36 protein-coding genes and 1 pseudogene are annotated in these 49646 nt (G+C 72.8%); 15 read left to right on the plus strand and 22 right to left on the minus strand.

Annotation, left to right across the window (positions count from 1 at the left end; translation table 11 throughout):
- Together Aut01nite_RS44360 and Aut01nite_RS21275 are read right to left on the minus strand one after the other, a co-directional pair.
- A pseudogene (locus tag Aut01nite_RS44360) lies at window positions 1-1507 on the minus strand (hypothetical protein); the annotation flags it as partial.
- 5 nt (window positions 1508-1512) lie between these two features.
- Complete coding sequence (locus Aut01nite_RS21275; RefSeq protein ID WP_152628727.1) at window positions 1513-2523, minus strand: hypothetical protein; 1011 nt, start codon at window positions 2521-2523, stop codon at window positions 1513-1515.
- Between the two features lie 239 nt (window positions 2524-2762).
- On the opposite strand from Aut01nite_RS21275, the gene Aut01nite_RS21280 reads away from it, so the two are divergent.
- From Aut01nite_RS21280 to Aut01nite_RS21290, 3 genes are all read left to right on the plus strand, one after another.
- Window positions 2763-3101: a WXG100 family type VII secretion target gene (locus tag Aut01nite_RS21280; protein WP_043525457.1), complete on the plus strand. Its 339-nt coding sequence runs from the start codon at window positions 2763-2765 to the stop codon at window positions 3099-3101.
- A 40-nt stretch (window positions 3102-3141) separates the two neighbouring features.
- Window positions 3142-3426 carry a WXG100 family type VII secretion target gene (locus Aut01nite_RS21285; RefSeq protein ID WP_043525458.1) on the plus strand — a complete coding sequence of 95 codons (285 nt, stop codon included), beginning with the start codon at window positions 3142-3144 and terminating at the stop codon, window positions 3424-3426.
- A gap of 192 nt (window positions 3427-3618) precedes the next feature.
- Window positions 3619-4782 carry a S8 family serine peptidase gene (locus Aut01nite_RS21290; protein ID WP_052163771.1) on the plus strand — a complete coding sequence of 388 codons (1164 nt, stop codon included), beginning with the start codon at window positions 3619-3621 and terminating at the stop codon, window positions 4780-4782.
- A gap of 72 nt (window positions 4783-4854) precedes the next feature.
- Here Aut01nite_RS21290 and eccB read toward each other — a convergent pair whose 3' ends face one another.
- The gene (gene eccB / locus Aut01nite_RS21295; RefSeq protein ID WP_043525459.1) at window positions 4855-6231 is read right to left on the minus strand and encodes a type VII secretion protein EccB; all 1377 of its coding nucleotides are present in this window, start codon (window positions 6229-6231) and stop codon (window positions 4855-4857) included.
- 16 nt (window positions 6232-6247) lie between these two features.
- Window positions 6248-7657 (minus strand): type VII secretion integral membrane protein EccD, encoded by a 1410-nt coding sequence (gene eccD / locus Aut01nite_RS21300; protein ID WP_043525460.1) that lies wholly within the window; start codon window positions 7655-7657, stop codon window positions 6248-6250.
- 91 nt (window positions 7658-7748) lie between these two features.
- Between eccD and Aut01nite_RS21305 the strand changes: the two genes are divergently transcribed.
- Window positions 7749-11693, plus strand: a complete 3945-nt coding sequence (locus Aut01nite_RS21305) for a type VII secretion protein EccC (protein WP_043525517.1) — start codon at window positions 7749-7751, stop codon at window positions 11691-11693.
- Window positions 11694-11805: 112 nt separating this feature from the next.
- On the opposite strand, the gene Aut01nite_RS21310 is transcribed toward Aut01nite_RS21305, so the two are convergent.
- The 4 genes from Aut01nite_RS21310 to Aut01nite_RS21325 form a co-directional block, all read right to left on the minus strand.
- The gene (locus Aut01nite_RS21310) at window positions 11806-12870 is read right to left on the minus strand and encodes a hypothetical protein (protein WP_236642718.1); all 1065 of its coding nucleotides are present in this window, start codon (window positions 12868-12870) and stop codon (window positions 11806-11808) included.
- On the minus strand, window positions 12867-14039 hold the full coding sequence (locus tag Aut01nite_RS21315) for a type VII secretion protein EccE (RefSeq protein WP_043525519.1): 1173 nt from the start codon (window positions 14037-14039) through the stop codon (window positions 12867-12869). The genes Aut01nite_RS21310 and Aut01nite_RS21315 overlap by 4 nt, the downstream gene beginning before the upstream one ends.
- A gap of 216 nt (window positions 14040-14255) precedes the next feature.
- Complete coding sequence (locus Aut01nite_RS21320; protein ID WP_043525461.1) at window positions 14256-15914, minus strand: AAA family ATPase; 1659 nt, start codon at window positions 15912-15914, stop codon at window positions 14256-14258.
- 314 nt (window positions 15915-16228) lie between these two features.
- Window positions 16229-16921, minus strand: a complete 693-nt coding sequence (locus Aut01nite_RS21325; protein ID WP_043525462.1) for a DUF4191 domain-containing protein — start codon at window positions 16919-16921, stop codon at window positions 16229-16231.
- A gap of 703 nt (window positions 16922-17624) precedes the next feature.
- On the opposite strand from Aut01nite_RS21325, the gene Aut01nite_RS21330 reads away from it, so the two are divergent.
- Window positions 17625-17819 (plus strand): hypothetical protein, encoded by a 195-nt coding sequence (locus Aut01nite_RS21330; RefSeq protein WP_043525463.1) that lies wholly within the window; start codon window positions 17625-17627, stop codon window positions 17817-17819.
- A 125-nt stretch (window positions 17820-17944) separates the two neighbouring features.
- On the opposite strand, the gene lipA is transcribed toward Aut01nite_RS21330, so the two are convergent.
- A complete protein-coding gene (lipA, locus tag Aut01nite_RS21335; protein ID WP_043525464.1) occupies window positions 17945-18841 on the minus strand; it encodes a lipoyl synthase in 897 nt (298 codons plus the stop codon).
- A gap of 164 nt (window positions 18842-19005) precedes the next feature.
- On the opposite strand from lipA, the gene Aut01nite_RS21340 reads away from it, so the two are divergent.
- Entirely contained in the window at window positions 19006-19290 is a 285-nt protein-coding gene (locus tag Aut01nite_RS21340) for an OB-fold nucleic acid binding domain-containing protein (protein WP_043525465.1), read from the plus strand.
- Between the two features lie 322 nt (window positions 19291-19612).
- Entirely contained in the window at window positions 19613-20518 is a 906-nt protein-coding gene (locus Aut01nite_RS21345) for an outer membrane protein assembly factor BamB family protein (protein WP_043525466.1), read from the plus strand.
- A gap of 289 nt (window positions 20519-20807) precedes the next feature.
- On the opposite strand, the gene Aut01nite_RS21350 is transcribed toward Aut01nite_RS21345, so the two are convergent.
- The 7 genes from Aut01nite_RS21350 to lpdA form a co-directional block, all read right to left on the minus strand.
- Entirely contained in the window at window positions 20808-20972 is a 165-nt protein-coding gene (locus Aut01nite_RS21350) for a peptide ABC transporter substrate-binding protein (RefSeq protein ID WP_043525468.1), read from the minus strand.
- On the minus strand, window positions 20972-21601 hold the full coding sequence (gene lipB, locus Aut01nite_RS21355; protein ID WP_043525469.1) for a lipoyl(octanoyl) transferase LipB: 630 nt from the start codon (window positions 21599-21601) through the stop codon (window positions 20972-20974). The genes Aut01nite_RS21350 and lipB overlap by 1 nt, the downstream gene beginning before the upstream one ends.
- Window positions 21602-21611: 10 nt before the next feature.
- Window positions 21612-23495 (minus strand): DUF6311 domain-containing protein, encoded by a 1884-nt coding sequence (locus Aut01nite_RS21360; protein WP_239124609.1) that lies wholly within the window; start codon window positions 23493-23495, stop codon window positions 21612-21614.
- Window positions 23496-23521: 26 nt separating this feature from the next.
- Window positions 23522-25399 (minus strand): DUF6311 domain-containing protein, encoded by a 1878-nt coding sequence (locus tag Aut01nite_RS21365; RefSeq protein ID WP_043525470.1) that lies wholly within the window; start codon window positions 25397-25399, stop codon window positions 23522-23524.
- Window positions 25400-25441: 42 nt separating this feature from the next.
- Window positions 25442-26359 (minus strand): TIGR01777 family oxidoreductase, encoded by a 918-nt coding sequence (locus tag Aut01nite_RS21370; protein WP_043525472.1) that lies wholly within the window; start codon window positions 26357-26359, stop codon window positions 25442-25444.
- A gap of 86 nt (window positions 26360-26445) precedes the next feature.
- Complete coding sequence (sucB, locus tag Aut01nite_RS21375) at window positions 26446-28269, minus strand: 2-oxoglutarate dehydrogenase, E2 component, dihydrolipoamide succinyltransferase (protein WP_043525473.1); 1824 nt, start codon at window positions 28267-28269, stop codon at window positions 26446-26448.
- 39 nt (window positions 28270-28308) lie between these two features.
- Complete coding sequence (gene lpdA / locus Aut01nite_RS21380; protein WP_043525475.1) at window positions 28309-29700, minus strand: dihydrolipoyl dehydrogenase; 1392 nt, start codon at window positions 29698-29700, stop codon at window positions 28309-28311.
- A gap of 164 nt (window positions 29701-29864) precedes the next feature.
- Between lpdA and Aut01nite_RS21385 the strand changes: the two genes are divergently transcribed.
- Window positions 29865-30185 carry a hypothetical protein gene (locus Aut01nite_RS21385; RefSeq protein ID WP_043525476.1) on the plus strand — a complete coding sequence of 107 codons (321 nt, stop codon included), beginning with the start codon at window positions 29865-29867 and terminating at the stop codon, window positions 30183-30185.
- A gap of 92 nt (window positions 30186-30277) precedes the next feature.
- Here the strand turns inward: Aut01nite_RS21385 and Aut01nite_RS21390 are convergent, their stop codons facing one another.
- The gene (locus Aut01nite_RS21390; RefSeq protein ID WP_043525477.1) at window positions 30278-31813 is read right to left on the minus strand and encodes a leucyl aminopeptidase; all 1536 of its coding nucleotides are present in this window, start codon (window positions 31811-31813) and stop codon (window positions 30278-30280) included.
- A gap of 120 nt (window positions 31814-31933) precedes the next feature.
- Here Aut01nite_RS21390 and gcvT point away from each other — a divergent pair, with 120 nt between their 5' ends.
- Window positions 31934-33025, plus strand: a complete 1092-nt coding sequence (gene gcvT / locus Aut01nite_RS21395) for a glycine cleavage system aminomethyltransferase GcvT (protein ID WP_043525478.1) — start codon at window positions 31934-31936, stop codon at window positions 33023-33025.
- A 180-nt stretch (window positions 33026-33205) separates the two neighbouring features.
- Here the strand turns inward: gcvT and Aut01nite_RS21400 are convergent, their stop codons facing one another.
- Both Aut01nite_RS21400 and Aut01nite_RS21405 read right to left on the minus strand, forming a co-directional pair.
- The gene (locus Aut01nite_RS21400) at window positions 33206-33946 is read right to left on the minus strand and encodes an adenosylcobinamide-GDP ribazoletransferase (RefSeq protein WP_043525479.1); all 741 of its coding nucleotides are present in this window, start codon (window positions 33944-33946) and stop codon (window positions 33206-33208) included.
- On the minus strand, window positions 33939-35804 hold the full coding sequence (locus Aut01nite_RS21405) for a bifunctional adenosylcobinamide kinase/adenosylcobinamide-phosphate guanylyltransferase (RefSeq protein WP_043525480.1): 1866 nt from the start codon (window positions 35802-35804) through the stop codon (window positions 33939-33941). Before Aut01nite_RS21405 ends, Aut01nite_RS21400 begins: the two co-directional genes overlap by 8 nt.
- A gap of 84 nt (window positions 35805-35888) precedes the next feature.
- On the opposite strand from Aut01nite_RS21405, the gene Aut01nite_RS21410 reads away from it, so the two are divergent.
- On the plus strand, window positions 35889-36086 hold the full coding sequence (locus Aut01nite_RS21410) for a hypothetical protein (protein WP_043525481.1): 198 nt from the start codon (window positions 35889-35891) through the stop codon (window positions 36084-36086).
- Between the two features lie 10 nt (window positions 36087-36096).
- Window positions 36097-36921, plus strand: coding sequence for a site-2 protease family protein (locus Aut01nite_RS21415; RefSeq protein ID WP_043525482.1), 825 nt, complete (start codon window positions 36097-36099; stop codon window positions 36919-36921).
- On the opposite strand, the gene Aut01nite_RS21420 is transcribed toward Aut01nite_RS21415, so the two are convergent.
- Both Aut01nite_RS21420 and Aut01nite_RS21425 read right to left on the minus strand, forming a co-directional pair.
- Window positions 36918-37916 (minus strand): aldo/keto reductase family protein, encoded by a 999-nt coding sequence (locus Aut01nite_RS21420; protein ID WP_043525483.1) that lies wholly within the window; start codon window positions 37914-37916, stop codon window positions 36918-36920. The two genes, Aut01nite_RS21415 and Aut01nite_RS21420, sit on opposite strands and share 4 nt — an antisense overlap.
- Window positions 37917-37925: 9 nt before the next feature.
- Window positions 37926-43616, minus strand: coding sequence for a WG repeat-containing protein (locus Aut01nite_RS21425; protein ID WP_161790644.1), 5691 nt, complete (start codon window positions 43614-43616; stop codon window positions 37926-37928).
- Window positions 43617-45581: 1965 nt separating this feature from the next.
- Between Aut01nite_RS21425 and Aut01nite_RS21430 the strand changes: the two genes are divergently transcribed.
- From Aut01nite_RS21430 to Aut01nite_RS21440, 3 genes are read left to right on the plus strand one after another with little or no spacing between them, the layout of a single operon-like run.
- Window positions 45582-46442, plus strand: a complete 861-nt coding sequence (locus Aut01nite_RS21430) for an ABC transporter permease (RefSeq protein WP_152628728.1) — start codon at window positions 45582-45584, stop codon at window positions 46440-46442.
- Entirely contained in the window at window positions 46435-47235 is an 801-nt protein-coding gene (locus tag Aut01nite_RS21435) for an ABC transporter permease (RefSeq protein WP_043525485.1), read from the plus strand. Before Aut01nite_RS21430 ends, Aut01nite_RS21435 begins: the two co-directional genes overlap by 8 nt.
- Complete coding sequence (locus Aut01nite_RS21440) at window positions 47232-48182, plus strand: ABC transporter ATP-binding protein (RefSeq protein ID WP_043525486.1); 951 nt, start codon at window positions 47232-47234, stop codon at window positions 48180-48182. Before Aut01nite_RS21435 ends, Aut01nite_RS21440 begins: the two co-directional genes overlap by 4 nt.
- Window positions 48183-48238: 56 nt before the next feature.
- Here Aut01nite_RS21440 and Aut01nite_RS21445 read toward each other — a convergent pair whose 3' ends face one another.
- Window positions 48239-48796 carry a helix-turn-helix domain-containing protein gene (locus tag Aut01nite_RS21445; RefSeq protein WP_043525487.1) on the minus strand — a complete coding sequence of 186 codons (558 nt, stop codon included), beginning with the start codon at window positions 48794-48796 and terminating at the stop codon, window positions 48239-48241.
- Window positions 48797-48862: 66 nt separating this feature from the next.
- On the opposite strand from Aut01nite_RS21445, the gene Aut01nite_RS21450 reads away from it, so the two are divergent.
- A partial coding sequence (locus Aut01nite_RS21450) for an AzlC family ABC transporter permease (RefSeq protein WP_204037617.1) occupies window positions 48863-49646 on the plus strand: 784 nt, incomplete at its 3' end.

Consider the following 49646-nt stretch of genomic DNA (forward strand, 5'->3'; position numbering starts at 1 on the left):
CGCCGGGGATGCCGCGCCCGGGACGGCCGGTCTGGCCCGGCGGGATGGTGCCCGGCGACTGCGTACGCCTGCGGTCTCCGGGACGCCCGCCGGGCGGGATCGGCGGAGTGATGCCGGGGGTGGTGCGCCCGGGCCGCTGCGTGCCGGGCGGCGGCAGGGTGACGCCCGGCGTGGTGCGCCCGGGCCGCCCGGTGGGGCCGGGCCGGCCGCCGGGGGGCGGCGGAACGAAGACGGGCCGCCCGATCTGCCGCCCGCCCGGCGGCACGATCGGCGCGCTCGGGGCGGCCGGCCGCCGGATGGTCCGTCCCGGCAGGTTGCCGGGCGGGATCGCCACGTTCGGCCCGCCGGGCCGCGGGATCTGCGGCGGCAGCCCCGGTCGCACGCCGCCCGGCGGGAACACCGGGGTGCCGCCGGGCGGCAGCTTGCCCGGCGGGAGGGTGCCCGGGGGCAGCGTGCCGGGCGGGAGCGTGCCGGGCGGGAGGGCTCCGGGCGGCAGCGCGCCCGGCGGCAGGACCGCGGGCGGCACCGCGCCGTTGCCACCCGGCTGGGGCAGCGGCGGCGCCACGCCCGGCGGCGCGGTCGCGGGCGGCGGCACACCGGGCGGCAGAGTTCCCGGGGGTACGCCACCCGGCGGCTGGACACCCGGCGGCAGGAACCCCGGCGGGTTCAGTCCCGGCGGCAGCAGCCCCTGCGGCGGAGGGGTTCCCGGCTGGACCTCGCCCAGCGGCGGCGGGAATCCGGGCGCGGTCGCCCCGGGCCCGGGGCCGGGCCCACCCGTGCCGCCCGTCCCGGGCACCGCCCCGGGCTGGCTGAGCACCGCGTTCAGCGGCTGCACCGGCGGGCCGGCCCCGTTGCTGATCATGCCGAGGTAGTCGAAGTACTGGTTGCCGTAGTGCTGGGCCAGCGCCTGCGCCTCCTCCCGGAACTTCCGTTCGACCGCGGAGACGTCCTCCTCCCGTTTCGCCTGGGCCGCGTCGTCCCAGCCGTCGCGCTCGGTGAAGACGGCCTTGAGGTTCTCGGCGACGCCGATGTCCTGCGCGCCCGCCAGTTCCCGCCGGTAGTCCTGCAGCAGTAGTTCCATCTGGTTGCGCGCCTCGGCCGACACGTCGGCCAGATGACGCAGCGCGACGATGTTGCGCTGTGCCGCGTCCATCCACTCGTCCAGGTAGACGAGGGTCTCGCCGGGTCCCCGCTGGAGGAAGGCGTCCCGGGCGGCCGGTGACTTCCAGGTCTCGTCGCGCAGCACGATGCTCTGGTTCAGCACGAAGTCCCGGACGTCGAGCAGCAGCGACCAGGTGTTCTGCCACTGGTCGGCGAGCGTGGAGATCTGCTCCGGATGCATGTTCCGGATCCGCTGGGTGATCTGCTCGATGGTGGCCGGGTTGCCCGGCCCCGGAGCTCCGGTGAACGGCGTGGTCGACGGCGGGTGCTCGGCGTACCGCGTCTGGCCGGTCTGTGGCGTGTACCCGTAGTTGCGGTCGGCGGTGGCGCCGAAATGGTCGGCCATGACGATCAGCCCCGCACCCGGTACGGGTCGGCGATGGGCGGGCCGACATGGTCCTGCCCTTCGGTCGCGACCCCGCTGTTGACCCGGTTCGTCTCCACGATCCCGCCCTTCTCGTCGCGTTCCTCGGTGACCGTGATCCGCTCGGCGGAGTTCGCGTCGGTGAACTCGGTCGTCCGGTGCACGGTGTTGCCGTCCGCGTCCCGGACGTCGGTGCTGCGGCCCTCGACCCGCTGGTTCTCGTCGAACCTGGTCCGGGTCTCGGTGGTGCCGGTCTGCCTGCCGTCCGCGCCGAACGTGTCCTCGACGGTGATCTCGACGTCGTCGACCTGCCGGGTCGTCGCGCGGCCGGTGACCGCCGAGACCTTCTCGCCCTTGCTGTCGTAGACCGTGGTGGTGGTGGTGACCGGGCCGCCGGGCGGGCTGAACGTCAGCACGTCCCGGCGCTCGCCGTTCGGCCCGGTCGCCGTCTCCAGAGTCTGGTACGCCGAGATCCGCGTGGACGAGGACGGCTGCCACAGCGGGCTGCTCGCGGGCGGCGGCACCGGCCCGGTGGCCGCCTGCTGCTCCTGGAAGGTCCGGCCGACGCCCTCGGGCAGCCCGGCCGGGCGCGGGACGCTCTTGTCGCCGAACGCGAAGAGGACGTCGTTGAGGGAGGCTGCCGCCATCGCGTCGCTGCTGCCGTAGCTGTCCGCCACGACCCGCGCCGCGTTCGCGATGTTGCCCACCGACTCGGCGAGCTTCTGCAGGTAGATGGTCATCTCGCCGGCGTTGGCCAGCAGTTGCGCCCGGACCGCGTCGGCTTCGCCCAGCACCTCGCCGTCGAAGGCGCGCTGCGGTATCTGGCTCAGCGTCGTCAGGTAGCCGGCGCGGGAGGAGATCTCCTTCTGGTGGCTCGCCATCCGGGTCGCGTACTCCCGCAGTCCGTCCAGGTCGATGTCGACCGGGATGTTGCCGTCGAGCCACGGTGCGCCGGTGCTGCCGACACTCCCGTCCGGATAGGGATTGCTCGCACCCATCACGCCTCCCCCGCCGATTCCCATCTCTCCGCCCCGCTATTGATCAAAAGGATCGATCGCGAAAGCGGCTGACAGAGGAGAGTACGCGCGCTCCCCGATTCGGGTTCGGCGAGATTCTTTGAAGAAGTCTCGAACCGAGTACGGGGGAGTGGCGTACGGATAGGCATAACCCACCGGCGGCCCGGAACCGGATCGCCGACACGAGAACCGGGGAGAAGATCGTGGCAGGAACGCCGGGCATGGGTCAGGTCCATGCCACTCAGGAACAGCTCACCGCGATGGCCAACCGCTGCTCGGACACCGGGCAGAACATCTCCAGCGGGATGAACCAGCTGCTCGGCCAGATCCAGGGTCTCAGTGGTGGCGCCTTCGCCGGTACCGCGAACAACGCGCTTCAGGACGTCTCGGAGCAGCTCAACCAGGGTCTGAACAAGATCATGCAGGCGCTGGCGGAGCTCGGCGGCAAGATGTCCGCCGCCTCGCAGACCTACGGCGTCAACGACGAGGAAGCCGCCACGGACCTGCGCAACGCCGCCGCCGGTGGCAACACCCCCGTCATGAACGCCCTTCGCGGCTGACCCGGACCAGACGAGAACCTGCGATCGGAGATCAGAGACCATGAACATCACTTACAACTTCGGCCAGATCAACGAGGTCTCGGCCGGCATCAACAAGTTCCAGGGCGACATGGACCAGCAGCTCAACGACCTGTACACCGCGTTCACCCAGCTGTTCGCGCAGGACTGGACCGGCGCCGCGGGCACCGCCTGCGACGACGCCCGGCAGAAGTGGAACCAGGGCGCCACCGAGATCAAGCAGGCCCTCGCCAGCGTCGGTGTGAAGCTGGGCGCCTCCGCCGACCGCATGCAGCAGGTCGACGCGCAGATCGCCGCCGGCATGTGACGACCCGGCCGCGGAGGATCGGCCGCCGGCAGCACGGTCGGCGACCGATCCGCGTTCGGCGATCATTTCTTCGAAAGGTGCGGGGGAATGGCCGTTCCACTGGATTCCCGGACGATGTCCCCGGCGGCCGTGAATCGCCGCCCGGCAATCTCAGAATGGTCGCGTAAAGGGTTCGCGATCATCATTTCCGTCGTGACGGCAGGCGTTCTCGCCGCCGCTCCGGCGACAGCCGCGCCCGGGCAGAACTGCGCCGGGCCCGGCGAGGCGGAGGTCCGCGTGTCCTGGCCGCGGATCATGCTCCAGGCCGGCGACATCACCCCGCTCGAGAACGGCGCGGGCACCGTCGTGGCAGTGCTCTCCACCGGAGTCGACGCCGATCAGCCGATGCTCGACGGGCGGGTGGCGGCGGGCGCCGACGTGGCCGGCGGCGGCCGGGCCGACACCGACTGCACCGGCGCGGGCACCCAGGTCGCCGGGGTGATCAACGGCCGCGCGGCCGGTGAGGTCGCCGGGATCGCGCCGGGCGCGCGGGTGCTGCCGATCCGGGTGATGCCGGACGACCCGGCCGGATCCGAGCCCACTCCCGGGTCACTGGCGCAGGGCATCCGGACCGCGGTGCAGAACGACGCCGCCGTCGTGGTGGTGGCCGTGCCCGTCTACACCGACCAGCGAGCCCTGCAGACGGCGGTCGCGGACGCGGTCGCGGCGGGGACCGTCGTGGTCGCCGCGGTCGGCGAGGTGGACCGGGACGAGAAGGGCCGGCGTACGCCGTACCCCGCGAGCTACGACGACGTCATCGGGGTGGGCGCGATCGGCCCGGACGGACGGATCATGGCCGAATCCCGGCGAGGCGGCTTCGTCGATCTGGTGGCGCCCGGCGTGGACGTGCCGTCGGCGCAGACCGGCCGGGGGCTGGTGCTGACCGGTGGCACGGCGATCGCCGCCGGGTTCGTCGGCGCGTCCGCCGCCCTGGTCCGCGCCCGGTACCCGGAAGCGACACCGGCGCAGGTCGCCCGGCTGCTGACGGCCACCGCGAGCCCCGCTCCGGCCGACCCCGCGTTCGGGGCCGGGGTGGTCAGCCCGTACGCCGCCCTCACCTCCCGCATGGTCGACGCGGAACCCCGCGCGCTGCCCGGTGTGCCGGCCGCCGCGCCCCCGATGGACGCCGCCGAGTTCCATCGCCGGGTCGTCGCCATGAACGTCGCCGCCGTCATCGCTGTCCTGGTGGTGGTCCTGCTGCTGACGGCCGCCGCCCTGCGCCGCAGTCGCCGCCGCGGGTGGCGCCCCGGCCTGCCGGCCCGCCTGCACACCCCACCCGAGCCGCTGGAACCCGCGCCGCCAGTGATGCTGCGCTGACCGGGAGACCCGGCTGGTTCTCCGGGCTGTCTCAGCGCCCCTGAGACAGCCCGGGAGAACTAGCCGGTCTGCTCACGGCGGAGTTCGATCCGCGGCCTGGGCCGCGGCGCGCGGGTCGAGGGTGACCCCCTCCGGGATCGCGTTGATCAGGGCGGTGGGCACGCTGGTCGCGGCGGCCGGATCGTAGCCGAGGGCCTGCACGGCCGCCTCATCGGCCAGCGGATGCGCCAGCGCGACGTCGGTCACCAGCACGAGGCTGCCCGAGCCGGGGACCCGCACCAGCGCGAATCCGCCGGCGCCGACCTGGACGGAACTGGCGAGGGCGCGGCCGCCGCCGTTGTTGCCGGGGGTGGGGATGGCCGCGCCGAACGATCCGGCGCCTCCGGTGGCGATCCCGACCCGGGGCGGCGCTCCGGCGTCGGCGGTGACCGCGCAGACCGCGTCGCCGGACGCGGCGTTCTCCAGGGGAGGGACCTTGGGCGGACCGGCGGCGTCGCCGCCGCCGTCGCCGAGGGCCCGGCTCACCGGCAGGGCGCCGAGATCGTTGAGGGAGATCTCCCGGGGCCGCTCGCCGGTCAGCCCGGTCTGGATCGCCTGTTGCAGCTCGGTGATGCTGGCGACGCCGTCGTCCAGGACGATGTGGAACTCCGCGCCGCTGGCCGGCCGGCTGACCAGGACGTCACCGTTGTCGAAGCCGGGGGCCGCACCCGACTCGCCGCCCGGGTCCGCGACCGGGACGGCGGTGATGTCGGCGCCGGCCGGCAGAGTGTTCAGCCAGGCGGGAGCGACCCGGACCGGCTGGCGGTTCTGCCCGAACAGGGCGTTGAAGGTGGCCGTCTGCGGAATCGCGTGCTTGCGGCCCTTCCAGATCAGATGCGAGCCGGCCGTCCCCGGGTCGTCGTCGGCGACCAGGGCGCTCGCGTCGAGCACCTTGCCGGGCGGGCCACCCGCGCCGACCACCAGGACCGCCTTCGGATCGTTGCCGGGTACCGCGCACATCGCCCACGGCAGGCGGAGCTGACGGGCCGGATCGGGCAGCGACGCGGGCGCGCCGGCGATGCCGATCACGTTGCCGCGCGGGGTGCCGGTGAGCGACTTCGCGGCGATCCGGAAGACCGGCGGGTTCGGCCGGCCGGCGGCCAGTTTCGCGGAGGCGAAGTTGACCGCGGGGAGGAGCCGCCGTCCCCGGTAGACGAAGCTGGCGCCGGATTCCCGCTCGACCACCACGGCGCCCTCCTGCTGCCACTGGTTGGCGCCGGTGCGGGTGAGCAGGCCGTAGACGCCGAACCCGGCGGCGACCAGGACGGCGATCATGATGCCGCCGAACAGCGCGCCGATGCCGCGGCGCAGCGGGGACTGTGCCGGGTCGGTCTCGCGCATCACCAGCGCGGAGATCACCCGCTGGTTCATGAACTGGTACGACTGGAGCTGATCGCGTCGCGAGATCATCGTCCGGTCACCGGCCTCATCCGCCGATCGACGCGAACAGGCCGCGGATGTCGTCGAAGACCCCGATCACCGCGCAGGCCAGCGGGATCAGCGCCATGATCGCGACGATGTCCAGGATGTCGGCGGCCCGGCCCAGGTAGGGCGACGGCGGCCGGCGGCTGTAGATCAGCGCCGTGGGCAGGGCCACCGCGACGATCACCGCCGCGACCGCGATCAGGGTCAGCCCGGACCGGTCCCCGGCGAGCGCCGGGCCGATCCCCAGACCGGCCAGCCCGACCAGGCCGGCGGTCAGCAGCGGCACCCGCTGCTGCGGGGTGGGCAGCAGCCGGGCCCGCAGCAGCAGCGCGGCCACCGCGGCGATCATCAAAAGCACCGTGGACGTGCCCGGATCGTCGCGGGCCAGCCAGATCATCGCCACCACGCTGCAGATCGCCGCCGACAGGATGAACCCGCTGAGCACCTCGGACGCCCGCACCACGGCGGCGAACACGTCCTCGCGGCGGGGGAGTCTCTCGTCCTTGAGGATCTCCTCGGCCCGGTTCGGCAGCTGCGGGAACGGCAGCCGCCCGATCCAGCCGGCCAGCACCGGATAGGCGGGCAGCAGCCCGATCGCGGCGGTCAGCGCGACCGCGGCGGCGCCCGCCGCGGACATGCCGGCGAGCGCCAGCATCGCGGCGAGCAGCCCGGTCAGCCCGGCCGCGATGCCCGCCACGAAGAGCCGGGTCAGCCCGGCCACCCCGGCGTGCCCGAGCACGCTGATCAGCAGCAGCGTGGACGAGCCGAGCAGCAGGCCGGAGACGCCGACGCCGAGCGGGCCGGCCGCGGCCGGGGTGAGCAGCCAGGCGCCGCCGAAGAACGCGTAGGGCAGGCCGGCCGCGGCCACCACCGCCCCGGCGCCCGCGTCGCCGAACCCGCGGGACAGCAGGATGCCGAGAACCGCCAGCGCGAGCGACACCCCGAGCGCGATCACGCCGGGCAGCACCCACGCCGGGCCGGTGGCGGCCAGCCCGGCCAGGCCGAGCAGCAGGGCGGCGGCGGTGACGGCCAGACCGCAGCGCCGGGTCGCGGCGGGGCTCCACGACCGGGCGGCCCGGCGGGAGCCGCTGGCGATCACCTCGACCACGTCGTCGTACGCCAGCTCGGGCCAGTCCTCCCGGGCCGGGTTGAGATGCAGCAGCTCACCGTCGCGCACACCCTGGGCCGCCAGGTTCTTCCCCGGCTCCAGGGTGGTGCCGGTGGCGCGGCGCAGGACCCAGCCGCCGTAACGCTCGGAGGGCTCGCCGAGAGCGCCCTCGGCGTGCCGCAGCAGATGCGGCAGCAACTCGCCGACCAGCATGTTGTCGGGCAGGGCTAGGTCGAGGCGGCGGGTCGGGGCCGCGATGGTGACCCGGGCCAGGGAGGGCCCGCTCGCTGCGGGTGCGCTCACAGAGGACAACGTAGCGCGTCCGGAAGATCCATTCACGCTCACGGATGAAGGCTAGGATGGTCGTCGCTACGTGACCTACGGGGAGCCCAGCGTGACAGTAACGATCATCAAGCGTCCGCCACGCCGTCCCGCGCCCGCGATGCCCACCGGTGAGGTCGCGCTCGACCCGCCGCCGGAGATCCCGCCGCCGGAGGGCAAGGGCTGGAGCCGGATGCTGATGATCCTGCCGATGGGCGCCGGCGCGGCGGCCATGGGCTTGATGATGGGCACCCAGCAGCGCGGCCCGATCGCCTACGTCGCAGGCGCGATGTACGGGGTCTCCATGCTCGGCATGATGGCGATGATGGCCACCAACACCGGCGGCCCCGGCAAACGCGAGATGATCGAGGCCCGGCGGCAGTACCTGCGGCATCTCTCCCAGCTGCGCGCCCAGGTCCGCGCCACGATCCGCCAGCAGCGTGAGGCGCTCTACTACCGCAATCCCGACCCGGCGACACTGTGGACGTTCACCGACAGCGGCCGCCTGTGGGAGCGCCGGCGCGGCGACGCCGACTTCACCGTCGTCCGGATCGCGGTCGGCCCGCAGGAGGTCGCCACCCGCCTGGTCCCGCCGCAGACCCGCCCGGTCGACGAGCTGGAGCCGCTCTGCACGATGGCGCTGCGCCGGTTCCTCAACACCTACTCGGTGGTGCCGGACCTGCCGGTGTCGGTGGCGCTGCGCGACTTCTCGCACATCTACGTGCGCGGCGGCGAGCGGCAGGCGCACGACTTCAGCCGGGCCCTGGTCGCCCAGATGGCCACCTTCCACGCCCCCGACGATCTGCGGATCGGAGTCTGCGTGCCGGACCACGATCGGGCCCGCTGGGAGTGGGCGAAATGGCTGCCGCACGCCCAGCACCCGGACAAGACCGACGCGATCGGCCAGGTGCGGCTGGTCGCGCCGAGCGTGCCGGCGCTCGAGGCGATGCTCGACGACGTGCTGGTCAACCGGCCCCGGTTCGACCCGGCGGGTGCTGCCGGCGGTCCGCACGTCATGGTGGTCATCGACGGGGGTTCGACCGCCGGCTCCGACCATCTGATGACCGAGGGCGGCGTCGCCGGGGTCACCATCGTCGACCTGTCGGTCCCACCGCCCCGGCTGCTCGACGACAGCTCGGTGGTGCTGGAGATCGCCGCCGACGGCACCGTCACCGGCACCACGATGGACGGTCCCACCGAGGTCGGCCGGGCCGACGCGCTCAGCCTGCCGGAGGCCGAGGTGCTGGCCCGGGAGCTGGCCCCGCTGCGGCTGTCCGCCGCCGCCCAGTCCGACGAGACCGCCATCTCCCAGGACACCGGGCTGGCCGAGCTGCTGGAGCAGGCCGACCCGTACCAGATCGATTTGAACGCCCTGTGGGCCAGCCGTCCCAACCGGGACCGGCTGCGGGTGCCGATCGGGGTCGGCGCCGACGGCCGCCCGGTCGAGCTGGACCTCAAGGAGTCCGCGCAGGACGGGATGGGCCCGCACGGCCTGCTCGTCGGCGCCACCGGATCCGGCAAGTCCGAGCTGCTGCGCACGCTGGTGCTGGCGCTCGCCATGACGCACAGCTCGGAGATCCTCAACCTGCTGCTCGTCGACTTCAAGGGCGGCGCCACGTTCGCCTCCCTGGACCGGCTGCCGCACACCGCCGCGATGATCACCAACCTGGAGGGCGAGCTGCCGCTGGTCGACCGGATGCTCGGCGCCATCCAGGGTGAGCTGACCCGGCGCCAGGAGCTGCTGCGCAAGGCCGGCAACTACGCGTCCCAGCGCGACTACGAGCGGGCCCGGTCGGCCGGGGTTCCGCTGGCGCCGCTGCCCAGCCTGCTGTTCATCGTCGACGAGTTCTCCGAGCTGCTCAGCGCCCGGCCCGACTTCATCGACATGTTCGTCCAGATCGGACGGGTCGGCCGGTCGCTCGGCATCCACCTGCTGCTGGCTTCGCAGAAACTCGAGGAGGGACGGCTGCGCGGCCTCGAGTCCCACCTGTCGTACCGGATCGGGCTGCGGACCTTCTCGTCGATGGAGAGCCGTGCCGTGCTCGGTGTGCCGGACGCGTACGAGTTGCCCCGCTCACCCGGCCACGGTTACCTGCGGACCGGCACCGAGGGCCTGATCCGGCTCAAGGCGGCGTACGTGTCCGGCGCCGTCCGCCACAACGGCTCGGTGCCCGGCGCCGGCGGTCGCGGCGGCAACCCGATCCGCGACTTCTCCACCTACTACGTGGCGCCGCTGCCCTCCTCGTCGGAGAAGGTCGAGGAGCAGCCGGAGGAGACCACGGTCGGCGACACGCTGATCGAGGTGCTGGTGCGGCAGATGGAGGGCAAGGGCGCGCCCGCCCACGAGGTGTGGCTGCCGCCGCTGGACAAGGCGCCCACCCTCGGCCAGATGCTGCCGCCCGCGATCACCATGCCGGAGCGGGGGCTGACCGTCGACGCCGAGGAGCGGTTCGGGGCGTTGCAGGCGCTCGGCGGCATCATCGACAAGCCGTACGAGCAGCGCCGCGATCCGATGTGGCTGGACCTGGCCGGAGCCGCCGGCAACGTGATGGTGGTGGGCGCCGCCCAGTCCGGCAAGTCGAACCTGCTGCGCACTCTCGTGGTCAGCCTGGCCCTCACGCACACCCCGCGCGAGGCGCAGATCTACGGGCTCGACTTCGGTGGCGGGCCGCTCAGCGCGCTCGCCGGGCTGCCGCACGTCGGCGGGGTCGCCACCCGGCGGGACGTGGACAAGGTGCGGCGCACCATCGCCGAGCTGCACGGACTGATGCGCTCCCGGGAGGAGTTGTTCGCCCGGGAGAACGTGGAGGGCGCCGCGGCGTACCGGCGGGCCCGCGCCCAGGGCCGGTTCGCCGGCGAGGCGTTCGGCGACGTGTTCCTGGTGGTGGACGGCTGGGCGACGCTGCGGACCGAGTTCGAGGACCTCGAGACGTCGGTGCACGAGCTGGCCAACCGCGGCCTCGGGTTCGGCATCCACATCCTGGCCGCCACGAACCGGTGGATGGACGTGCGGCCGCAGATCCGCGACGTCTTCGGCACCCGGATCGAGTTGCGTCTCGGCGAGGCCGGCGACTCGGTGATCAACCGCCGCGAGGCGGTCAACGTGCCGGAGAACGCGCCCGGCCGCGGCCTCACCCCGGACGGCTACCACTTCCTCGCCGCCCTGCCCCGCATCGACCGCGAGCAGCGCGTCGACGACATCTCCGAGGCGGTGGCCGAGCTGGTCCGGCACGCCGACGAGCACTGGACCGCCCCGCCGGCGCCGCCGGTCCGGCTGCTCCCGCCGGAGCTGCCGTTCGAGGCGCTGCCCCCGGCGGTCGGCGGCCGGATCCCGGTCGGCATCGCCGAGGCCGACCTCGAACCGGTCTGGCTCGACTTCGACGCCGAACCGCACGCGCTGCTCTTCGGCGACGTGGAGAGCGGCAAGAGCTCGTTCCTGCGCAGCCTCGCCCGGTCCATCGTGGCCGGCCACAGCCCCACCCAGGCCCGGATCCTCCCCGTCGACCTGCGGCGCAGCCTGCTCGGCTGCGTTCCCGCCGAGAACACCATCGGATGGGGTACGTCGCACCAGGTCACCGCCGACCTGATCAACCAGGCGATGGTGGTGATGCGGGAGCGGCTACCGGGCCCCGACGTCACCCCCGAGATGCTCAACAACCGCAGCTGGTGGAAAGGACCCGAGTTCTACGTCCTGGTCGACGACTACGACCTGCTCGCCGGCGCCAATCCGAACCCGCTGAACCCGCTGCTGGAGCTCCTGCCGCAGGCCCGCGACATCGGCCTGCACGTGGTGATCACCCGGCGGATCGGCGGGGCCGGCCGGGCGCTCTTCGACCCGGTGGTCAGCCGGATCCGGGAACTCGCGTCGCCGGGGATCATGATGTCCGGGCCGCGTGAGGAGGGTGCGCTGTTCGGCAACGTCAAACCCCAGCCGCTGCCGCCGGGCCGCGCCTGGATGATCACCCGCAGGCACGGCGCCCGGCTGGTGCAGCTGGCCTGGTCCCCGCCGGTCCGCTGACCTTCCCGTCCGGCCGTCCCGTCTCGTCCGGCTGCCCGTCTCGTCCGGCTGGTCGTCACTGCTGTCTCGGCGCGGCCGAGACAGCAGTGACGACCAGCCGGGGTTCGACCCGTCAGCGGCGCGGCTGCCCGATGTACTGCTGTTCGACCCCGGTCTGGTGCAGGTACAGGAACCGGTCGTCGCCGTCGCCGATCAGCGCCAGCATGTCGTCCTCCATGCCCTGCAACAGCCGGCCGCTCTGCGGGCCCAGTTTCAGCGCCGATGCCGCCAGGGCCGCCTCGTCCCCGCCGAGCCGCTGCAGGACCGTGATCCCGGCCTCCTGCAACGCCGCCATCCCCGGCCGGTCGAGCTGCCGCAGAATGGTCAGCTGGGTGTGCCACGGCCCCAGCGGGGGACTCGTCGCCGGCCCGGTCACCCCCAGGTCGAACACGGTCAGCAGCGGGGTCTGCGCGGTCCCGCCGAACGGCCCGCCCGGCTCCTGCCCGACCACGGTCAGCCGGTTCTGCTGGCCGGTGGCCCGCTCGCCGAAACCCGCCCACGCCCGGGGTTCGGTCGTCACCACGACCACCCGGACCCCCACCGAGAACGCCCGGAAGATCAGCAACTGGGCCGCCCACACGCCGCCGACCAGCGCCACCCGGACCGGGTTCGGCCCGAAGAGCCGTACCGGCACCGGCACCGGCGCCTGCCGCTGATCGCGCCCGAGCACCAGCCCCGCCGGACCCGGCTGGCCGGCGGTCATCCGGCGCAGCCCGGCCCGTGGAATCGCATGCCAGCCGATCCGCAGCCGGCCGGTCCGGCCGGACGGCCCGGTCCGGTCCCGTGGCCCGTCACCGTCCCCGGTCTCCGGCGGCGGTCCGTCCGGCGGCCGTCCCGGTCCGGTGGCCGGCCGGGCCAGCGGCGCGTTCGTGACCGGCGGCGCGGCCGGCCCGCGGGCCACCACCGGCTCGGCGCGGACCCCGGCCTGCCCGGCGGAGGGGGCGGTCTGCGGCGGGTACGAGACCCCGGCCTGCCCGGCGGAGGGGGCGGTCTGCGGCGGGTACGAGACGCCGGCCGCTGGAGGCGCCGGCGCCGGCACCGCGGCCCGGCCGGACGTCACCTGGCCGGGCTCCCGGCGCGCGGGCGGCGGCTGTTGCTGCCGGTGGGGGTCCTCCTCGTGCGGCCACGGGTGGCTCATCCGGCGCCTCCTCCGGTCGGTGCGGTCGCGTACGCCGCCGGGCCCTGCTCGCCGTCGAGCGCGAGCAGCTCGCCGCCCGCCCGCCGCACGCCCTCCTGCAGCACCCGGTCGAGAGCCGCCAGATCGGCGTCCGGCCGGGTCGCCAGCCGGATGAACGCCCGCACCGCCACCTCGTCCCCGGCGCCCGCGTCGAGCACCAGCGCGACGCTGGTCTGCGCGGCCGGCGCGGTCGACGCCCAGGCGAACAGCGGCCCGAGCTCGGTGGCCGACGCCGGCCAGGTCTTCAGCCAGTACGTCCGGTGGATCAGCCGGGCCGACCGCCAATGCCCCCACGCCTCGTCGACCCCCGGCACGTCGGCGAGCGACCACGGCTCGACATCACAGGACCGGGCGAGCAGCGCCAGCAGCCGGTCCGCGTCGAGTGCCCGCCCGGTCATCCCGAGCCGCCGCAGGCTGGTCACCACCTTGCGGGCCAGCCCGGCGACCAGGGTGGCGGCCGCCTCCGGGTCGGCGGTGTGGTCGAGCAGCGCCTCGGCCAGCGCCCGGGCGTCGACCCGGATGCTGATCGACGACTCCCGGAAGGCCGGCACCGGCCCGGTCCCGGTGGCGTCGACCAGCTGACGGTAGGAGGTGCCGGACGGCGACGCGGCCGGCACGTCCGGGCTGGGCGCCGGCACCGTGTGCGTGACCAGCTCCATCACCAGACCGGGCTGCCCGGTGCCGGCGAGCGCCCCGACGAGGGTGTCCAGCGGGATCGGTCCGGCGGCCGGGTCGAGCCCGACCACGCTGAACCAGCCGGCCTCGTCCCGGCCGACACCGACCGTGCCCTCCGCGCCACCCGTGCCGCCCGTGCCGCCGGTCGAGGCCGCGACGTCGTGGACGGTGAGGCCCGGGGCGATCGTCCGCAGCGCCGCCAGGACCGGCCCGGACCGCTGGTCGATGCGGGCCGCACGGCGCCGCCGGTGATCCCGGGCGACCTGCCGGTGCTCCAGCCACCACCGGTGCTGCCGCCGGGAGAAGAAGACCAGCAGGAGCGCCGCGGCCGCGCCCCCGGCGGCCACGACGGTGAGCGGGGTCCCGGTGAACGACGCGGCGACCGCCAGGATCGAGGTCTCGGCGACCAGGATCTGGGTCACGTTGAACGGGCCGAGATGTCCTTTCTTCGGCACCGCGCGAACGGTCGCCTCCGGCGGCCGGTACGGCACGGCCGGGCGGGCCTGCGGCGGCGGAACCGGTGGTGAGGGCGGCGGGGGAACGGCACTGCCGCGGACCGCGGGCGCGCCGCGCGGCGGACGCAGCGGGGCGGCCCCACCGTACGTCGTTCCTTCACCACGGTGCACCGATCGCCTCCCCGGGGAGAACAGGTCACATGAGACAAACGTAGGTCAGCGGGCGGCCACCCGCAGATCGTCGACGGTCAGCGTGCGCAGATCGTCCCGGCTGGGCATCCGGCCCATCGCCCGCAGCCGGCCGGACTGCGCCTTGCGCATGCCCTCGAGCAGCTTGCGGGCCTCCCGGGCGTTGCCGAAGTTACGATTGCGTTCGAGCCGTCCGAAGTGGTCGAGCAGCGCCTCGGGCAGTCCCGGGCCGAACAGGTAGTCGTCGTTCCGGGCGATCCGGCCGGCGATCATGACGAGTTCCTCGGGCCCGTAGTTCTCGAATTCCATGGTCTTGGCGAACCGGGAGGCCAGACCGGAGTTCGCGTCCAGGAAGTCGGACATCTCCCGGGTGTACCCCGCGACGATCACCGCGACCTGATCCCGGTGGTCCTCCATCAGCTTCACCAGGGTGTCGATCGCCTCCTGGCCGAAGTCGGCGGCCGCCCCACCGGCTCGGGCCAGCGTGTACGCCTCGTCGATGAACAGCACCCCGCCCATCGCGTCCTCGAAGACCGAGGTGGTCTTCTCCGCGGTGTGCCCGATGTACTGCCCGACCAGATCGCGCCGGGACACCTCCCGGAACCGGCCGTCCGGCAGCACCCCCAGCGCCTTGAGCAACTGCCCGTAGATCCGGGCGACAGTGGTCTTCCCGGTCCCGGGCGCCCCCGTGAAGATCAGATGGTGGCTGACCGCGCCCACCGACAGGCCCGCCGAGCGCCGCCACTCGTTCACCTGGATCTCGTCGAGCAGCGCCCGGACCTCGTCCTTCACCCCGGCCAGCCCGATCATCGAGTTGAGCTCGGTGATCAGCCGGTCCATCTCGGCGAGGTCCTGCGTCATGCCCGCGGTCGCCACGCCCGCCTGCGGGATACCACCACTGTCGGTCAGCGACACCGTCGCCCGCGCGCGGGGATCCACCCGGACCGGCAGGTCACCGGTGTCGGTCACCACGCACCGCTCGATCTCGGCCGTGCAGTCCGCGCCGATCTCGATGCCCGCCCTGCCGGTCTGCCGCACCGTCGTGGCCATCACCCGGACCGACCGCGAATGAACCACCATGATGCCCACGTCACCGATCCCGGTGATCTCGCAACCCTCGATCAGCGGGCCGGACTGGTAGACGTAGACACCCCGCTTGCCGCAACCGCTCACCGTCGTGCGGCGGACGGTCAGCTTCGAGCCGACCACGATCACGCCGTCCGCTTTCACGTCGCGGACCTCGCACTCCTCGACCGTGCCGTCGGCATAGGAGAACTCGAATCCGGACTCGCCGCCCGGCACCAGCACCCGGATCGCCTCGACCAGCGCGCCGTTCTCCGCTTTCAGCCCCGCGTTCTGCTCGGCGCCCAGCTCGCAGTCGCGCAACCGCAGCTCGGCCCGGTCGCCGGCCACCCGCACCGCCGGATGCACGTCCGAGACCAGTGCCAGCCCCTCCACCTCGACCCGGCCCGAGGTGACCGAGAGCGCCGGCCCGCCCAGCCCGGACGCGTCCACGACGGCCGAACGCGGCTCGCCGGACGCCCGCACCGTCAAGGCACGCCCGCCCGGATCGATGCGCTCCCGGTAGGTGCCGGGAGCGAGGGTGATGACCGCCCCGTCGGGCGCCTGCTCGAGGGCGTCGGCCAGGGTCGGATAGGTGCCGGGGACCGCCAGGGTGCTGACCACGAGCGGAACTCCTTCGTGCCCACGGATGCGAGTCTGCGTCACCGTCCGGCGTGGATCGCCGACGGCGGCGTAGACCCGAGGCTAGCGCCCCGGACCGATCATGGAGGCCCTTGTCGATGAATGCGGCCCACTCACCCTCGGGCGAGGGTCCCCCTCAAAGCGACTTATCCGGTACGCCCACACATGCACGCCTCGTCAGGACAACGGCAGACCGCCCCGATACTCGGCACGGCACACCCCCGGAACAGCGCGGACGACGACGCCCGTCACCGCGAAAGGCGGGACGGGCGTTACGCCGTACAGCGGGAAGGGTTTCAGCGGGGCCGCTGCTGCCGGAACGCGCCCTTGCTCGGCCGCATGTTCTTCGGGATCGCGCCCTTGGGCATCTGCGGCCGCGCCATCAGAGCGCCGAGACGCTTGTCGAGGGCGTTCACGTCCTTGCCGGTGAGGTTGCGGGGCAGCTTCAGCATGGTCGTGCGCAGCTTGCGGACCGAGAGCTGGCCCTCCTCGGTGCCGATCACGTAGTCGTAGAGCGGCGCGTTGCCGATCACCTTCACCAGGCGCTTCTTCTCCTGGCTGAGCAGGCCGCGGACCCGCTGCGGGTCGCCCTCGCCGAGCAGGATGACGCCGGGCTTGCCGATCACCACGTGCACCATGTCGAACTGCGTGGTGGAACTCGCGGCCGGCCGCACCCGCCAGTCGCCGCGCATGTTCTCCATCAGCGAGGCGGCGGCGCCGGGCTGGCCCTCCGCCACGTTCATCATCGCCGTGTTCGACCGCAGGTTCAGCACGATCAGCACGGCCAGCAGCGTGAACAGGATGCCGACCGGAATCCACGGCCACGATCCGGTCAGGAGCACGATGGTCACGGTGATCGCGAGCGGGATCGCGACGGCCGCGACGACCAGCGGGACGAACCACTTGTCCTGCTTCGCCGTGAACGCGAACACCTGGCCGATCTGCTTCAGCCGCGTGCCGGACGACACCTTCTCCTGGGGTTTTGCCATAGCCGCAAAGTGTAGTGGGGCTCAGGTACCTCACGGCGTCCCGGGCACCTGGGGACGTGCCGGTGAGGAGGGGACGGGACGGCAGATCAGGCGGCATCCCCGTGCAGACCGGGCGGGTGAGCGCGAAAAGCCGGTGACACGCCACCGGCAGGAGCGCCGAATGATCCCGTTCAGCGACCCCGGCACCCGGTTCGACCGGATGCGGCGACCTGATCCGGGAGGCCGGCGGCCGGCGGCGCGCGCGGGGGAACACGACCGAACGGCCACGCCGTACCGGCCGACGGCCGAGGCTGCGCCGGACCGCGCGGACGGGCGGCCGGCATCCGCTCGCGTCATGACCGCGACGATCGGCCCGGAAGATCTGCCGTATCCGCCGGGCATCGCTCGACCTCATGACGGTGAGCGCGTCCCGCTCGGTCCTGGCCGGCCGGAAGACCGGTCCGACCGTGCCGCACGAGGCGCTCGCCCGCGTGCCCGGCGCCCCGGTCCAACGACGGGCCCGCTCGTCGGCGCGGTGGTGGCATCCGGCGCAAGCGGACGCGGGCGGGCGGCGGTGCGGGCCGCGCCTGGAAAGGCTAAGGCGGCGGGAAGCGGATCCGATGGTGGGGGCCGACTCCTGAAACGGAAGGGCGGCCTGCCCTGCTGGAGTCCTTCGTATCGTCCGGAGGCATGTATGGATACCGCAGTCGAGGTGAGTTATGGCGTGGCCGACATGCTGCTCGGGCCGAACTCTCTGGTGCCGTGGTGGGCGTGGCTGGCTCCGCTCGCCATGATCTTCATGAAGTTCCTTGCGCCGGTGTTCCTTCCGGAGGTGGCCGAAGCGAAGTGGGCTTCGGAGAGGGATGACGGCAAGGGCAGCAAGAAGGGCAAGAAGTCGAAGAAGCCGAAGAAGAAGTAGAGCAGCAGACGCAGGAGAGCCCCGTGCCGGATGGCACGGGGCTCTCCTGCGTCTGGGGCCGGCGGGCGATCGGGTGCCGACGCCCCGGCTCGGCCGGCGTGTCGAAGCGGATCGCCGGGCTGCGGTCAGCCGCGGGCGTCGAGGGCCTGACGGTAGAGGCGGCCGGCGCGGTAGGAGGAGCGGACCAGGGGGCCGCTCATCACGCCGGCGAAGCCGATCTGCTCGGCCTCGTCGCGGAGCTCGACGAACTCCTCGGGCTTGACCCAGCGCTCGACGGGGTGGTGCCGCGGGGTGGGTCGCAGGTACTGCGTGATGGTGATCAGCTCGCAGCCGGCGGCGTGCAGGTCACGCAGGGCGGCGGAGACCTCGGAACGCTCCTCGCCCATGCCGAGGATCAGGTTGCTCTTGGTGACCAGACCGGCCGCGCGGGCCTGGGTGATCACGTCGAGGGACCGCTCGTAGCGGAAGCCGGGGCGGATGCGCTTGAAGATGCGCGGGACCGTCTCGACATTGTGGGCCAGGACCTCGGGGGCGGCGCCGAAGACCTCGGCGAGCTGGACCGGGTCGGCGTTGAAGTCGGGGATCAGCAGCTCGACGCCGCAGCCGGGCTGAAGCTTGTGGATCTGGCGGACGGTCTCCGCGTAGAGCCAGGCGCCGCCGTCGGGCAGATCGTCGCGGGCGACGCCGGTGACGGTCGCGTAGCGCAGGCCCATGGTGGCGACGGACTCGCCGACCCGGCGGGGCTCGTCGGCGTCGAACTCGGCCGGCTTGCCGGTGTCGATCTGGCAGAAGTCGCAGCGGCGGGTGCACTGATCGCCACCGATGAGGAAGGTGGCCTCGCGGTCTTCCCAACACTCGTAGATGTTGGGGCAGCCGGCCTCCTGGCAGACCGTGTGCAGACCCTCTTTCTGCACGAGGCCGCGCATCTCGGTGTACTCAGGGCCCATCTTCGCCTTGACTTTGATCCACGGCGGCTTCCGCTCGATGGGAGTCTCGGCGTTGCGCGCCTCGATGCGCAGCATGCGGCGGCCCTCGGGAGCAATAGTCACAACCCGAAGATACGCCCGCCACGGCCGGTCGCGCCGCAGGGGCGACGAGGCTCACGTGACCATTGGTGTGAAGGCGGTCACTCGAAATTCGGGAGAAAGGCGCATCGGCGACTGTTGGCGTTCTCGTCACGGTGCTGATGGGACCGGGTAGCGCTTCGATCGCCGGCCGGGTCCATCGCCGGCGGCTGCTCAAGTCGGTGGCCTTCCTGATCGTCCGGGACGCCGCCGGCCTCAGCCAGGTCCTCGTCACCCACCTGGCGACCCGTGCCCGGGTGGAGCGGCTCACCGAGGAGAGCGTCGTCGAGGTGACCGCCGTGGTCGCCGCCAACGAGCAGCCGCCGAACGGCGTCGAGCTGATCTCGCCGGAGATCCGGGAGGAGGCCACGGCCTTCCCGCGCGACCTCAACCGGAACACGCCGTAGGGCCGGTTCACGCCGAGGGGATTGACCGGCGGCGGGATCATGGCGGCGTGGTTATCGACCTGGATCGGCCTCCGCCGTCCCGTCCGGCGCCGGTGCCCCTGCCTCGGCGGCGAGTCCTGTCGCTGGTCCTGGCCGGGGCGCTGGCGTTCCTGCTGGGCGCCTCCCAGCCACCCGGTGCGGAGTCCGCGCCGATGCCGGTCACGGCACAGACCGGGGCACGGACGGTGTCGTGGCTGCTCACCGGCGACGTCCTCTACAGCGTCCACTCGCGGGCGCAGGACTCGATGCTGACCGTGGTGGCGCGGCCCTGTCCGGCGACCGGGTGCGGTGGACCCGGCAGGTGGACGGGCGGGGCTTCGGCCCGCAGCTGCACGAGGTGGGGCCGAACCTGGCGCTGTCCCTCGGCGGTGTGTGGACGTCCCTGCTGGACCCCGCCACCGGGACGGAACTCTGGAACGACCACGAGTACCCCGGCGCGATCCTGGCGGGCGATCTGATCGTGCTGTGGAAGGACGGCGGAACCGGCGGCGGGCGGCTGGGCGTCCTCGATCCGCGGACCGCCCGGCCGGTGTGGTGGCACGCGGCCCGCAGCGTGCCGATCGCGGCCACGGCCACCGGGCGTCACGTGCAGGTGATCAGCCAGGACGGCACCGCGGTGGTGCACGCCCGGGACACCGGAGCGAAGGTGCTGGAGGTCGGCGGCATCCCGGTCGGCGACGGCTTCGACGGCCGGCCGGTGCTGTCGGTCGCCGGTGACCTGGCGTTCGTCTTCGGCCGGGGCAACGTGACGGCGCTGCGGCTGCCGATGCTGGACCGGCTCTGGACGACGCGGATGGGCGACGCGACCGAGGTGAACCGGTGCGGCACCCGGCTCTGCGTGACCGGTTCGGCGGGCCTGACCGCTCTGGATCAGCAGAACGGGAATGTCGTGTGGTCCGGTCCGGCGTGGGTCGCGTGGCACAACGGCCTGGCGGCGTCGCGGTCCGGGCAGGTGGCGCCGCTGGATCCGGAGACCGGCGCGGTGACGGGGCCGGAGATGTCCGGCTGGCTGGCCGGCGGTCTTCTCCTGCGCAGGAGCGGCGAGGAGCACTACGTCATCGACACGGTCACCGGCCGTATCCGGGGCTGGCAGCGTGCGGCCGGAGGCTGGCTGAGGTGCACGAGCACCGGCACGCACCTGGCCTGCCCGGCCGGCGGCGACAGCGTGACCGTCTGGCGCCTGAGCTGACCACTTCCGGTCCGCGGGGCTTCGCTGGAGAGCTTTTCGGTGGTACGGGCCACGCAACGTCCCGTGGCCCGCGGCGGCTGCGGCAGGCGTTCCCTTCCGGCCGTCCCCCCGGTGCCACTCATGCCTGCGCGGCGCGGTCACCCCGCCACCGGCACGGCGGCAGGGGCGCCTGGGCGGTGACCGGCCGCCGGGATCGAAGCCCGGCGGCCGCGCTGTCGGCCGTGAGTCGTGCCTGCCCGGCGTGGACAGGCACGGGACGTCGCGTGGCCCGTACCAGAGAAGGAGGAACCTAGAGAAGGACGGCGACAGTGACCACCGCGACGATCACGAAGGGGATGATCGTCGTGCAGACGAGGATGGCCCAGGCGATCGGGTGACCGAAGTTGAGCACCACCCCGCCGCCCGGTTTGGGGACGAAGACGCGCTTGTCGCGCGGGTCGCGGTAGAGGGCCATCAGAGCAGCGTGGCCAGGTGGCGCTCGATCACCGGCATGACCTCGCTGACGGGGACCGGGCGGCCGACCTCGGCGCTGAGCGATGTCACGGCGGCGTCACGGATCCCGCACGGGATGAACCGGTTGAAGTTGGACAGGTCGCAGTCGCAGTTCAGGGCGAATCCGTGCAGCGTGACGCCGCGGGACACGCGGATGCCGATCTGTGCGATCTTGCGGTCCAGCCCGCCCTCGGTGGCCTTGATCCAGGCGCCGCTGCGGCCCTCGACGCGCTCGACGGTCACACCGAACTCGGCGCACACGTCGATCAGCATCTGCTCGGTGCGGCGCACATAGGCGACCACGTCGACCGGGTCGGGCAGGCGCACGATCGGGTAGCCGACGAGCTGGCCCGGGCCGTGCCAAGTGATCTTGCCGCCGCGGTCGACGTCGACGACGGGGGTGCCGTCGAACGGGCGGTCGGCGGGCTCGGTCCGCTTGCCCGCGGTGAAGACGCTGGGGTGCTCCAGCAGCAGCACGGTGTCCGGCTGGACGCCGGCGACCACCGCCTCGTGCAGACGCTTCTGCTCCTCCCAGGCCTCCAGGTAATCGACCAGGCCGGGGCGCAGGACGGTGAGTACGGAAGAGGTCACGGCCGCAAGCCTAGCCCCGGGCCGGCTTGTCGACCGGATCCACACCGGGACGGATGCGCCACACCAGAACGTCCTGCACGTGCTCGGGCTCGCCGAGCAGGTCGGTGCAGAACAGCACCAGAGCCGCCCGGTTGAGCGGGCCACGCGGGCCGGTCATCTCGTCGGGCAGGAAGATCGCCTCCAGCCGCCAGTACTCGAAGTCGGCCCGGGCCTGGGCGCGGTCCACGTCGGTGACCCGGCTGACCTGGCCGAACCGCCCGGCCCGGTAGAACAACCGGGTGGTGGGCCGATCCGGCGGGCCGAGCCGCCCGACCAGTTCCCGGCCGGTCTCCTCGTAGTCCTGCGGGCCGAGGAAGTACCCCGCCGGAATGCGGAACTGCGCGGCGCCACCGTCGGCCATCGTGGTCGCCTGCCAGCGCATGGAGTCCACCGCCACGTCCATGGCCAGCGGCAGCGTGGTCATCACACCGCCGTCGGAGACGAAGTCGCGCCACCGGCCACTGGAGATGAACTCCGGCTCGGGCGCGCGTTCCAGGGTGCGCAGCGGCAGCGGGGCGATCGGGGCGAGCGCGGCCACCACGGCGGCGCCCAGCGCCACCCGGGTGAGCGCCGTCCGGTTCAGGAACTCGTCGACGAACAGCGCCAGGACCAGCGCGATGATCACCACGACCACGAGGGTGTACCGGACCGGGAGCGCCGAGTCGAACAGCGGGATTTCGGCGAGCAGCGCGTACGGCAGCGGGATGTGCTCCTGCTCGGTACCCATGAACCGCAGCCGCGGGCCGAGCGAGAGCACGAAGAACACCCCGCCGACGACGGTCAGGGCGCGCAGCGTGACCCGGCGCTCCGGCGACGCCCGCCGCCACAGCAGCACCAGCGCGGCGCCGAAGAGCAGCAGCAGCGGGGCGCCCAGGAACGAGGTCGCCTCGGTCGCGTTCGGCGCCAGGTCGGCGCCCCAGCCGAACAGCCCGGCCAGCGACTGCAGCGGGAAGGCGGCGTAGGCGACCAGGTCCTCGGAGTAGTGGTCCATCAGGAAGCCGGTGCCGGAGAACTTGAGCGGCCCGGCGAAGTGCATGTAGAGCGGGTAGGCCAGCAGCGCCCCGGCGAGCACCGCGCACACGCCCAGCGCCTTGAGCACCGGCGGCAGGGCGGACCGCGCCATCTGCCGGCCGGGCCGGGACAGCAGCCAGATGCCGAGGAAGAGGCCGCTGGCCAGGGCGCAGAAGAAGAGGGCCTCGGCGGCCACCGAGAAACCCATCCCGCAGAGCAGGCCGAGGACGATGCCGTTGCGCAGCCAGTGGTCGCGTTCCGGCAGTTTGAGCACCCACCAGGCGACGATGCCGACCATCCAGCCGGAGGTCCAGTTGAGGTGACCGTTGGCGTGCGAGATCAGGCCCGGGCAGAACCCGAAGAGCATGCCGCCGACCGCCGCGGCGAGCCCGCTGCGGACCAGCCAGCGGCGCAGGAAGAGGTACCAGACGAAGGCGGAGCCGGCCAGGTTCAGCGTCAGGATGGTGGCGAACGAGATCGACGGGCCGGCGAAGTGGGTCAGCGGCGCGAACAGCACGGCGTAGAACGTGCTCGACGTGTTCATCGCCAGGTTGACGCCGCGCGGCGCGTTCAGCAGGTCGGTGAAGAACGGGTCGGTGCCGTGCTGCAAGAGGTAGACGCCGTAGGCCAGCATCCACTCGAACTGCCCCTGGTCGCTGACGTTGTCGGCGACCACGTTCCGGTACGGCGCCAGCCAGAGTCCCTGGCAGACGTAGACCGCGGCGGCCAGCGCCACCACGGCCATGGTCAGATGAGCACGCCACCGGGACGGCGGTTCGCCCGGTTTCTCCGGAGATGCGGCTTCGGCTGGCGAAGTGATCGGGGCAGGCGCGGCGATCGTCACGTCGCGGAGGTTATCCAGTCCCGAACTCATCGGTCGATCGGGTCCACTCCGGGACGGATACGCCACAACAGCACATCGTCCACCTCCTCCGGCGGCCCGAGCAGATCGGTCGCGGTGGTCTCGACGGCATGCCGGAACAGCACCATGTGGTCGGAGCCGGTGATCTTCTCAGGCAGGAAGACCGCCTCCACACCCCAATAGGCGAAATCGGCGCGAGCCTGGGCGCGGTCGGCGTTGCTGAGCTCGGTCACGTACCCGTAGATGGCGGCGCGGGTGAACAGCCAGTCGGTGGCGAGCGTGGGCGCGCCGATCCGGCCGGCCTGCTCACGGCCCTCCTCGCCGGTGGTCATCGGGCCCAGGAAGTAGCCGCCCGGCATCCGGAACTGCGGGCCGCCACGGGCCATCGTGTACGCCTGCCAGCGCTGCCCGTCGGCGTGCACGTTCAGCGCGAACGGCAGGGCGGTGAGCACGCCGTTCTCCGACACGTACCGCTGCCAGGTGCCGTCGGCGATGAAGTCCGGCTCGGGCGCCCGCTCCTGGTGCCGCACCGGCAGCGGGAAGACCGGCAGCAGGGCGACGACGATCGCCGCGCTGATCCCGGAGTGCACGTTCGGCGAGGTGAACCGCCCGTCCATGATCTCCTGGGTGACCAGGGCCAGCACGATGCCCACCACGCAGGCGGTGACCAGCGCCAGCCGCAGCGGCAGCGCCGCGTCGAACAGCGGCAGCTTGGCCAGCAGCGCGAAGGGCAGCGGGAACTCCGGCCACTCCTCGCCCATCCAGTTGAACCGCGGGCCCCACGACAGCACCATGAAGACCCCGCCGGTCACCAGGATGGCGCGCAGCGTCGCCTTGCGCCCGGGCGCCGCCCGCCGCCACACCAGCACGGCCGAGACCAGGGTCAGGACCACCAGCGGCACGCCGAAGTAGCTGGTCTCCTCGGTGCGGTTGGGGCCGAGGTCGGAGCCGAGCCCGAAGACCGCCGCCAGCGAGCGGCTGGCGAACGACAGGTACGCCGCCGCGTCCTCGGCGAAGTACCGCTGGTTGTAGCCGGTGCCACTGAACGTCTGCGGCCCGGCGAAGTGCATGTAGAGCGGGTACGCCAGCAGGCCGCCGGCCACCACCCCGGTCACCGCGCACGCCTTCAGCACGGTGCCGGCGGCCGCCTTGGCCTCGCCCCGCACCGGCCCGGCCAGCGACCAGACGACCACGAACAGCGCGCTCGCCAGCGCCGTGTAGAACAGCCCCTCCGCGGCGATCGTGAAGAACGCCGCCAGCATCAGCCCGAGCACGAGACCGTTGCGCAGCCAGCGGCCCGGCTGGCGCAGCCGCAGCACCTGCCACAGCACGAGCGGAGCCACCCAGCCCGCCGTCCAGTTCAGGTGGCCGTTGGCGTGCGAGATGAAACCGGGCGCGAAACCGCAGAACATGCCGCCCAGGGCGGCCGCGACCGTGCTCGGGGTGAGCCAGCGGCGCAGGAACAGGTACCACACGAACGCGGAGCCGGCCAGGTTGAGCGTGAGGATGGTCACGTAGCTGATCTGCGGCCCGGCCAGGAAGGTCAGCGGCGCGAACAGGATCGTGTAGACCGAGATCGAGGTGTTCGCCGCCAGGTTCACCCCCCACGGCACGTTCAGCAGGTCGGTGAAGAACGGGTCCGACCCGTGCCCCAGCGTGTAGACGCCGTAGCCCAGCAGCCACTCGAAGAACGCCTGGTCACCCAGGTTGTCGGAGAGACCGTGCCCGAACGGGTCACGCCACAGACCGTTGGTCACATAGACGGCGAGGCTCAGAGCGAGCAGGCCGACAGCCAGATGGGCACGCCATCGGCGAGCACCTGACGGCGCCGGCGGCTCGGTGGACGGATCGGCGGACGCGGCGGGGGCGGAGGCGGCGAGGGACATCAGCCGCAGGTTAGCAAGAAAGCCTGTTGATCCAGGACCCCCTCAGGGCCGTATCGCCGGTTCCGGGCGCAGGGCGGCGGCCAGGGCCGCGTCCATTCCCGGGTACGCCCACGCGAACCCGGCAGCCGACAACACGCCCGGCAGCACCCGCTGACTGCGCTGCGCCTCCCCGGCCAGCTCGCCGATCACCAGATCCAGCACCGGCCCCGGCACCCTCAGCAGGGCCGGCCGGCGCAGCAGATGGGCCAGTTCCCGGGTGAACTCCGCGTTCGTGACCGGGCGGGGGGACACCACGTTCACCGGGCCGGCCACGTCCTCGCGCTCCAGCAGGAACTCGGCGGCGGCCATCCAGTCCTCCTGGGCGATCCACGCCATCCACTGCCGCCCGCCGCCGATCCGGGAGCCCGCGCCCAGCTTGAACGGCAGCAGCAGCAGTTTCAGCGGCGCGTTGGCGGCGTGGATGGTCGGCGCGGTCCGCAGCAGCACCACCCGGGTGCCGGCGTCCTCGGCGGGGCGTGCCGCGGCCTCCCAGACCCGGCACAGGTCGGCCAGGAAGGTGCTGCCGGCCGGCGCGTCCTCGGTGACCGGCTGGTCGCCGGTGTCGCCGTACCACCCGACGCCGGAGGCCTGGAGCAGGGTGCGGGGCCGCTGACCGGCCGGGAGCCGGCCGATGGCCTGGGCCAGGGTGTCGGTGGTGTCGATCCGGCTGGACCGCAGCACCCGCTTGTAGGCGGCCGTCCACCGCCGGTCGCCGAGGTTGGCACCGGCCAGGTTGATCACCGCGTCGGCGCCGTCCAGCACCTCCACGTCCAGCCGCCCCTGCGCGGGGTCCCAGGTGGCCTCGTCGGCCCGCGCGGTGGGCCGCCGGACCAGCCGGACGATGTCGTGCCCGCTCTGCCGCAGCCGGCCGGCGAGCTCGGTGCCGAGGAAACCGGACGCACCGGCCATGACGATCCGCATGCTCTGATTCTTTCCCGTAGATCTCTCGTCGCAAAACAGACCGGGGGGTACGCCGTAGCGGCGTACCCCCCGGGTCGTTGTCGCCCTTACAGGCCGAGGTCGGCCTCGAAGTGCCCGGCCTCCAGGCGCTCCTTGAGAGTTCCCAGGAAGCGGGCGGCGTCGGCGCCGTCCACGATCCGGTGGTCGTAGGAGAGCGCCAGGTAGACCATCGACCGCGGCGCGATGATCTCGCCCAGCTCCGGGTCGTTCACGATCACCGGGCGCTTGACGACCGCGCCGAGACCGAGGATGCCGACCTGCGGCTGGTTGATGATCGGCGTGTCGAACAGCGCGCCCCGGCTGCCGGTGTTGGTCAGCGTGAAGGTGCCGCCGCCGATCTCGTCCGGCCCGATCTTGTTGTTGCGGGTGCGGTCCGCCAGGTCGGCGATCCGCTTGGACAGACCGGCCAGGTTGAGGTCACCGGCGTCCTTGATGACCGGGACGACCAGGCCCTTCGGCGCGTCCACCGCGATGCCCAGGTGCTCGGCGCCGTGGTAGGTGACGGTGCCCGCCTCCATGTCCAGCGACGAGTTGACCACCGGGTGCTGCTGCAGCGCCTCGACCGTGGCCAGGGCGAAGAACGGCAGGAAGGTGAGCTTCACGCCGTGCTTGGCCTGGAACGCGGCCTTCGCCTTGTTCCGCAGGTTGGCGATCTTGGTGACGTCGACCTCGACGACCGTGGTCAGCTGAGCCGAGACCTGCAGCGACTCCACCATGCGGCGGGCGATCGTCTGACGGATCCGCGGCAGCTTCTCGGTCCGGCCGCGCAGCGGGCTCGGCTCGGGCTTGGCCTTCTCCGCGACCGGGGCAGCCTTCTCGGCCGAGGCTGCCGGGGCCGGAGCGGGCTGCGCCTTGGCGGCGGCGGCCTTCTCAGCGGCGTCGAGGACGTCCTGCTTGCGGATCCGGCCACCGACGCCCGTGCCGGTAAGGGTGGACAGGTCCACGCCCTTCTCGGCGGCCAGCTTGCGGACCAGCGGCGTGACGTAACCGGCGTCGCCGGCCCCGTTCGACTGGGCGTCGGCGGAAGCCGCGGCAGCCGTCGGAGCGGCGGGCGGAGCAGCCGGGGCCGGCTCCTTGGTCTCCGCGGCGGGCGCGGGCGTCGCGTAGGACTCCCCGCTGAGCTGCGGAGCCGGGGCGGACTCGACCTTCGGCGCCGGGGCCTGCTGCGGCGCGGGCGCCGGCTTCTCCGGCTCCGGTGCGGGGGCCGGCTTCTCCGGCTCCGGTGCGGCGGCCGGGGCGCTGCCCGGGGTGCCGACGATCGCCAGCACGGCGCCGACCTCGGCGGTCTCGTCCTCGCCGACCCTGATCTCCAGGAGGGTGCCGGCGACCGGCGACGGCAGCTCCGTGTCGACCTTGTCGGTGGAGACCTCGACCAGCGGCTCGTCCGCCTCGACGGTCTCGCCGACCTGCTTGAGCCAGCGGGTGATGGTGCCCTCGGTGACGCTCTCGCCGAGCGCCGGCAGCTTCACCTCGGTGCCCTCGGCGTCGCCCGCCGGAGCGGCGGTCTGCGGCGCGGGGGCCTCCTCCTCGACAGGCTTCTCGGTCGACGGGGCCACCGGAGCGGCGGGCTCCGGCTCGGCCTCGGCCTGCTGCTCCTGGGCCGGCGCGGGCGCGGCTGAACCGGCGTCCTCACCGTCCCCGGCGATGACGGCGAGCTCGCTGCCGACCTCCGCCGTCTCGTCCTCGCCGACCACGATCCGCGAGAGGATGCCCGCGGCGGGCGACGGGATCTCCGTGTCGACCTTGTCGGTGGAGACCTCGAGCAGCGGCTCGTCCGCCTCGACGCGCTCGCCTTCCTGCTTGAGCCAGCGCGTCACGGTTCCCTCGGTGACGCTCTCACCCAGCCGCGGCATGGTTACCGATACCGGCATGTTCTCCCAAACTCCTTAGACGTCAGAACGCGATCGAAATCAGCTGTGCGCGTGCAGGGGCTTGCCCGCGAGCGCGAGGAAGGCCTCGCCCAGCGCCTCGTTCTGCGTCGGGTGGGCGTGTACGAGCTGGGCGACCTCCTCGGGGAAGGCCTCCCAGTTGGTGATGAGCTGGGCCTCGCCGACGAGCTCGCCGACCCGGGCGCCGACCATGTGGACGCCGACGACCGGCCCGTCGTTCACCCGGACCAGCTTGATGAAGCCCGCGGTCTTCAGGATCTGGCTCTTGCCGTTGCCGCCGAGGTTGTAGTTGTACGTCGAGACCTTGTCCGCGCCGTACTGCTCCTTGGCCCTGGCCTCGGTGATGCCGACCGACGCGACCTCCGGGTCGGAGTAGGTGACCCGCGGGATGCCCGCCTCGTCGATGACCGCCGGGTTCTTGCCCGCGATCTCCTCGGCCACGAAGATGCCCTGCTGGAAGCCGCGGTGCGCGAGCTGCAGGCCGGGGACGATGTCACCGACGGCGTAGATGTTGCCGACACCGGTGTGCAGGCGCTCGTTGGTGATCACGAAGCCGCGGTCCAGGGTGATGCCCTGCTCCTCGTACCCCAGGTCGGCGGTCGTCGGGCCACGGCCGACCGCGACCAGCAGCACCTCGGCCTCCAGGGTCTCGCCGCCGGAGATGGTCACGCGCACCCCGTTGTCGGTGTGCTCGACCTTCTCGAACGGCTTGCCGACCTTGAAGTTGATCTTCCGCTTGCGGAAGGCGCGCTCGACCTGCTTCGAGATCTCCTCGTCCTCCGCGGCGACCAGGCGGGGCAGGGCCTCGATGATGGTCACGTCGGCGCCGAACGACTTCCACACGCTGGCGAACTCGACGCCGATCACGCCGCCGCCCAGGACGATCGCCGACTGCGGCACCCGGTCCAGCTTGAGCGCGTGCTCGCTGGTCAGCACCCGCTTGCCGTCGACCTCCAGGCCCGGCAGCGAGCGCGAGTAGGAGCCGGTGGCGAGGATGACGTTGCGGCCGGTGTAGCGCTGGCCGTCCACCTCGACGGTGTCCTTGCTGACGAGCCGGCCCGCGCCCTGGACGATCGTGATGTTCTTGTTGTGGCCGAGCAGGCCGGTCAGACCCTTATAGAGGCGGCCGACGACACCGTCCTTGTAGGCGTTGACACCCGCCATGTCGATGCCGACGAGGTCGGCCTTCACACCGAACTGCTCGCTCTCCCGCGTCTGGTCGGCGATCTCCGCGGCGTGCAGCAGCGCCTTGGTCGGAATGCAGCCGCGGTGCAGGCAGGTGCCGCCGAGTTCGGCCTTGTCGATCAGCGCCACCGACAGGTCGAACTGGGCCGCGCGCAGGGCGGCCGCATAGCCACCACTGCCCGCTCCGAGAATGACGATGTCGAAGGTTCCGCCGTTGGGCTGGCTCACGTTGACTCCAGTGGTCGCATCGTCTCCGGTGTGGGTCACACAATGGAAACGGTCACAGTCCCGTCACCGACATCTTGTCACTTCGCGACCCGGTCAATGCAGTCAGGTGCCCCACGACACGTCGGTCCGACGTACCCTTGCGGGATCGAACGCGAGGAGGAGCGGTGGCTTGGTTTCGGCGTCGTCCCCGATCCGTCGGTGCCCTCGGACGGCCGGTTGATCAGGCCGATCTCGAGCATCTTACGCAATTCTTCCGCTCCCGGCGGGGAGTCGAGGGATTCATCGAGCCACAGACGACGGTGACCGAGACCACCCTGTTGCTTGTCGCACACGACGGCGAATGGACCCGGCGGCGCATCCAGTCGCCCGAGGTCGCCCGCCGGTTCGCCCAGAAGCTCTCGATGCCGATCTACGACATCAAGCTGCTCGGCTATCCACAGCGGATGCGCGACTACAACGAGCGGCGCAAGCGCCGCCCGGACTGACCGGGCGGCGCGCCCACCGTCAGACCGGGCCGGTCACGCTGGGCCGGCCGGGGCGTGCCCTCCCGGCCCTTGCTTCGCTGCGGTGCAGTCGGTCACGCCAGGTCGTCGATCAGCTTCAGGAACGTCCGGACCGGGACACCGGTGCCGCCCTTGGTCCAGTAACCGTTCGCCTCGCCGGAGTGGTAACCGGGGCCGGCGATGTCGATGTGCGCCCACTCGACCCCCTCGGCCACGAACTCGCGCAGGAACACGCCGCCCTGCAACATGTGCCCGGCCCGGTCCAGGTTGGCGTTGGTCTGGCAGATGTCGGCGATCTCCGACTCCATGCCCTTGCGCACGTCGTCCGGCAGCGGCATCCGCCAGGCCGGCTCGCCGACCGCGGCGCCGGCCGTCTCGACCAGCTTCGTCGCCTCGTCCGAGCCCATCAGGCCGGCGATCCGCTTGCCCAGCGCGATCACCTGCCCGCCGGTCAGCGTCGACGTCTCGAACAGGTAGTCGGTGCCGTCCGCGCAGGCCCGCGCCATCGCGTCGCCCAGCACCATCCGGCCCTCGGCGTCGGTGTTGAACACCTCGACCCGCTTGCCGTTGAGCATGGTGATCACGTCGCCCGGCCGGTACGCCGACCCGGACGGCATGTTCTCCGCGATCGCCAGGTAACCCGAGACGGCGACCTTCGGCTTGAGCGCGGCCACCGCGAGCATCGTGGCCGCCACCGCGGCCGCCCCGGCCATGTCCGACTTCATCTCCCACATGCCGGCGGCCGGCTTGATGCTGACGCCACCGGTGTCGAAGGTGATGCCCTTGCCGACCAGCGCCACCCGCTTCGGGCCGTCCACACCGTCCGGGGTGTAGGTGAGCTTCACCAGCCGCGGCGGGGCCTCGGAACCCTGGCCGACCGCCACGATGCCGCCGTACCCACCGGCCTTGAGCTGTTCGAAGTCGAGCACCTCGACCGCGAGGCCCGCCTCGGTCGCGGCCGCCGCCACCTGGTCGGCGAGGTCCGCCGGGCGCAGGTTGTTCGGCGGGGTGTTCACCCAGTCCCGGCTGAGCCGGACCGAGCGGGCCACCACCTCGGCGCGGCGCAGCTCGGCCGCGGCCGCCTCGTCGGCCGCGTCCGGCACGTGCAGGCGGAGCGCGGCGACCGGGTCGCCGCGGCCCTTCTGCGGTTTCGTCTTGTAACCGGCGAACCGGTACCCGCCGAGCAGGGCGCCCTCCAGCGTCGCGCGCAGCACCGGCGCGGCGTCGGAGTCGTCCGGCACCGGCAGGGCCAGAGCCACGGTCTCGCTGCCGGCCAGCGCGCGGACCGCGGCGCCGGCGCCGCGGCGCAGCGTCTCCGGATCGGGGGCCGGACCGTCCGGCTCGGCGCCGAGACCGACCGCGACCAGCAGCGGAGCGGCGATCGTGCCGAGGGTGGCCAGCTTGGTCACCTCACCGGGCGCGCCGGTCGCGCCGAGCAGAGCCAGCGTCGAGGTCAGCTTGCCGTCGAAGGCCGCGGCGATGCTCTCGGCTCCGGCGGCCGGCAGCAGTGTGCCGTCCTCGTCGGGTTGACTGTGCAGGCCGATGACGATGGCGTCGGCCGCGGACTCGGCCGGATCGGTGTCGACCAGGGTGAGGGTGGGCTGGGGCACTCGGACTCTCCGGGACGTCGGGTCAGGAAGCACGCCTGTGGGCGCCCTCCCGGCTGTGGCGAAGACTGTGTTGTCCCCGCGACTCTAATCCTGCTCAAGGTCACCGGTAAGTTGAGTCTCATGTCTGCCGAGCTTCTTCAGTCCCCCCTGCACGACCGGCACGCCGCCCTCGGCGCGAAGTTCGCCGCCTTCGGCGGATGGGACATGCCCCTGGAGTACGCCGGTGGTGGCGTCCTGAAGGAGCACGCGGCGGTCCGCGAGTCGGCCGGCGTCTTCGACGTGTCGCACCTCGGCAAGGCCCGGGTCCGGGGCGCCGGGGCGGCGGCGTTCGTCAACTCCTGCCTCACCAACGATCTGGGCCGGATCGCGCCCGGCCAGGCGCAGTACACGCTCTGCTGCGACGAGAACGGTGGCGTGGTCGACGACCTGATCGCCTACCTGCACGGCGACGATCACGTCTTCCTCATCCCCAACGCCGCCAACACCGCCGAGGTGGTCCGCCGCCTCACCGCCGCCGCGCCGGCCGGGGTCACCGTCACCGACGAGCACCGCCGGCACGCCGTGCTGGCCGTGCAGGGCCCGCGCTCGGCGGAGATCCTCGCCGGTCTCGGCCTGCCGGTCGATCACGACTACATGTCGTTCGCCACGGTGACCGCCGACGGTGGGGAACTGGTCGTCTGCCGCACCGGCTACACCGGTGAGCACGGCTACGAGCTGGTGGTCGCCTGGGACGCCGCGCCCGCCGTCTGGGACTCGCTGATCGCCGCCGGGGCGCGCCCGTGCGGGCTCGGCGCCCGCGACACCCTGCGCACCGAGATGGGATACCCGCTGCACGGCCAGGAGCTGACCCTCGACATCAGCCCGGTGCAGGCCCGGTCCGGGTGGGCGGTCGGCTGGGGCAAGCCGGAGTTCTGGGGGCGTTCGGCCCTGCAGGCCGAGAAGACCGCCGGCCCGCGGCGGGTGCTGCGGGGCCTGGAGCTGACCGGCCGCGGCATCCCCCGCGGTCACATGCGGGTGTACGCGGGGGACCGTCTCGTGGGGGAGACCACCAGCGGTACCTTCTCGCCGACGAAGAAGATCGGCATCGCGCTGGCCCTGATCGACACCGAGCCGGCCCTCGCCGACGGTGACCTGGTCGAGATCGACATCCGCGGCCGCCGCATCGAGGCCCGCCTCGTCAAACCCCCGTTCGTCACCCCGTCCGTCCGCTGACGACGCGGCCGCGCGGTGCGAGCCGCGCGGTCGTACGGTCCACGCCGAGACCGCACGCCCCGGCGTCGCGCTCGGCGCCGACCCGGGCGGTTGTGTGGTGACGTGGGGTGCGGATCGGGCCGTACGTCACCACGCTGCGGATTGCGCTGTCGTGTGGTGACGTGGGGTGCGGGCCGTACGTCACCGCGGGGTGATGGTGAGAGTGACCAGGGCGACCGTCACCGCCAGCTCGACGGCCGCGCCCAGGACGTCGCCGGTGACGCCGCCGAACCGCCGTACCGTGTGACGCAGCAGCAGAAGCACCGCGGACAGTGCGATGACGACGGCGAGGGGCCCCTGCCACGGACGGCCCGGAACCGCGGCGAGACCGAGACCGGCGACGCACATCGCGCCGGCGAGCACCGCGGCCGGCGGCACCGTCGAGGCGACCATCGCGCCGAGCCCGTCGGGGCGGGCGGAGGGCACCCCGCGGCGGCAGGCGACCGTGATCGCGAGCCGGCCGGTCGCCCAGGCGGTCACCACCGCCCACGGCCCGGCGACGGTGAGCGCGCCCGCCTGAACGAGCACGGTGGCGGCGAGCGCCGCCACCCCGAACGGCCCGATGTCGGGCTTCTTCATGATCTCCAGGGCGGCTGCGCCCGACCGGTACGACCCCAGCGCGTCCACCGTGTCCGCCAGCCCGTCCAGATGCAGCCCGCGGGTCAGCAGCGCCCCCGCCGCGACGGTCACCCCGGCCGCGACCAGATCCGGCGAGCCGGCCGCCCGCAGGCCCAGCAGCAGCCCGGCCAGCACCAGCCCGAGCAGCGCGCCCACGGCCGGCGCGACCGCCATCGCGACCGCCGCGGTGGACCGGTCGACCCGGCCCGCCCGCAGCGGCAGCACGGTCAGTGTGGTGACCGCCAGCCGTACGCCGTCAGACACCCGTGGTGGCCGGGCCCGGTCCGTGCGGGTCCGGCTCGGCGAATTCCGCCGGCTCCCCGATGACCGCGGCGTCGTCGTCGAGCCCGTCGTCGCCGACCTCGCCCAGCAGGGCCGGGTGCACCGGGGACGTGGACGCCAGCCCGATCGCGGTACGCAGCAGCGGCAGCACCGACAGCGCGTTCGCCCCCTCGCCCAGGTCGAGGCCGGTCTGCAGCACCGGGGTCAGCCCGAGCACGTCGGCGCCCTGCTTGACCAGCGACAGGGTGCCCGCCTCGGGCAGCAGACACCAGTGCCGGGTCTGGCTCGCCAGGTCCCGGGCGACCAGGCCGGCCGCGATCCCGAGCGGGCCGTCGACGAGCACCGGGATCCGCCGGGCCGCCGCGCCGAGCAGCAGGCCGGTGGCGACGGCGACGTCCAGGCCGCCGATCTCTCGCAGCACGTCGACGGCGCCGCGGGGCTCCTGCCGGATGCGGTGCAGCGCGTCACGTACCGCCGCGCAGCGCTGCATCCAGGCCGCATCGTCGAAACGCGCTCCGGGAACCTGCACCCGCGGCAGCGTCGCGACCGCCTCGGCCCCGGTGGTCGCGGCGAGCACCGCGGTGGCGGCGGCCTCGGCGCCGGCGCTGATGCCGGCGAGCACGATCACGTCCCGGCCGGCGTCGGCCGCCCCGTCGGCGAGCCGCCAGCCGTCGCGCAGCGCGGCCTCCACCGACTCCTCGTCGGTGATCGGGCCGTCCTCCATCGCGCCGGTCGTCGCGGTCCGCAGCACGGAGATGTCGGCGTCGTGCCGCGCGGCGAGCCGCCCGAGCAGGCCCTCGCCGCGTTCGGCCTCGGCGATGCGACGTTCCACATCGGCGGAGTCGACGCCGGCGACGGCCCCACCGGTACGGCCACCGGCGATCACCACCACCCGCACGCCCGCCCACACCCGCGGCGTCACGGTGCCCTGGGTGGCCGCCGCGAACTCGACGGCCTCGCCGAGTGCGCCCAGCCCGCCGCCGGGCAGGTCCAGGGAGGCCAGTCGTTCCCGGGCGTCCGGGCCGGACTCGCTGCTCGGCAACGGCAGGTCCATGCCCGGCTTGATCTCGGTGAGCCCGGACGCCACCAGCGGCAGCGTCATCGTGGCCCCCTGCAGCGCGGCCAGCGGGCCGGGCTCCGGCGCCGCGACCGGCTCGACCACTGTGGGCGGCTGCGCCGGAGGCGGCGGGGGCGCCGGTGTCGACGGCGTCGGCACGGCGACCGGGCGGGACGCGACCGGCCGCGATGCGACCGGGGCCGCGACGGCCGGTTCGCCGGGGGCGACCGGTTCCAGGGGCCCGCCGCGCAGCCACGTCGGCTGGCCGGCGACCACCAGCGCCACCCCGTCACACGCCGCGGCGAGGGCCTGGTTGGTCGTGCCGAGCGCGTCGGTGAAAGCCCGCCCCACCGGGGTGACCGGGACCAGCGACAACCCGACCTCCGGGCTGACCAGCACCACCCGGGCCCGCGTCGCACGGACCGCGTCCGCGAGCGCCGCCACGTCGGCCTCGTCGTCGTTCGGCTGCCGGGCCGGGTTCAGCACCGCCGCCACCCAGCCGCCCAGGTCGTCGACGAGCAGTGTCTCGTCCGGACCGGCCGCGGTCAGCATCTCGGTCAGCAGGGACGGGTCGGCGCCGGTCTCCTCGGTCGTCCAGGACTGCGGCCGCCGCCGCTGATGCTGCTCGATGCGCTCGAGCCACTCGGGGTCGTCCTCGCCGCCGGCCGCGGTCGCCACATATCGCACCGACGGCGCGCCGGCCACCAGGGACTCGGCGAACCCGGATTTGCCGGAGCGGATACCGCCGAGGACGAGAACCGTGTTCCACCGATCTTCGGACATGCCCCGTACCTTAGAGCCGGGTCTCCCGCGCGGAAGCCGTAGGGTGGAAGCCCATCGGAGTTTGCGACGTGAGGGGGTGGCTCCATGGCATGGAGTTGGCGGTACGAAGACGCCGACGGCAAGCCCGTCGATGGCCCGGCCGAGCCGTTCAGCAGCCAGGCGGACGCCGAGTCCTGGATCGGGCAGGAGTGGCGCAACCTGCAGAGCGCCGGGGTCAGCACGGTCATCCTGGTCGAGGACGACCGGGTGGACTATCAGATGAGTCTGCAACCGGCCGAGTGAGCGGACTGACGTGACGTACGAACCGGTTTACACCCGTACCCCGCGCAACGCCTTCGTGCCGAGCCCGGTCTTCGTCGGCATCGTCGCGGTCTTCGTGGCCAGCGGCGTGATGACCTGGAGCGGGTTCGGCAACATCGGCCTGGACGTGTTCCTGTTCATCATCTCCGGCTGGCTGATCTCGCTGTGCCTGCACGAGTACGCCCACGCCGTCCTCGGCTACTTCTCCGGCGACCTGACCGTCGCCGACCGGGGCTACCTGCGGCTCAACCCGCTGAAGTACACGCACCCGCTGCTGTCGATCGTGCTGCCGGTGATCGTGGTGATCCTCGGCGGCATCGGCCTGCCCGGCGGCGCGGTCTGGGTGGACCACCGCTACATCCGCAGCAAGGTGAAGGACTCGCTGATCAGCGCGGCCGGACCGCTGACCAACGTGGTGCTCGCCGTCGTGATCGCCATTCCGTTCCTGATCGGCCTGGCGCCGGAGGTGGTCCCCAGTGGTCTCGGCGGGGTCACCCTCGCCGACACCAGCCACGGCGCGTTCTGGGCGGCGCTGGCCGCGCTCGCCTTCCTGCAGGTGACCGCGAGCGTGCTGAACTTCCTGCCGATCCCCGGGCTGGACGGCGGCGGCATCATCCAGCCCTGGCTGAGCCCGGCCTACCAGCGCGCCTGGAACGTGGTGGCCCCCTGGGGCTTCCTGGTCCTGTTCCTGCTGCTCTGGCAGACCCAGGTCGGCACCTACTTCTTCGAGCTGGTCAACTGGCTGGCCGGGCTGATCGGCATCGAGCAGGAGCTGTTCGCCAGCGGCCTCCAGCTCATGCGGTTCTGGGAGAATTAAGGACGTTTCGCGGGGCTGGAGGTGAGCGACGGGTCGCGGGTCACGATCGGATCCACGATCTCGTCGATCGCCTTCAGCAGCCCGTCGTCCAGCCGGACCCCGGACGCCTTCACGTTGTCCCGGACCTGCTCCGGCCGGGACGCGCCGATGATCGCGGCCGAGACGTTCGGGTTCTGCAGCACCCACGCCACCGCCAGCTGAGCCATCGTCAGCCCCGCCTCGTCCGCCAGCGGTTTCAGCCGGGCCACCGTGGTCAGCACGTCGTCACCCAGCCAGCGGGCGATGAACCCGGCCCCGGACTTGTCGTCGGTGGCCCGCGACCCGGCCGGCGGCTGCTCCCCGGCCCGGTACTTGCCGGTCAGCACGCCCTGCGCCAGCGGCGACCAGACGATCTGCCCCAGCCCGAGCTCCTGCGACGCGGGAACCACCTCCGCCTCGATCACCCGCCACAGGATCGAATACTGCGGCTGATTCGACACCAGACGGATCCTCAGGTCACGGGCCAGCGGCGCGGCCGCCCGAATCTGCTCGGCCGTCCACTCGGACACCCCGATGTAGAGGGCCTTGCCCTGCCGGACCACGTCGGCGAACGCCTCCATGGTCTCGTCGAGCGGCGTGTGATGGTCGAAACGGTGCGCCTGGTAGAGGTCGACGTAGTCGGTGCCGAGCCGGCGCAGCGAACCGTCGATCGACTCCAGGATGTGCTTACGGGACAGCCCGCTGCCGTTCGGCCCCTTCCCGGTGCGCCAGAAGACCTTGGTGAAGATCTCCAGCTCGGTCCTGACCGAAGAGCGCAGAGCCCGGCCCAGCACCTCCTCGGCACGCGTTCCCGCGTACACGTCGGCGGTGTCGAACGTGGTGATGCCGCAGTCCAGGGCCGCCCGCACACACGCGAGGGCGGCCTCCTCCTCCACCTGCGAACCGTGGGTGATCCAGTTGCCGTAGGCGATCTCGCTGACCAGCAGGCCGGAACGGCCGAGATGACGAAATTCCATCCCCCGAACCTAGAGGACCGGCCTGGCCTCCTCCGGCAGCCGGTCGGCGACGGCCTCCCGGGACGGGTGACCCATCTCGGTCAGCGGAGTGCCCCGGCGGTCCAGCGCACCCCACCGCCCGGCCGCGTCACGCACCAGGAACGCCGCCGGATGGATCACCACGGCAGCGTGCACCGCGTCCAGCACCGTCCGGCCGGTACGGTCCACCACCCCGAACCGGTCCCCGGCGTCCACGACCGCCAGACCCTCGTCGGTGAAACCCTCCACCGGCCCGCCGGTGTGCGACACCGTCGCGAACCCCTGGAACTCCGGCTGCACCGCGATCCTGCCGTTCCGGTCCACCGCGCCCCACCGGCCGCCCTGCCGGATCACGGCCAGCCCCCGCCGGAACGGCCGCGCGTCCTCGAACCCACCGGCCGGCACGGCCAGCCGGTTCTGCCTGTCGATCGCGAACCAGCCGCCGTCACCCCGCGACACCCAGGCCAGACCCTCCGCGAACCGGCTCACCGCGACATAGCCGTGCGCAGCGGCGATGACCAGCTCACCAGCCGTGTCGATCAGCTCCCAGGCCGGCGCGTCGGGGCGGCGCACCCACGCCAGCCCTTCCGTGAACGGCTGCGCCTCGGCGTACCGGGGATCGACCGCTGCCGCGTACCCCCAGAGTCCCGCGCCCTCGTCCAACAGCGGAACCGGCGCCTCCGGCATCCCCAGCAGCTCGTCCCGGGTCCGCGGATACGGGCCCCAGCCCTCCCCGGACCGCCGGCTGATCTCGTCGAGCGCCAGTTCGACCCGCTCCACCAGCTCCGGATCCGCACCCCCGCGCACGTCCAGCGCCCGCTCGAAGTGGTTCACCGCCTCCAGGTACCGCCCCTGCTCGAACGCCGACCGCCCGGCCAGCTCGATGATCTCCGCCCGGGTCCGGGACGGCAGCTCCGGCGAGTCGGCCCGCGCATACAGCAGATCCGCCTCGGCGAACTCCGCCCGCCACTGCAGCACATGCGCCAGCCGCGCCTGCGCGATCGCCACGGTCCGCAGCTCACCGGCGGCCTCCGCATGCCGCAGCGCCTCCCGGCCGTCCGCGAGCGCGTCGTCCAGCTCACCGACGACCCGGTTCACCACGGCCCGCAGACTCAGCAGCCCGGCCCGCACATTGTCCCGCTCGGCGAACTCCAGCCGGTCACTGAGCCGGTCCACCAGATCCCACAACCGATCCGGATCGTCCACCTGCTCCCGCAGCGTTCGCGGATCGAACGCCCACGGATACGACGCCAGAATCTGCTCCGGATCCGCCCGCCGCCGATCCGCCGGAACCCGCTGATCCTGCCGCTGCCGCACCGGCTCGACCCGCGCCGGAATTCGCGAGGCCGCATCCCCGGGCGTGGCTGCCGCGCCTCCGGCCGCTTCCCCTTCCCACCCCTTCAGCGGTACGCCCGGAGCACCGTCCCCGACACCCCCGTCGCGTTCGCCTGTCTCGTCGCGCTCGCCCGTCCCGTTCCGCTCTTCCGCGGCCACGTCGCCGGGCGCGGCGGCATCGGTCGCCTCGGCCAGCGGACCGCCCCCGCCCGGCTCGCCCCGGTCGTCCGGCTTCCCGGCCCCTGCCAGGACGGCCGTGAACTCCTCAGTGACCGGAGCATCCGCGGCCCCGGTGACCCCGAGCCGGGTGGTCACCTCATCCTCGGTGACGGCCGTCAGCGCCTCAGTGGCATTGTCCGCTGTCCCCACCGCGAGAAGCACGGTCCGCTCGTCCCCGTCCCCGAGAACCGTGGTCGGAACCGCCTCGGTGACATCCTGCGGCCCCACGGCCACGGCCACGAGCCGGGTCGTCTGCTCCTCGTCCGCCTCAGCCCCCAGGACCATGGTGGGGAACGCCTCCGTGACCTCCACCGGCGTTCCCAGCGCGAGAAGACTGGTCACCTCTTCGTCCGCCGCCCCACCGAACGAGGCGGTTGCGGGCTCGCCGGCGACCGCATCGTGAGTCTCCGTCGACAGGGGAGTGGTCTCCTCCTCGGACAGAGCCTCCGATGCGGCCCCGGAGCCCTCAGCAAGGGCGTCCGGCTCAGCGGCGCCCGTCGTCACCAGGCCATGATCAGCCCGTTCTTCTGCCGCGTACTCCGCCGGTTCCGCGAGCTCCGTACCTGCCGCCGCATCATCACCGACCGCCGCTACCGCACCGTCCGAGACCGTCTCTATCGCATCGTCCGGGACCGTCTCAACGACTTCGGCCGCGACCTTTTCGGCCGGGTCGTCCGTGACCGTTCCCGCAGGGTCGTCCACGACCCTCTCAGCCGGGTCGGCCAGGACCGTCTCAACGACTTCGCCCACGACCTTTTCGGCCGGGTCGTCCGTGGCCGTCTCCTCGCCGGACTCGGCCTCCAGCAGCACAATGCCGTACCCGGGTCCAGTCGGCTGGTCCTCGCCGAGCACGGCTTCCCTGTCGGCCTGGAGTTCCGAGTCGAGATCGAGCGAGGACTCCGGCTCGGCGGCATCCTGCCAATCCTCGCCGTGAACGCCCACTTCGTCCGCCGGCGAAACGCCCACCGCCGAGGTCCCGCCGCCTTCACCAGGCGGAACGCCGTCGGCTCCCGCCGCCGCCTCGTCCACCCTGTGCGACGACGCCATGGGCTCCACGACCGGCGGTTCCAGCCCGGCGCCCTGCCCTTCCCCGGCGACCGTCGTCTCGTCTGCGAAGCCTTCCGAAATCTGTTCCGTCTCCGGGGCCGAGATCTGTTCTGGCTCCCGCGCCGAGACCTGTTCTGGCTCCCGGACAGAGCCCGCAGTCCGGCCCTGGGCCTTCGCCGGCTCTGGCTCTAGGTCTGCAACCTCCGCGGCGACATCCTCGGCATCCGGCGAACGAGTCCCGATCTCGTTCCCGTCCACCTCGGCGACAGCGGCCGTCCCGACGATGTCGTCGCCCTCACCGGAGACACCCGGCTCCCGCTCGAACGTCAGCGGCGCGTCCTCGGAGTCAGGTTCCGTCTCGCCCTGCCCGTGCTCACCGGCTGCCGTTCCGCCCCAGGCCTGGCCTGCCCCGCGATCCGTCTCGGCGCCGGCATCTCCCGTCCCGGCCGAAATGCCCTCGTGCACGACGTCAGCCTCGGCCTGATCACGCCCGTCGTCCAGCCCCGCGTGCTCCGTAACAGTGGCAGCCGCGTCCAGTTCGGCCTGGCCGTTCACCGACTCAATCCACTGAGGTTCCAACCCGGACGCGGTGCGCCCATCCTCAGCGCGATCCTGCTCCTGCCCACCTTCGGCCGAGTCCGTCCCGAAACCGGCGTGCCCTCCGACAGAAGGCAAGTCCCTCCCAGAACCGGTGTGTTGTCCTTCGGCAGGGATCGGGTCGAAGTCGGTGTGCTGCCCTTCGGCAGGGACCGGGTCGAAGTCGGTGTCTTCGGTTTCGGCGATAGTCGAGGTCTGTCCGTGCGCGAAACCGGTGTCGACCGGTTCGGCGACGGCATCTCCAGCGTCGAATCCGGTGGGCTCCGTTCCGATGGAAGCCGGGTCCGGTTCAACCGCGGTACCCGCCGACTCGTCCTGCACAGGTTCGTGCTCGGACGGGATGCGTCCATCTTCAGCGCGATCCTGCTCCGGCCCGTCCGTCGAGTCCGGCTCCTGCCCGAATGGGATGTGCCGTTCGGAAGAGGCCGAGATCCGCTCGAAGCCGGCGTCCTCGTCGCCCGCGCCGGCCGGGACCTGCATGAGATCGGTGCGCTCGTCCTCGACGGTGGCCGGAGCCTGCGCGAAGTCGGTGTGTTCGTCTTCCGCGCCGTCCGGGACCTGCATGAACTGGGTGTGCTCGTCCTCAGCGGCGGCCGGGGCTTGCCCGAGCTCGGTGTGCTCGTCTTCCGCGGTGGCCAGGGTCTGTCCCAGGCCGGTGGGCTCGTCCTCTCGGCGGGGCGAAGCCTGCTCGAGGTCGGCGTGCTCGTCCTCTCCGAGGATCGGAGGCTGCTCGAGGTCGGCGTGCTCGTCCTCTCCGAGGATCGGAGGCTGCTCGAGGTTCGCGTGCTGGTTTTCGGCGGTGGCCGGGGCACGCCTCAAGTCGACGGGTTCGTCCTCGATGAGGGGCGAGGCCTGTTCGAAGTCGGTGTGCTCGCCGTCGAGCAGGGCAGAACTCTGCTCGGCGGCAGCCTGGCTCTCCGAGTCCTCGGCGAGTTCGTCCTCGCCCAAGGTGCGGTCCTGCTCCGACACGGGGTGTTCCAGTGTCGTGCTTTCCGGTGCGGTGCGGGTGTCCTCCGACCCGGCCTGCTCCTCAGCACCGGTGTCCGCCTGCTCGGGCAGGGTGTCTTGCGGGTTCGCGGCGGTGTCGGCTTGCTCGGGCAGGGTGTCCTGTGGGTCCGTGGGAGTGGACTTGGGCTCGCTCGGGGCGAAAGCGAACCAGCTCATCGGCTTGTTCGCGACGTCGGTGGTGGACGCCTCGTCCGCGGCCGCCGTCTCCGGTTCGGGAACCGGCGTGGTCGCACCGAGCCCGCTCATCGACAGCAGCCAACCGAGACCGTGGCCCGCCGGCTCCTCGGCAGCGGTTTCGGCCGCAACCGGCTCCCCGCGCGCCGCGCCGACTTCCTGCCCAACGGCGTACGCGCCCGTGGTGGCACCCGACTGCCCTGCAACCTGCGGCTCGGCCCGTGCCGTTTCCGCCGGCCCGTCCGGCTCGCGCCGCGGCCCGGCAGCCTGCCCGTGCCCTGCTCGGGAATCCTGCCCGTCACCATGCCGCGGCTCGGCAACTCCGGTCGCGGCGTGCGCGCCCGTCTCGCCGTGCCGCCCGCCCATGTGTTCGGAGGCGCCGGTCGCGGGCTGCCCCACACCGGTGGAACCGACGTGTTCGTCCGTGCCAGTGGTCTGGCCGGCCGCAGCGCGCGTTCCCAACAGTCGCGCGTCGATGATCTGGGTGTTCTCCAGAGAGGGCCCGGGCGCCTCGGTGCCGGTCCGCCGCAGCCCGAAGGGCCGGGTCGGGTCCTCCGGACCGGACACCGCTTCGTGCCGTCCGTGCGCCGGAGCAGCCTGCGCCAGCCGCCGTGGGTCGAGCGGCCGTGTCGGGTCCTGCTCGTCGCCCGCTTCGTGCCGTCCGTGCGCCGGAGCAGCCTGCGCCAGCCGCCGTGGGTCGAGCGGTCGCGTCGGGTCCTGCTCGTCGCCCGCTTCGTGCCGGCCTCGGGCGACATCCTCTCCGATCCGCCCATGATCACGCGGGAACGAGATGCCCGGCCCCGACTCTCTACCGGCACCGACCGGAGCACCCACAGCGTCCCCGGCAGCCGCCACCATGCCAGCCGCAGTGTGCGGTTCGAACCCAGCGGGTCCGGAGACGGGCGCGGTGCCGGTCGTGGCGTTTGTGTCGAATCCGGCAGGCGCGGAGACCGGCGCGGTGCCCGTCGGGGCGTACTGGTCGGATCCGGCCGGTCCAGAGACCGGCGCGGCATCGGGTGTGCGGGGCGACATCGGGATCGGGTGGGGGATCCTGAACACCTGAGTGGCTTCCGGCGCGAGGTGTTCGCCCGGAACGACAGGTTCCGGAGCCTGCATGCCGCGGCCGGGCACGGATATCGCCCGCGTGGACTCGTCGGTGTCCTGGCGGGCCTGCGGGTGCTGGCGGCCGTCCGCACGTGCGCCGGAGACGGGCAGGGCGTGTGGATCCATCCCCGCCGGGCTTGAAACCGGTGCGGTGCCGCCTGTGATACCCGAACCCGGTCCACCCGGAATACCGGGCACGGCCGCTCCACCCCGGACGCCGGGCATAGCCGATCTACCCGGGACGCCGGGTGCTGCTGCTTCACCCGGTACGCGGGGCATGGCTGTTCCACCCGGTACGCGGGGCATGGCTGTTCCACCAGGGACGCCGGGCACGGGCGCCCCACTCGGGACGCCGGGCATAGCCGATCTTCCCGGAATGCCGGACATGCCTGCTCCGCCCGGGACGTCGGGCACGGCCGCTCCACCGGAGACACCGGGTGCGGCCGGCCGGGCCGGGATACCGGGCGCGGCTGATCCACCCGGAACCACCGGGGACGAGTTGCCGGGGACCGCCGAGGCCGGCGCGACGCCCGGGCGATGTGGTGCTGCCACGCCGGAGACCGGAGCGACGCCGCCGGGGACGCCGCGGCCGGAGGTGGGGACCGGCATGCCGGGGGCCTGGCCCGGAACGGCCGGGTAGACCGCGGCCGGAGGCATGACGGGCTGCGCCGGGGTGACCCGGGTCGGTTGCGCGGCCGGGCGGGACGGTGCCGGCGAGTTCCGGTCCTGCGGTGCGGGACGCAGGTCGAAGGGCGCGTCAGGGTTACGGCCGTCGCGTGCCGGTCCGCGTTCACCGGAGTAGGCCGGGAAGGCGTCGGCGGGCGCCGGACGGGCCGCGCCGTAGGTGGGACCGGCAGGCGAAGTCGGGCCCGTGGCCGGGCGCGCCTCGCTGCCCTGCCGGGGAACGTGCTGTTCCGGAGTCGGCAGGCCACCCGGATGAAGCTGGTCCTCCTCGGAACGTCCACGGCCGTGCGCCGGCCCGGCGGCTGCTGCAGACCCCATCGACCCGCCGAAACGCCCCAGCGGAATCGGCCCACCGCGCGACGCCGGATCGCCCTGCGGATGGGACCCGCCGTGACGGCCGGACCCCCCTTGCGGAACGGGACCCCCTTGAGGTGCCGACCCGCCGTGGGCCGCGGCACCGTGCGCGCCTGGCCCGCCGTGGCCCGCGGCACCACGCGCTCCCGGCCCGCCGTGGGCCGCTGCACCGTGGGGTCCGTGACGGTCCGGATCGCTGTGATCACCGGCCTGCTGGGACCCGCGCCCCCAGCCGCCGCCACCGGAGATGTCGGGCGTCATCGGCTGCTGCGGAGCCCGCCCGGCCGTGGGAAGCCCGCCACGCTCGGGCGAGACAGGCGCCGCCGGCATCGGATGCCCGGGACTGACCGGAACGGACGATCGCCCGGGAACCCCGGTACGCCCTTGACCGGGCATTCCGGCGCCGGGCCGGCCACCGCCGAGCCCACCGATGCCGGGACCGCCGGAGACGGGGGTGCCGGGAGCCGCGGGACGGCCGGAGACGGGGGTGTTCGGAACCGCGTGCCCGCTGGAGTCGGGGTTGCCGGGAGCCGTGGGACGGCCGTACACCGGCGCGGACCCCCGCCGCTGCTCCGGCCCCCCGTGAACCCGGTCGTGCATGTGGATCGGCCGGTTCCAGGAGGGCTCCTCCCGGGGCATCTGCGGCCTGCCGGACACGTCACGCTGGTCGGAGCGCCGATCGGAGCGCCGATCGGAGTGCTGGTCGGAGCGGTGGTCGAAGCGCTGGTCCGAGCGCGTTGCCTCGTACCGCGACTGATTTTGATCCGCACCCGGAACCGAGGCCCGCCCCGCCGGGCTGACCGGCATCGAGCTGGCCGGCGCGGATTCGCCACGGGACGCCTCGTAGACCGGTGTGTGCACGGCCTTGCGGCGTCCCGGGTCGCCGGGATAACGCTGTCCGGGGACCGGCTCCCACTCCCAGGTGATCTCGTAGACCCAGGCGGGTTCGTCGTCCCAGCTGTCGCCCGGCCGGGAGCTCCAACCGTTCATCGGGCAGGACCCGTCGAATGGCAACGCTCCGTCACGGCGAACTCCAGCTGTCAAGAAATTGAGCCGCGCCCGGCGGGCGACCCGCGTAGAGTCGCCCGGCTCCGTCGCGGGGGTTTCGGAAAGGAGATTAACGGCGTGGACCATCGAGACGCCAGCGTGCCGACGATCTCTCGAACCGGTCCGTTCCGCGCCTCCGTCACTACTTTCGGTGCGCTGATCGGCTCGGGTTTCCGGCGGTACGCGACGTACCGGCAAGCCACCATAGCCGGAACGTTCACCAACATCGTGTTCGGCTTCCTGCGCTGCTACGTCTTGCTGGCGGTGGCGGCGGAGGCGGTGGGCAACCGCCCGGCCGGATATGACGTGGAGCAACTGGCGACGTACGTGTGGGTGGGACAGGGCCTACTCAGTGTCATCGGTATCTGGGGTTGGACGGAACTGGCCGACCGGATCCGTACCGGTGACATCGCGGCCGACCTGTTACGTCCGGTCGGCCCGGTGGCCGCCTACCTCGCCGCCGACCTGGGCCGGGCCCTGTACGGGATGCTCACCCGGTTCGGTCCGCCGCTGCTGGCCGGGGCCCTGTTCTTCCCGCTGCACACACCGGCCCGCTGGCAGACGGTCCCGCTCTTCGCGCTCTCCGTGCTCCTCGCCGTGATCATCTGTTTCGGTTGCCGCTATGCCGTGAACGCGACTGCCTACTGGCTGCAGGACGCGCGCGGCCCGATCACCCTGTGGACGCTGGGGTCCGGCGTGCTGGGCGGCCTGTACTTCCCGTTGCGCCTGCTGCCGGAGGAGGTCGCGGTGGTGTTGTGGGTGGCGACGCCGCTGCCGAGTCTGCTGCAGACCCCCCTCGATGTGATCGCCGAGCGGGACGGCCCGGCGTTGCAGACCGGTCTGGTGGGCCTGCAGGCCGGGTGGGCGGTGGTGATCCTGGCGGTGGCCGTCCTGGTGCAGCGGCGGGCGGAGAGGCGCCTGGTGGTGCAGGGTGGGTGAGCTGCGGGCGTACGCGGCCCTGGCGTCCGCGCAGATCCGGTCCGCCGCCACCTACCGTTCGTCGTTCCTGGTGGAGCTGTTCGGCAACATGGGCGCCACGGTGTTCGACGTGCTGACCGTGCTGGTGCTGTTCCGGGCGACGCCGGCGGTGGGCGGGTTCTCGTTGTGGGAGGCGATCCTGATCGTGGGCCTGAGTTCGGCCGGGTTCGCGCTCGCCGATTTCGCGGTCGGCAACGTGGATCGCCTGAAGACGTTCGTGCGGGCCGGGACGATGGATTCGGTGCTGGTCCGGCCGTTGCGGGCGCTGCCGCAGCTGCTGCTGATGGATCTGCCGGTCCGTAAGGTGCTGCGGGTGGCGCTCGGGTTCACCGTGCTCGGTGTGGCGCTCGCCGCGAACGACATCGACTGGACGCCGCCGCGGGTGCTGCTGGTGGTGCTGGCCCCGGTCACGGCGGCGGTCTTCTTCGGGTCGATCTTCGTGATCAGCGCGAGCCTGGCGTTCTGGTGGGTGGACTCCGGGGAGATCGGGTCGGCGTTCACCTATGGCGGGCGCGATTTCACGTCGTACCCCATCACGGTCTACGGCCCGTGGTTCCGCAACCTGTTCGCGTACACCCTGGGTTTCGCCTTCGTCGCCTATCAGCCGGCGCTTGCCCTGCTGGGCCGCCCCGACCCGCTCGGTCTGCCGGCCTGGGCCGGTTTCCTGTCCCCGCTGGTCGCGCTCGGCGCGGTGGTCGTCGCCGCCGCCGTCTGGCGAGCCGGCATCCGCCACTACCGGAGCACCGGGTCATGATCAGAATGCGAGAGCTTCACAAGAGCTTCACGGTACGGGTGAAAGCCGGCCGGTTCCGCCGGGAGAAACGCACGGTCGCGGCCGTGGACGGGGTGAGCCTGACCATCGGCCGCGGCGAGATGGTCGGTTACATCGGCCCGAACGGCGCCGGCAAGTCGACCACCCTGAAGATGCTCACCGGCGTCCTGACCCCGTCGTCCGGCGAGGTGTCGGTGTGCGGGCTGACCCCGGTTCCGCAGCGCACGCGGCTGGCGCTGCGGATCGGCGTGGTCTTCGGCCAGCGTTCCCAGTTGTGGTGGGATCTACCGTTGCGGGAGTCGTTCGCGCTGCTCCGGCACATCTATCGGGTGCCGGCCGGGGATCACGCCGCCCGGCTGCGGCGCTGCCGGGAGCTGCTGGATCTGGACGAGTTCCTGGACACTCCGGTCCGGCAGTTGTCGCTGGGCCAGCGGATGCGCGGCGAGTTGACCGCGGCCCTGCTGCACGGCCCGGAGGTGCTGTTCCTGGACGAGCCGACGATCGGCCTGGACGTGGTCAGCAAGCAGGCGGTCCGCTCGTTCCTGGCCGAACTGGGCGCGACCGGCGACGTGACCCTGGTCCTGACCACCCATGATCTCGCCGACATCGAACGGCTCTGCGAACGTCTCGTGGTGATCGACCACGGCCGGGTGGTGCACGACGGCAGCATCGAGGCGCTGCACACCCGGTACGGCTCCCGCCGCAGCCTGGTCGCCGACCTGGAGAAGCCGCTGCCGGACGGGTTCGAGCTGCCCGGCGCGTCGCTGACCGCAGTGACCGCGAACGGTCACCGGGTGACGTTCACCCTGGACTCGGCGACGGCCGGCGCTGCGGTCGCCGGCCTGGTCGCCGCCGTCCCGGTCCGCGACCTCTCCCTGGTCGAACCCGACATCGAGGACGTCGTCGCCCGCCTGTACGCCGAACGCTGACCCCGTCCCGCGTGTGGATCTGCGGCGCGCACGCCGCCCGTACTCCGCGCAGGTCGTCAGGGGTGTTCGGTGACCAGGATCGCCCAGGTGCCGGGCGCGAGGGCCTCGTAGCTGTGCGGCACGTCGCCGGGGAACGTCACGTAGTCGCCCGGCTCCAGTTCGACCAGTTCGTCGACCGGGCCGACCCGGATCCGCCCTCCGCACACCACGATGTGCTCGACGCTGCGCGGGATGTGCGGTTCCGCGTCCCGCCGTGAGCCGGGCTCCAGCTCCAGGAGGTAGAGGTCGCGCCGGGAGTGCGGCGCCCCGGCGGCCAGGAGGGTGCCGTAGAACTCGGCGTTGTCGGCCCGCACCCGGGGCGCGCTGCCGGCCCGGATCACCCGCACCGGGGTGGGCGGCGGCTCGATCAGCCGGCTGAACGGGACGCCCAGCGCCACGCCGAGCGCCCACAGCGTCTCGATGCTGGGGTTCCCGGTGCCGGCCTCGAGTTGGGACAGCGTCGACTTGGCCAGCCCGGCGCGCCGGGCCAGCTCGGTCTGCGAGATGCCGGCCCGGTCGCGTTCCCGGCGCAGGGCCGCGGCGATGACGGCCAGCGGAGGTGCCGGCTGCTGCATGTTCGCTCCATCGGTCTAATCGTTCGGTTTGACGAACGCTGCGACCAGCGTTCAGTATGTCGAACTATGGGGACGTTATATCGAACACGCGCCCAGGCGCGCGACATCGGCGCCCTGGCCGCGGCCTCCCTCGCGGTCGGCGCGTCCTTCGGCGCCATCACCATCGCGTACGAACTGCCCGCCTGGGTTCCGGTCGTCATGTCGACGCTGATCTTCGCCGGTGGCGCCCAGTTCCTGGCCGTCGGCCTGCTCGCCGCCGGCAACCCGGTCGCCGCCGTGCTCGCCGGCCTGCTGCTCAACGCCCGGCACCTGCCCTTCGGCCTCGCCGTCGCGGACACCCTCGGCACCCGCTGGCGGGACCGTCTCGTCGGCAGCCACCTCATGACCGACGAAACCGTCGCCTTCGCCCTCGCCGAATCGTCCCCGCAGGCCCGCCGCCGCGTCTACTGGCTGGTCGGCGGCTCCCTCTTCGTCGCCTGGAACACCGGCGTGGTCCTCGGCGTCCTGCTCGGCGGCGCCACCGGCGACCCGGACGCCCTCGGCCTCGACGCCGCCTTCCCGGCCGGCCTGATCGCCCTGATCCTGCCGTCCCTCCGCGACCGCGACACCCGCCTGGTCGCCCTGACCGGCGCCGCCGTCGCCGTCCTGGTCACCCCGATCCTCCCCGCCGGCCTGCCCGTCATGTGCGCGCTGCTCGGCCTCTTCGTCCTGCTCCGCCCCGGCCGCCCCCACCCGCCCGAGACCGATCCCACCCCGCCCGCCGACGCCCCGCCCGAGGCCGACGCCTTCATGCACGCCGACATCCGGTCCGAAGCCGAGGCCGATGCCGCCCCGCCCGCCGGTGTTCGCT

Origin of the sequence: Actinoplanes utahensis (assembly GCF_016862455.1) — a bacterium.
GTDB classification, from domain to species: domain Bacteria; phylum Actinomycetota; class Actinomycetes; order Mycobacteriales; family Micromonosporaceae; genus Actinoplanes; species Actinoplanes utahensis.

Bases quoted from the DNA above. Each gene is read 5' to 3' on its own strand.
- Aut01nite_RS21275 (WP_152628727.1), bottom strand. From the start codon at position 2,523: ATGGGTGCGAGCAATCCCTATCCGGACGGGAGTGTCGGCAGCACCGGC.
- Aut01nite_RS21280 (WP_043525457.1), top strand. From the start codon at position 2,763: ATGGGTCAGGTCCATGCCACTCAGGAACAGCTCACCGCGATGGCCAAC.
- Aut01nite_RS21285 (WP_043525458.1), top strand. From the start codon at position 3,142: ATGAACATCACTTACAACTTCGGCCAGATCAACGAGGTCTCGGCCGGC.
- eccB (WP_043525459.1), bottom strand. From the start codon at position 6,231: ATGATCTCGCGACGCGATCAGCTCCAGTCGTACCAGTTCATGAACCAG.
- Aut01nite_RS21310 (WP_236642718.1), bottom strand. From the start codon at position 12,870: ATGAGCCACCCGTGGCCGCACGAGGAGGACCCCCACCGGCAGCAACAG.
- Aut01nite_RS21325 (WP_043525462.1), bottom strand. From the start codon at position 16,921: ATGGCAAAACCCCAGGAGAAGGTGTCGTCCGGCACGCGGCTGAAGCAG.
- lipA (WP_043525464.1), bottom strand. From the start codon at position 18,841: ATGCTGCGCATCGAGGCGCGCAACGCCGAGACTCCCATCGAGCGGAAG.
- Aut01nite_RS21340 (WP_043525465.1), top strand. From the start codon at position 19,006: ATGGGACCGGGTAGCGCTTCGATCGCCGGCCGGGTCCATCGCCGGCGG.
- Aut01nite_RS21350 (WP_043525468.1), bottom strand. From the start codon at position 20,972: ATGGCCCTCTACCGCGACCCGCGCGACAAGCGCGTCTTCGTCCCCAAA.
- Aut01nite_RS21365 (WP_043525470.1), bottom strand. From the start codon at position 25,399: ATGTCCCTCGCCGCCTCCGCCCCCGCCGCGTCCGCCGATCCGTCCACC.
- Aut01nite_RS21370 (WP_043525472.1), bottom strand. From the start codon at position 26,359: ATGCGGATCGTCATGGCCGGTGCGTCCGGTTTCCTCGGCACCGAGCTC.
- sucB (WP_043525473.1), bottom strand. From the start codon at position 28,269: ATGCCGGTATCGGTAACCATGCCGCGGCTGGGTGAGAGCGTCACCGAG.
- gcvT (WP_043525478.1), top strand. From the start codon at position 31,934: ATGTCTGCCGAGCTTCTTCAGTCCCCCCTGCACGACCGGCACGCCGCC.
- Aut01nite_RS21405 (WP_043525480.1), bottom strand. From the start codon at position 35,804: ATGTCCGAAGATCGGTGGAACACGGTTCTCGTCCTCGGCGGTATCCGC.
- Aut01nite_RS21410 (WP_043525481.1), top strand. From the start codon at position 35,889: ATGGCATGGAGTTGGCGGTACGAAGACGCCGACGGCAAGCCCGTCGAT.
- Aut01nite_RS21420 (WP_043525483.1), bottom strand. From the start codon at position 37,916: ATGGAATTTCGTCATCTCGGCCGTTCCGGCCTGCTGGTCAGCGAGATC.
- Aut01nite_RS21440 (WP_043525486.1), top strand. From the start codon at position 47,232: ATGATCAGAATGCGAGAGCTTCACAAGAGCTTCACGGTACGGGTGAAA.
- Aut01nite_RS21445 (WP_043525487.1), bottom strand. From the start codon at position 48,796: ATGCAGCAGCCGGCACCTCCGCTGGCCGTCATCGCCGCGGCCCTGCGC.